The organism is Pseudomonas kilonensis, from assembly GCF_001269885.1.
Classification (GTDB): Bacteria; Pseudomonadota; Gammaproteobacteria; order Pseudomonadales; family Pseudomonadaceae; genus Aquipseudomonas; species Aquipseudomonas kilonensis.
In genome coordinates this window covers 460,220-517,061 of the sequence record NZ_LHVH01000017.1, presented here as the reverse complement: position 1 = coordinate 517,061, position 56,842 = coordinate 460,220, and the positions used below count along the sequence as shown (strand labels likewise).

The window sequence follows — 56,842 nt, the reverse complement described above, 5'->3', positions numbered from 1 at the left end:
ACCGATTTCGATGAAGTCAGCAACTTGCAGCTCAGTACCGTTGCTCAGTTTGGCAGGCTTCATGACCTTGCCGGAAGTGTCGCCGCGAGCGGAACCTTCAGTGTAGTCAACGACACGCACGATAGTGGTCGGCAGTTCTACGGAAACCAGGCGCTCTTCGAAGAACACGGCTTCGCAGACGTCGGTCATGCCTTCTTCGATGAATGGCAGAACGCTTTCGATGTCTTCGGCGTTCAGCTCGTACATGGTGTAGTCAGTGGTGTCCATGAACGTGTAGGTGTCGCCGCTGATGAAGGACAGGGTCGCTTCTTTGCGGTCGAGGATCACGTCGTCCAGTTTGTCGTCGGCGCTGTAGACGATCTCGGTCTTGTAACCGGTCAGCAGGTTCTTCAGCTTGGTCTTCATGATCGCGCTGTTACGACCCGACTTGGTGAACTCAGCTTTCTGAACCAGCCAAGGATCGTTTTCGAGACGGATCACGGTCCCGGGTTTCAGTTCTTTACCAGTTTTCATTGCGAATATCCGAATTTGGATGGGATTTACAAAAATCTAGGCCGCGTATCATATCCAATTTACATAAAACTTCACCAGCGCTGCGGCAAGATCAGCTCGCGAGGCCTGTTCCAGACACCACGCCTGGGCATGTTCGGCCAGCTCCTGCTGCTGTTCACGGCTGGCTTTCCAATGTTCGGTCATGTCCTGGCCGGCATTCCAGGCCCGCCAAAGACCGCTGGTCGCTTTTTGCGCCGCCGGCGAAAGCCCCTGATTGTAGAGCCTGAGAAACGCCTCGAGTTTTTCCAGGTGGACGTCTTCTTCCTGCTGGTAGATATGCCAAAGCAACGGCCGGCCAGCCCATTGGGCGCGCACGAAAGAGTCTTCACCACGCACGGCGTTGAAATCGCAGCACCATAGCAGTTGGTCGTACTGGTCCTGGCGAATGAACGGCAACACCTGCACCGTCAGTGCGCCGCGTCGATGTACCGCACCGACCGCCAGGTCATCGACCCCAAGCCAACGCTCGACATCACCCAGCACCCGCCCCTCGGGAACCAACACATGAAACGCCTGGGCATCGGCGGCCATTGCGTCAAACCAGCTCGCCAACCCGGCGTTCTCGTAGGCAAACAGCGAGATCAGGCAGGCCTGCGGCGCCCGTTCGACGCCCAATCCTTGCAGGAAAACGCGTTGTGCTTCGGCGTCCTGCTGAAATTGCCGACGGCGTTCCAGAAGACCCGCCTCACGCAGCAGGCCGCCGGTTCCCTCCTGGAAGCCCGGGAAAAAGAAATATTTCTGCACGTGCTTGTATTTCACCGACGGCAAGCCGTGGCAACCGATCACCCAGTCCTCGGCGCTCAAATAATCGAGGTTCATCCACAGGGGCGTCGTCTGGCGCGCGGCCATCACATCCATGTAGGCGCTCGGCAGCTGACAGGCAAACGCAGCGATCACCACGTCGGCGGCTTCGGTGGCCGCCCACTCCCCGGGCCAGTGACGCACTTGCACGCCCTGCTGCCATTGCTCGGACAGGGTGATGTCGATTTCCGGGCACAGTCGTTCGAAGGCACGCAGGTCGTCGACCCATAGCCGCACCGCGCATCGATGCTCGGCCACCAACTGCCGAGCCAGGCGCCACGTGACACCAATGTCGCCAAAGTTATCGACGACGGTGCAAAAAATATCCCAACGCACGGTCATTCCCGACTCCCTGTGGCAAAGGCCTGATTGTCCCGAATAAACCGATCACGCAGAAGAGCCGACGGCGATTAATCTTCATGCGACAATCATCGCCTGCCCATGACCCTGCCAGGAAGCAGCCATGCCCGACCACTCGACACCCTCGCGCCTCACGGCTTTGCAATTGACCTTCAGCATCGCCCTGGGCCTGTGGCTGGGGTTCCTCGCCATCGTGTTGACGGGCTGGCTGCTGTCCAGATTTCTGTTCAACGAACAACTGGCACCCGTGGCCGCCGCCGTCCATCAACTGGCGCAACCACCGGCGGTGCAACCACCCCCAGAGCCGCCCACACCGATGTTCGAGCAGTACCAGCAGAACCTGCAGAGGAACGAGCAGCGCCAAGCGCTCGATCAGGCCCGCAACAATCCGCGCAACCTGTCCAACCCCAAGTGCCAGTTCTGGCTGCAACAGGACCAGAATGCGCCCAGTGAAAAAAGCCGCGCCAACGTCCTGCAATTCTGCGAATGACCATGAACAAACAGACCGTCCACCAGCTGATTCTCGACAAGCTCAAGATTGATCTCGACATCGCCGAACGCGCCGCGCAGACCGCCTACGAAACCGCGACCCACGAAGAAAACATCGCCGAGAACAAGTACGACACCCTGGGCCTCGAGGCGTCCTACCTCGCCGCCGGACAAGCCAGGCGCGTGGAAGAAATCCGCCAGGCCCTCACCCTCTGCCAGAACCTGACGCTAAGGCCTTACGACGAACAGCGCGGTATTCAGGTCGGCACCTTGATCGGGCTGGAAGATGAGGACGGTCGCCAGCAATGGCTCTTCCTGGGGCCGGATGCGGCGGGCTTGAAGGTCTCGCTGGTGGGCCAGCCGATCACCGTCATCACCCCTCGCTCACCGCTGGGCCGCGGCCTTCTGGGCAAGTTCGAAGGGGATGAAGTAGAGATCGTGGTAGCGGGCGCCCGGCAACAGTTCGCTGTCACCGAGGCGATCTAGAAGGGTCTTAGTGCACCGGTAGTTCGACGCCGTCGAACAACTCTTCGAGTTCTTGCTTGTTGTGGCACTGAATGGCCTTGGCCATGACTTCCCGGGTCAGGTGCGGTGCAAATTTCTCGATGAAATCGCACATGAAACCCCGCAGGAACGTGCCACGACGGAAGCCGATCTTGGTCACGCTGGATTCGAACAACTCGCTGGCATCCAGCACCACCAGGTCACCGTCGAGCTTGGTATCGACGGCCATCTTCGCGACGATGCCCACGCCCAGGCCCAGGCGAACGTAAGTCTTGATCACGTCGGCGTCGGCGGCGGTGAACACCACTTTCGGCGTCAGGCCACGATGGCTGAAGGCTTCGTCGAGCTTGGAACGACCGGTGAAACCGAAGACGTAGGTCACGATCGGGTATTCGGCCAGGGCTTCGAGGGTCAGCTTCGGCAGCTTGGTCAACGGATGGCCCTGGGGCACGACCACGCAGCGGTTCCAGCGATAGCACGGCATCATCACCAGGTCCCCGAACAACTCCAGGGCCTCGGTGGCGATGGCGAAATCCACTGTGCCATCGGCGGCCATCTCGGCGATCTGCATCGGCGAACCCTGGTGCATGTGCAGCGCCACGTCGGGGTATTGCTTGATGAAATTGCTGATCACCGGCGGCAGCGCGTAGCGGGCCTGGGTGTGGGTGGTGGCGATCGACAGGGTGCCTTTTTTCTCGTTGGAGAATTCCTGGGCGATCTGCTTGATGCTTTCGACCTTGCGCAGAATCTCGCCAGCCGTAGTGATGATGCGCTCGCCAGCCGGAGTCACGCGGGTCAGGTGTTTGCCACTGCGGGCGAAGACTTCGACGCCCAGTTCATCTTCCAACAGGCGGATCTGCTTGCTGATGCCGGGTTGCGATGTGTAGAGGCTTTGGGCAGTAGCGGAAACGTTGAGGTCGTGGTGCGCCACTTCCCAGATGTAGCGCAGTTGTTGAAGCTTCATATGTATCCCTCAAAGCAGTTGGACGCCACGGGCATCAGCGACGGTATATAACTATATGAAAGGTTTCGACAATAAATCTAGAACTTTTTATAAAAAGCCATCATTTCGCCTCAGGCCTCTCCCTGGCGTCGGCGCTGTACCAGCGGTACCAGGTAGACCGGTACCCGGGATAACTGCAATACCCGTGCAGCGGTTCGGCCCAAGGGGGTTTCACCGCTTGCCCCTTGGCAATGACTGCCTACGATCAGCAAGTCGACGGAGAGTTTCGCAGCCTGCTCCAGGATGACTTGGGAAGGATCGCCCTGGTACACCCTGACCGACTTGATCAGTTTCAAGTCCTGCTGCCCTTCCCCCAACTCCTCGCGAAAACTGTCGAGCACCCGCTGTTCGATATTGGCCATCACCGTATTCAGACCCTGGCGGTGGAATTCGTTCAGCGCCTGCTCGTCAAGATAGCTTTGCAACACCGACTCGGCGAACAACCCCATCGGTTCTACCGCATGCACCACATACAACTCGGCTTCAAACGTCCGTGCTAACGCCAAGGCATGCTGCATCACATAAGGGGCATAGAGGCCCAGGTCTGTGGCGTACAGCATCGAACGAATCATGTGACCTCCTCGCGTGCCAAAATGGCGGAGATTGATTCAGCTTAGCAGCGCCTCGGGGACTGCGACGTGCGGCTTGACGTCCCGGACCAAGGACAGTCAGGGCTTCATTTCATTACTGATACCGTGGGGCACGTGCCCGGTGGCAACCACCTCACGAGCCAGTTCGCAGTGACCGGTCTGGTCATCGAAAAAAACATCGGCGGCGAAGGCTTCGAGGAAAGCCGATTTGGTCAGGCCGCCCAGGAACAGCGACTCGTCCAGGCGAATATCCCACTCACGCAAGGTCCGGATAACCCGCTCGTGAGCCGGTGCCGAACGGGCCGTCACCAGCGCCGTACGAATGGGGCAGGCGTCCTCGGGAAACTCGCGCTGCAGTGCATTGAGCGCCGCCAGGAAGCCCTTGAACGGCCCGCCTCGCAGCGGCTCGCGGGCGGCCTGTCGTTCGCTGGCCTGGAAAGCTTCCAACCCATCGGCCTGATAGACGCGCTCCGATTCATCGGAAAACAGCACGGCGTCGCCGTCGAAGGCAATGCGCAGTTCCTCGCTGGCCGCGCGACTGGCACCACCCGACAGGATGGTCGCGGCGGCAAATCCGGCGTCCAGGGCGCTGCGCACGTCTTCAGCGTGGGTGGACAGAAAGAGATCGCAACCGAATGCCTTGAGGTAAGGGTAAGGACTGCGGCCGCCCACGAAGGCAGCGCGGGAAATCGCCAGCCCATAATGATGAATCGAGTTGAACACTCGAAGGCCGGTGTCGGCGCTGTTGCGCGAAACGAGAATTACCTCGACCCGGGCACGCCCCAGGTGCTCGTTGAGGTTCAGCAGCTTTTGTACGAGGGCGAAGGCATCACCGGGTGCCAGGACTTCGTCTTCATGCTCGATCTGGTATTGCCGATAGGCTTCGACGCCACTCGACAAGTACACCTTGTGGCTTTCCCGCAGGTCGAACAGCGCCCGCGACGAAATCGCCAGCACTAGTTTGTCGTCGATATTGTTTGCCATGCCGCTCCCCTTTCGCCCGCTCAGCGGTGATATCGGTCCACGAACGCCAACGCCTGGTACAAGGCTTCGATTTTCGGCAGCTCACACCCTGCCGCTTTCGCTGCCGCCAATGGCCGACCGTAGATCGCGTCCAGTTCCAGCGCACGCTTGTGGGAATAATCGTGGTACATGCTCGGCCAGTAGTCGGGCATCTTCTCGGTCATCGTGAACAGATACTCGGCATAACCCGGCGCGATGTGATGCCCGCAGGCTTGCGCACCGCGGACCACCTCCCCCATCAGTGCCTGGATCAATTCGCGGCTATGGTCGTTGGCCATCAACGGCGTGGTACTGGCGCCCAACAGAACCGAAAGACCGTTGTATGGCACATTCCACACCAGCTTCTGCCAGCGGGCCTGTTGCAGGCCCGGCATGGCCTGGGCGTCGATACCGGCGCTGCGGAACAACGTCGCCGCCTCTTCGACGATCACCATGCGTTGTGCCTGATCGGCGCAAGGACCGCTGTGATAGCCGACGTTGACCGCACCAAGGGCCTGGTGGGTGACGACACCAGGGCCGACGCGATGCACGCAGATCAGGCACAGGCCACCCAACAGGTGCAACGAGTCGGGCAACAAAGGTCGAAGATCGTCTTCGACATCCAGGCCGTTCTGCAGCAACAGGACTTTTGCACCATCAGCGGCAGCCTGGGTAATGGCCGGGGCAAGCTCGGCATTGCTGGTGGTCTTGGCGCCGACCAGCAGCCAGTCGCAGGGCGGCATGTCGGCTGCCGAGCGATACGCCTGGACGGGGTTGAGGGCCAGCGCACCGTGAACCGCGCTGTCGATCCGCAAACCGGCTTCGGCCACGGCAGCAAATTCGCTGCGCAGTAAAAAGTGCACGTCAAAACCGGCACGCGCCAGCATCACGCCGTAGAACCCACCGATCGCCCCGGTGCCGATCATCCCGATCCGCGGTTTCACGCCTGCCTGCATCGTTGCAACTCTCCAGGTAAAAGTCCCTGCACACTATCAGCGCGAGCGGCATGGCATGCAATCTTCATTACATCTGCTCACGAATCTGTTGCAGAGCCATCTCCAAGGCCTTTTCCCCAGCCTATAGGGCATTAAACCCGTCCCAGCCCATTGTCGAGCAGCCTCGTAACGCGATAAGGTTCGGCTCCCCGACGCGCTTAAAATCCGCTGTGCACCGCCGCGCGGGGATCGCTGGCGGCCGGCACCCGTGACCTGACGAGTAACACGATGGCTGATTTACCGATCAACGACCTTAACGTCGCCTCCAACGAGACCCTCATCACGCCTGACCAGCTCAAGCGCGATATTCCCCTGAGCGACGCTGCCCTGCGCACCGTGACCAAGGGCCGGGAAGTCATCCGCAACATCCTGGACGGCACCGATCATCGCCTGTTCGTGGTCATCGGGCCCTGCTCGATCCATGACATCAAGGCCGCCCACGAATACGCCGAGCGCCTCAAGGTGCTGGCTGCGGAAGTCTCCGACACCTTGTACCTGGTCATGCGGGTGTATTTCGAGAAGCCTCGGACCACCGTCGGCTGGAAAGGCCTGATCAACGACCCGTACCTGGACGACTCCTTCAAGATCCAGGACGGCCTGCACATCGGTCGTCAATTGCTGCTGGACCTGGCGGAAATGGGCCTGCCCACGGCCACCGAAGCCCTGGACCCGATCTCGCCGCAATACTTGCAGGACCTGATCAGCTGGTCGGCCATCGGCGCGCGCACCACCGAATCCCAGACCCACCGCGAAATGGCCTCCGGCCTATCGTCGGCAGTGGGCTTCAAGAACGGCACCGACGGTGGTCTCACCGTGGCGATCAACGCCTTGCAGTCAGTCTCCAGCCCACACCGCTTCCTGGGCATCAACCAGGAAGGTGGCGTGTCGATCGTCACCACCAAGGGCAACGCCTACGGTCACGTGGTGCTGCGCGGTGGCAACGGCAAGCCGAACTACGATTCGGTCAGCGTCGCGCTGTGTGAACAGGCGCTGAACAAAGCCAAGATCAAGCCGAACATCATGGTCGACTGCAGCCACGCCAACTCCAACAAGGACCCGGCACTGCAACCGCTGGTGATGGAGAACGTGGCCAACCAGATCCTGGAAGGCAACCAGTCGATTATCGGCCTGATGGTCGAAAGCCACTTGAACTGGGGCTGCCAGGCGATCCCGAAAGACCTCGCCGACTTGCAGTACGGCGTCTCCATCACCGATGCCTGCATCGACTGGAGCGCGACCGAGAACACCCTGCGCAGCATGCATGCCAAGCTCAAGGATGTATTGCCGAAGCGGCAGCGCGGCTGAAAAAGATCGCAGCCTCGTTTCACTCGACAGCTCCTACACAGCTCCTACGCAGCTCCTATACATATTTGGAGCGGGGATGTAGGAGCTGGCGAAGCCTGCGATCTTTTACTTTCCTCAAGCCATAAAAAAACGCCGGGCTCTTCAGCCGGCGTTTTTTTGGGAATCCGTTTTCTCAGAGTTTCGCCGCGTGCCGCTGGTGACGCTCCATGTAGCGCTCCACGTAGGAGCAGGACGGGATCACCGTGTAGCCCATTTCTTCGGCGTACTGCAGCGCCCGTTCGGTCAACGCGGCTGCGATGCCCCGGCCACGCAAGGCGTTGGGCACGAAGGTGCGATAGATGTCCAAGGTCTGCTTGCCCAGGTCCATATAGGTCAGATAGGCACGATGACCGTCCACATTGGTCTCGAACTGATGACCAGCCTGGTCATGGTGGATGGAAACCGCCTCGCTCATCACTACTCCTCGCGGGTCTGAATGCGACCCCTACCTTACCGATGTTTTTCCGGCGAAGGAACATCTACGCCACCCCGTGCCTTCCTGGTCACCGAGCGCCAAAACCGATCCGCTCAAACCCGAGCACGTCGTGAATAGTAGGCACCAATGACGCAAATGCTCAAGGCACGCCTGTCATCGAAGGCGTAACCTGGTCGGGTTTATCGATTGAGCGCCATCGTCGCGCTGTAGTCGGTCACGGTGCAATAGCTGAACATCGCCAGTTGTTGAGTCTTGAGACGAGCGCGCGTAGTTAAAGTCACCGCCAATACCAATAAAGATGCCTGGGGCATTGCACAAAAAATGTACAAAAGTGTAGGTGAATCAATAAACAACGACGTTAGCGAGGGCTGCAAGAGTTCGCCCCGCTGCGGAACTTTTTTCCGCCAGCACGCCCCAGCCATGGGCTTGGGCCTGTATATTTTTTAAACAATCCGAAGAAAAGTTGCTCGAAAAAGAATCACCGCCTACAATTTTTTTGCTTCTTGCGCTACGTCAGTTTACTTACTACAAGTAATGGGTAGTATGTACGCCGGCTAACTCCTCAGTCTGGGGAGACAGTCACTAATAGAAAGTCCTTGAAGGGGAAACCGATGAACAACGTTCTGAAATTCTCTGCTCTGGCCCTGGCCGCAGTTCTGGCTACCGGTTGCAGCAGCGCATCGAAAGAAACCGAAGCACGTCTGACTGCTACCGAAGACGCAGCAGCTCGCTCCCAGGCTCGTGCAGACGAAGCTTACCGTAAAGCTGATGAAGCTCTGGCTGCTGCTCAAAAAGCACAACAGACTGCTGACGAAGCTAACGAGCGTGCTCTGCGCATGCTGGAAAAAGCTAGCCGCAAGTAATAGTCCTTCGGGATTGTTATCGAGCCGACCCATTTTTGGGTCGGCTTTTTTATTGCTTGAGTTTTAGCAGGCAATAAAAAACCCGCCGACATCGCGAAACGTCGGCGGGTTGTTTTCGAGTTTTTTACTGCTGCAAGTCGATCGGCGCGCTCGTGACCATCGGTGCCGAGGTGTTCGGAATAGCGATTTCCACCGGCAGGCCATCTTCGGCCGCCACCACGTCCCGCACCACGTCCCAGTTCATACGCAGGTTGCTGGTGATGTCTTCACGCTTGAGCATCGCGTTGATCACTGCGGTGTGCTTGTCCACCACCGACGGGTTGCCCTTGTCGTCCAGCGGCGTATGCGCTTCCAGGTACACCTTGCCACCGCTCAAGCCCAGCTTGTAGGGGTCATTGATGATCCGCACCGATGTACCTACCGGCACCATGCCGGCCATTTCCAGGACGTTGTTGTTGAACATCCGGAAGCAGCCGTGGCTGGTCCGCATGCCGATGCCGAACTTCTTGTTCGAACCATGGATCAGGTAGCCCGGGGTACCCAGGGTGAACTTGAACGGCCCCAGCGGGTTATCGGGACCGGCCGGCACGACATTTGGCAGCGGGTCGCCGTCGGCAGCGTGTTCGGCCTTGATCGATGCCGGCGGGGTCCAGGTCGGGTTCGGTGTCTTGGCGATGATGCTGGTGTGGGCGATCGGCGATCCCCAGCCCTCACGCCCAATCCCCAGCGGGAAGGTGTAGACCACGTTCCGCCCTTTGGGGAAATAGTAGAGACGGTACTCGGCCAGGTTGATCACGATGCCCTCGCGCGGACCCGGTGGCAGGATGAAGCGAGTTGGCAGCACGATCTCGGTGCCAGCGCCCGGCAACCAGGGATCGACCCCCGGGTTGGCGGCGACCATCTCGCTGTAGCCCAGGTCATAGGTGGTGCCCAGGTCGGCGAAGGTGTCTTCGTATTTGGCCTTGATGACCTGCACCTGGCCAATGATGTCTTCACCCGGCGGTGGCAGAGGCAGCTCCAGGGCGGCAACGGGGCCCGCCATACACAGGGCGGCAAGAGACAGGCAGCGGGCGACGGCAGGCAAGCGCGGCAACATCCGGGAAATCCTTCGCAGATCGAACAGGGTATGAAAACGGCGATTGTACACTGCCACCTGTTATTTCGGGGAGAGCGGTACAAAGGCGTCCGATGTGCAGCATTGTTTCAGGCGTTCACATCTATGGACGGTTCGACCAAATCCCTGTGGGAGCGAGCCTGCTCGCGATAGCGGTGGGTCTGCTTGCATTAATGTTGAATGTGCCGCCGCCATCGCGAGCAGGCTCGCTCCCACAAGGGACATGTCGGAAATCTGAGGAATTACAGCTCGAACCGCAGCTCAGGCCAGATCGGCGAAGTGCCGCGCTTCTGGGACTCCAGGATCGCCCGGCACAGCGAGCACAGGCGATGATCCTGGAAAATCTTGCGATCGACGCTCGACCAGCGCGGCTGGGCCGGCAGCAGGCTGCCGCAGAGGGTCCGGTCGGCCGAGCCACCGAGTTCCAACTGCCGGGTCACCAGGTGCACCCGTACTTCCTGGCAGGCGAACAGATCCAGCTGCTCGTCAGGCTCGATCAGTTGGTAGGCAAACAGGGACCAGGCGGGACGCGGCATCGAGGGCTCCAAATCGGGGGCGCCACATTAGCCGAAAGCCCGCCCTTAGAAAAGCGTCAAAGCAGCGGTTTCAGCGTCGGCCAGACATTTTCCAGCAACTGACCCTGGGCCGCGACGGACGGGTGCAATCCGTCGCCTTGCATCATGGTCGGGATGCCACCGACGTCCTTGAGGAAAAACGGCACCAACGGGATTTTTTTCTCCTCGGCCAGGGTGCTGTAGACCCGGGTAAAGGCCTCGGTGTAGCGCCGCCCGTAATTGGGCGGCAGTTGCATGCCCAGCAAAAGCACCTTGGCTCCGCTGGCGCGGGCGCTGTCGATCATCGCTGCAAGGTTTTGTTGCAATTGTGTTGGCGGCTGTCCGCGCAAGCCATCGTTGCCACCCAGTTCCAGGATCACCAGGTCCGGCTTATGGGCTGCAAGCAGCGCCGGCAGCCGCGCCTGGCCTCCGGCGCTGGTGTCGCCACTGATGGACGCATTGACCACTTTATCGTCAAAACCCTCGGCCTTGAGCCGTTGTTCGAGCAACGACACCCACCCTTGCCGGGTATCCAGGCCGAAAGCCGCGCTGATACTATCGCCAACGATCAGGACTGTACCCGCCGCTGCGTTCTGGGCCATGCACATCAAGGCCAGGCCGGCACTCAAAAACCACACACGCATCGGACTCTCCATGGGCTCAAGCATTCTCACCGCGACGGACCTTAGCAAAGTGGTCTCCAGCGCGGAAGGTGAACTGACCATCCTGCACGAACTCAGCCTCGAACTGAATAGAGGCGACAGCCTGGCCATCGTTGGCGCATCCGGTTCCGGCAAATCCACCCTCCTGGGTCTGCTGGCCGGCCTCGACCTGCCCAGCAGCGGCGAAGTGACGCTCGCCGGCCAGGCCCTCAGCGCACTGGATGAAGACCAGCGCGCGCGGATCCGCGCCGAGCATGTCGGTTTCGTCTTCCAGTCGTTCCAGTTGCTCGACAGCCTCAACGCACTGGAAAACGTCATGCTGCCGCTGGAACTGGACGGGCGCAAGGATGCCCGCGAACGTGCCACGCAACTGTTGCAGCGCGTTGGCCTGGGCCAGCGCCTGACCCACTCGCCGCGCCAGCTCTCCGGTGGCGAACAGCAACGGGTGGCGATTGCCCGCGCCTTTGCCGCCGAGCCCGACGTGCTGTTTGCCGACGAACCCACCGGCAACCTCGACAGCCACACCGGCGAGCGCATCAGCGACCTGCTGTTCGAATTGAACAAGGAACGCGGCACGACCCTGGTGCTGGTGACCCATGATGAACGCCTGGCACATCGCTGCCGGCGCCTGATCCGACTTGAAGCCGGCGAGATGGTCGCCCCTCTGGAGCCTTGATGGCACGCTTGCCGCTGTTGCGCCTGTTCAGTCTCGCTGTCCGTCAATTGCTTCGCGATGCCCGCGCCGGTGAGTTGCGGGTGTTGTTCTTCGCCCTGCTGGTGGCGGTGGCGGCCAGTACCGCCATCGGTTACTTCGGCGCACGCCTCAACGGCGCGATGATGATGCGCGCCACCGAGTTCCTCGGTGCCGACCTGCTGCTCGAAGGCAGCTCCCCCGCCCGCCCGGAGCAGATCCGCAGCGGCACCGAACTGGGCCTGGAACACGCCCGGGTCGTGGAGTTCTCCAGTGTCGTGGCCACCGACAACGGCATCCAGCTGTCCAGCGTCAAGGCAGCCGATGACAGCTACCCATTGCGCGGCGAACTGAAAAGCACCCCAACCCCGTTCGCCCCGGAAGAAATCGGCGGACGTCCGAACCCTGGCGAGGCCTGGGTCGAAGCACGACTGCTGACGGCACTGGACCTGAAGATCGGCGACAGCATCGACGTCGGCAACCAGACCTTGCGCCTGAGCCGCGTACTGACTTACGAGCCCGATCGCGCCGGCAACTTCTACAGCCTCACCCCGCGGGTGCTGATCAACCTCAAGGACCTGGAAGCCACCGGCGTGGTCCAGCCGGGCAGCCGTGTCAGCTATCGAGACCTGTGGCGTGGCCCGGCGCCGGCGCTGCAAACCTACCGTGACCTGGTCAAGCCGGGCCTTGAAGCCAACCAACGCCTGCAGGATGCCCGCGACGGCAACCGGCAGATCGGTGGGGCCCTGGGCAAGGCCGAACGCTACCTGAACATGGCCAGCCTGGTAGCGGTGTTGCTGTCCGGTGTCGCCGTCGCGCTCTCGGCCAACCGCTTTGCCACCCGACGTTTCGATGCCAGCGCGCTGCTACGCTGCCTGGGCCTGTCACGCCGGGAAACCATGGTGCTGTTCAGCCTGCAATTGACGGTGCTGGGCCTGCTCGCCAGCATCAGTGGCGCCCTGCTCGGCTGGATCGCCCAACTGGGCCTGTTCGCCCTGCTGCATGACCTGCTACCCACCACCGTTCCGCCGGGTGGCCTGCTGCCGGCGATCGCCGGGATCGGCACCGGGCTGGTGGCGCTGGCAGGGTTCGCCCTGCCGCCACTGGCTGCGCTGGGCCGGGTACCACCGTTGCGCGTACTGCGCCGGGACATGCTGCCGATCCCCTCCAGCTCCTGGGTGATCTACGGTGCTGCGTTGGGTGCCTTGGGCCTGATCATGTGGCGCCTGAGCCTGGACCTGGTCCTCACCTTCGCCCTGCTCGGTGGTGGCGTCGTCGCCGCACTGGTGCTTGGCAGCTTGTTGTTGCTGCTGCTCCAGAGCCTGCGTCGCCTGCTGGCCCGCGCCGCCTTGCCCTGGCGGCTGGGCCTCGGCCAATTGCTGCGCCATCCCTTGGCGGCGGCAGGCCAGGCCCTGGCGTTCGGCCTGATCCTGCTGTCCATGGCGCTGATCGCGCTGTTGCGCGGTGAACTACTGGACACCTGGCAAAACCAGTTGCCAAAAAACGCCCCGAACTATTTCGCCCTGAATATCCTGCCCAACGACAAGCAGGCCTTCACCGACAAGCTGCTGGCATTGTCGGCGCAATCGGCCCCGCTCTACCCCGTGGTACCCGGGCGTCTCATCAGCATCAATGGCGAGCCGGCCACAGAGTTCGTCACCAAGGAATCGGCCGGTGACCGGGCGCTGCAACGTGACCTGAGCCTGACCTGGGCCGAAGACCTGCCGGCGGGCAACATCGTCACCGCAGGGACCTGGTGGCCACAGCAGCCACCGGACGATATCCCCGGGGTTTCGGTGGAAGGCAAAGTGGCCGAGAACCTCAATATCAAACTGGGCGACCGTCTGGTGTTCAGCGTGGGGGGGGTCAACCGTGAAGCGAAGGTCACCAGCCTGCGGGAGATCAACTGGGACAATTTCCAGCCCAACTTCTTCATGATCTTCCAGCCCGGCACATTGAAGGATCTGCCGGCGACCTATCTCACCAGTTTCTACCTGGCGCCGGGCCACGACCAACAGATCGTCGACCTGTCCCGGGCCTTTCCGGCGGTGACGATCCTGCAAGTCGAGGCCCTGCTCGAGCAACTGCGCAGCATTCTGGCCCAGGTGACCCTGGCGGTGGAGTACGTGTTGCTGTTTGTGCTGGCGGCGGGGATGGCGGTGCTGTTTTCCGGCCTGCAGGCGACCCTCGACGAGCGGATTCACCAAGGCGCGCTGTTGCGCGCACTGGGCGCCGAACGGCCTCTGCTGGTCAAGGCCCGGCGCATCGAGTTCGGCCTGCTGGGCGCGGTCAGCGGCCTGCTCGCGGCCCTGGGTTCGGAGCTGGTGAGCCTGGTGCTTTACCGATACGCCTTCGACCTGCCCTGGCATCCGCATCCATGGCTGTTGGCATTGCCGCTGCTGGGGGCCTTGTTGATCGGTGCGGCCGGGGTATTTGGCACCCGTCGAGCGCTCAACGCCAGCCCGCTGACAGTATTGCGCGAGGGTTGATAGACTCCCGGCTTCGCTATTACAAGAAGTTGCCATGAGCCGTTATCGCCCACCCCGCACCGCCGGCACCGCGCTGATCACCCCCGAGGGTGAAGCGCGGATGCGCGCCGAGTTCCATGAGCTGTGGCATGTGCGCCGTCCCCAGGTGACCCAGGCGGTCAGCGAGGCGGCGGCCCAGGGTGACCGTTCGGAAAATGCCGAATACACCTACGGCAAGAAAATGCTGCGGGAAATCGACAGTCGCGTGCGCTTCCTCACCAAGCGCCTTGAAGCGCTCAAAGTGGTCAGTGAAAAACCCAGCGATCCGAACAAGGTGTACTTCGGTGCCTGGGTGACGGTCGAAGATGAGGATGGCAAGGAATCACGCTATCGCATCGTCGGCCCGGACGAGCTGGACCTGAAGCAGAACCTGATCAGTATCGACTCACCGTTGGCCCGGGCCCTGATCGGCAAGGCCCTGGATGCCGAGGTCAGCGTCCAGACGCCTACCGGCGAGAAACGGGTCTACATCGTGGACATCGCGTATCCGTAATCCTCGCCTCAGCGGCGCGTGATCAAGCCCTGCCGGGCGACACGGGTCAACTGCCGGATCATTTCAGGAGCGTCCGCCGCACTGGGGGACTGGATGACGGCCAGGTCGAAACTGTCATTGGCGAACCGCGCCAGTGACTCGCCGTCTTCGACAAACTGGATCAGGAAAGCAGCGGGCCCATGGTTACGACGCGGCCAGCCGTCGAGATAGCGCAAGAGCGTTGGCTGGTGAGTGCCGCCCAGGAGAATTTTCGGGTTGCGTTGCACAAGGTTCGCCGTGATCGGCGCAAGACGTACTAGGGGGCTGGGTGCGTTCATCGTGTCGTGTCTCTGCCTCAAAAGTCTGCATGGCAGGTGAGAGGCAACACCGAACCAGCGCTTTAGCGGTATTTCGAAGCCTTGTCTTCCGGCTTCTATCGGCGACTGGATTGAGTCACCTGGCGCCCCGCAAGTAGCTGTTTAAATCGGCGCATGAGCGGCATCCTAGAGAAGCTGACTGGCCAGTGTCAAGAATCACTCCGCATAAAAAGGCCCGTAGAAGACGGTAATGCTGTTTTCTGATTATCTGTTCCGAGAGGCGTGGGTTGGTGTGTGTATCCGTTTCTGCGGTAACGGCTACTTATGGTTCCGCTCTTACAGCGGGTCACTTTTGGAAGAGCGCCAAAAGTAACCAAAAGCGCTTTGCCCCACCACTCGGCACCTCGCCTAGGCTCGGCATGCCCTCACTCCGGCATTGCTCCGTGGGCCGCCGCGAAGGGCCATCCATGGCCCAGCGCGGCTACCTCGGCATCCATGCCGAGGTGCCCACTGCGCAATGCCTGCGTTCGGCCAGCGTGGTTTAACGGGGCGTTCAGATCAAGATCAAAAGCAAAGCAAAGCAAAGCAAAGCAAAGCCAGAGCGGTGCATGTCCAGTATCTATGTGGTTGCACCACCGCTATCGCGAGCAAGCTCGCTCCCACAGGGGGTTGTGGGCGTTCACAACATTTGCACGCGATACAAAAACCTGTGGGAGCGAGCTTGCTCGCGATGAGGCCGGCACATCCAACATCACCGCAAACTGACACACCGCCTTCGCGAGCAAGCCCGCTCCCACAGGAAAAACACGGTCCCACCAAGAACCAGGTCGGCTATAAGGCCGCCTCGCGGTGGACGTTGATCTCGGCGCCCCGTTAACCACGCTGGCCGAACGCAGGCGTTGTGGAGTGGGCATCCCGGCATGGATGCCGGGATAGCCGCGCTGGGCCATGGATGGCCCTTCGCGGCGGGCGCACGGAGCAATGCCGGAGTGAGGGCACACCGAGCCTAGGCGAGGTGCCGAGTGGTGGGGCAAAGCGCTTTTGGTTACTTTTGGCTGGTCCGGCTCCCGGCTCTTCCAAAAGTGACCCGCTGTAAGAGCGGAACCATAAGCCGCCGTTACCGCAGCAACGGATATACACACCAAAGCAACAAAACCAAAAAAAAACGGCGCTTCCCATTTCTGAAAGAAGCGCCGTTTTTCCGAAGTGAACAGCATCACGTACAAGACGGGTTCAAATCGAGCAATCAGCCCGCGATGGCACGATCGACCGACAGCTTGCCCGCCCCTTCGATCAGCACGGCAATACTGCCCGCCAGCAACGCCAGGGCAAACTCATAACCGTTGTTGGCCATGAACAAGCCGTTACCGATGTGCACGGAGAAAATCGCCACCAGCGACAGGAAGGCCAGGCCCAGTGCCGCAGGACGCGCCAGCAGGCCGATGATCAGCGCCAACCCGGCGAAAAACTCAGTACCACCTGCCAGTGTCGCCATCACGTAGCCTGGGGTCAGGCCGATGCTTTCCATCCACTGCGCTGTGCCTGCCAGGCCGTAGCCACCGAACAGGCCGAAGAGTTTCTGCGAGCCGTGGGCGGCAAATATGACACCAACGACAATGCGCAGGACCGTCAGGCCGTAGCCAGCGCGGGTAAACAAGACTTTATTGATCAACGAGCTCATGCGGGTTCATCCCTAGGTGTGTGGTTGTTGGTCGCTATATTAATCAAAAAAACTTGTACTAAAAGCGCAAAAAATGCGAGATAACAATCGAATTAATCGATTATTTACGCTGAGCAACCTTTTGATCTCCAGGCTCCAGCGACTCGCGTTCACGGTCAAACGCCAAGTAGTACTTATTCACACTATTAACGTAGCTGACGGCGCCCATTCCCACCTGCTCCATGGCAATGCGCTCAACCTGAAAGAACCATTGGTTCGGGTTCAGCCCCCGCCGCCGGGCCTCGGCTCGCATGCCTTGGACGCGCTCGGGGCCCATGTTGTAGGCGGCCAGGACGAAGGCCATGCGCTCGCGCTCGTTGAGCTTGGGGCTGGCAAAGAACTTGCGGCGGATGAGGGCCAGGTACTTGGCGCCGGCCTGCACATTGGCATCCAGGTTCTGGATATTACCGACCCCGACCCGCTGGGCCGCCGACGGGGTGATCTGCATCAGGCCGGTGGGGCCTGCACCGCTGCGGGCGTTGGGTTGCAGGGCGGACTCCTTGAAGGCCAGGGCCGCCAGGTTGAGCCAGTCCATGCCTTGGGCATCGGCATGTTTTTGCAGCACCGGGCGCAGTTTCTCCAGGCGTTGTCGATTGGCCTGGGCCAACGGATAGTGGACCTGGTACAAACGCCGGTAGATACGCAGGAATGCAGCGTCCTGGTTGGAGGGCACCTTATAGGTCACCAGGAATCGGTCGATGCTCGCCCGCAGCATGGCGGCGTCACGGCGAACGAACCAATACTCGTCACCCGGCTCGCCGATCAGCACCTGGCGGTCGAAGCGCAGCTTGGGCAGGATCTTGCCCCAGCGCTCCGCGATGGGCTGCTCGACGATGGTCAAATGAAAAATCCCGCCCTGGACCATTTCCAGGACATCCTCCACCGCCAGGGTGGGATCGACCCATTCGATCTTCACCGGCGGCAGCTTGAGCAGCGCCAGCTTCTGGTTGATCTGGCCCACGGCGTCGCCCGCTGCGCTGCCGTTGGGCAGGGCCAGGGTCTTGCCGGAAAGTTGTTCCACGCGGGTGTAGCGCTTCTCGCCCTTGATACCCACCAGCAGCAACGGCACGTCGGTACGGATCGGATTGCTGGCGCTGACCGCCTGGCCGGCCTGGGGCTCGAGCAATTCACCCGGCGCCACAAGATCGCCCTCCCCGCGCTGCAGGGCGCCGAGCAGTTGGTCCTTGGCCTTGGGAATGATCTTGAGGGTGATTTCCTGACCATCCCGGGCGTGGCCGTTGAGGTATTGCTCGAAAGCACGCAGCCGATGGTATTCGACGCCAATGGGTTGCCCCTGGACTTCACCGGAGCTGTTGCGGCTCTGGTTGACCAACACCTTCAACACACGGCTGCTGCGGATTTGCGCCAGGTCGCGCACCGTGCCCGGCGCCACCGCCTGCACCGGCCCGGGCAGCCGTGCTTCGGCCGGCATTGGCAACAACAGCGAACAACACAACAGTAGCAATACCTGGGGACGTGTCATCCACTCTCCGGAAGGAATACTGCGGACCGCCTCCCTTGAAAACGAGGCTGAGTCGACAGAAACAGAGCGCCTGGGGCGCTGAAAAAGTGCGGAAGACTGGCACAGTGATGGCTTTTATACCAACCCTATGTGTCTCGCGGCCTTAACAGACAGCCTCAACTCGTTGTAGTTCTTGGCTTTTCTTATAAATCTACAGCTCTGATATGCTTTCCAGCCTTTGGGCCGAGGTAGCACCATGCAACTCATCGATATCGGCGTCAACCTGACCAATCCCAGTTTCGCCGACAAACATCAAGCGGTGCTCGAGCGCGCCTATGAATCCGGGGTCTGCCAACTGGTCTTGACCGGCACCAGTATCGAGGGCAGCGAACAGGCTCTGGAACTGTGCCAACACCTCGACGACACGGGTGAGCGGCTGTTTTCCACCGCCGGCATTCACCCCCACAGCGCCAGCGAGTGGACCGCCGACAGCGCCCGGCACCTCAAGGAGCTGCTAATGCACAGCCGCGTGCGCGCGGTGGGCGAATGCGGACTGGATTTCAACCGGGACTTCTCTCCCCGACCGCAGCAGGAAAAGGTCCTGGAAGAACACCTCGCCTTGGCGGTCCAGTTGCAACTGCCGGTGTTCCTGCATGAACGCGACGCCGACCAGCGCTTGCTGGACATCCTCCGGGATTTTCGCGATCAGTTGCCGGCCGCCGTGGTGCACTGCTTTACCGGTGAAAAAAAGGCACTGTTCAGCTACCTCGACCTGGACCTGCACATCGGCATCACTGGCTGGATCTGTGACGAGCGCCGGGGCACGCACCTGCACCCGTTGGTGCGCGAAATTCCCCGCGGTCGGCTGATGCTCGAAAGCGACGCGCCGTACCTGCTGCCTCGCACGCTGCGGCCCAAACCCAAGAATGGCCGCAACGAACCGGCCTACCTGACGGAGGTCCTGCGCGAAGTGGCGTTGCACCGGGGCGAAACCCAGGAAGACCTGGCAGCCCACAGCACCGCCTGCGCCCGGGCGTTTTTTGGTTTACCCGCCATTTCCGAATGAACCCACATCCCTCTGTGGGAGCGGGCTTGCTCGCGAATGCGGTGGATCAGCAAATACAGCAGTAACTGATCCAACGCATTCGCGAGCAAGCCCGCTCCCACAAGGGATCTGGTGTCTACTAGTCCATATCAAAATCCCCGGCTCCTGTGTTGTCTGTTGACCCACATCAAAATCCCGTCACCTGAGTAGCGGCAGAATAATGGCACCTTGCCAATGCTGTTTCCGCTATCAGAGAAGACCTTCCATGGGTGCCTGGCTTAGCAATATCTCGTTGAAATACAAATTCTGGGCAGTCAATGCGGTCGCCTTTGTCACCACGTTGCTGCTGGTGCTCTACGCGGTGCACCTCGAACAGCAGGCGCGCAACCACGCGACCCAGGCGAATGCCCAGGCCCAGGCACACGTGCTCGCTGCCTGGCCGGCCAGCCAACCCCTGCCCAAGGCCGATGACCTCCTGGTATTCCAGCGCGACCAAGTCCCGGTGTTCAACGAACAACCATTGCCTTCACTGGCCCAGGCCAACGGTTGGGTCAAACTCGACACCGCGCTGCTGTTTGGCGACGACCCGCTGCTGGGCGCCCAAGTGATCCGTCGAGGTGACGGCCAACAAATCGCCGTGCTGGCCCAAGGTGTGAGCCTGAGCCAAGTGTTCGGTGAACGCTTCAGCCAATACGCCGCGGCCGTGTTCGTGTTGATGCTGGCGATGCTGGGCGCCTCGCAACTCTTGATCCGTTTTCTGCTCAGCCAGCTCAACACACTCAAAGACGTGATGCTGCACGTGGAAAAAACCGGTGACCTGTCCGCCCGCGTGCCCCTGGCCTGCAAGGACGAAGTGGGCCAGATGGCGGCGGCGTTCAACGCCATGCAGGCCGGTTATCAACGGGTCGTCGACACCGTTGCCAGCACCGCCCGGCAGTTGGACAGCGGTGCGGCGCGCCTGGCGTCGAGCATGAACGATGTGCGCCACGGCATGCTCGGCCAGCAAAGCGAAACCGATCAGGCGGCCACGGCGATCAACGAAATGTCCGCCACGGTTTATCACATCGCCCAGCATGCCGGCGCCACCCGCGACCTGTCGAAAACCGCCGATACTCTGGCCGGCAACGGTCAGGAAGTGGTCGGTCGGGTACAGCAGTCGATCACCGGGCTGTCTTCGGGTGTGCAGCAGACCGCCGAAATGATCCAGCGCCTGGCCGAAGACAGCCAGAAGATCAACGGGGTGGTCAGCGTGATCCACAGCATCGCCGAACAAACCAATCTGCTGGCCCTGAACGCGGCGATCGAAGCAGCACGGGCTGGAGAAATGGGCCGGGGTTTTGCCGTGGTGGCCGACGAGGTGCGCAACCTGGCCAAGCGGGTACAGACCTCCACCGATGAAATCACCACCATGGTCTCGGCCCTGCAGGCCGGGACTCGAGACGCAGTGGACTTCATGCAGGAGAGCTCGCTCAAGGCCGACGATTGCGTGCAACAGGCCCGCGAGGCCGGCGATGCGTTGGCACAGATCACCGCAGCGGTGGCGCAAATGCGCGAGAGCAACACCCAGATCGCTGTCGCGGCCGAACAGCAAAGCCACGTCGCCGAGGAAATGAACCGGGCAGTGGTGAGCATTCGCGACGTGACCGAGAACACCGTGCGCCAGACCGTCGACTCAGCCACCACCAGCCACGAATTGGCGACGTTGGCGGGCGAGTTGAGCAAGGCGATTGGGCAGTTGAAACTGTAGAACGCGGGCTTGCCCTAGTCCCACTGTGGTGAGGAGATTCTCTCTGTGGGAGCAAGGCTTGCCCGCGATGGGGGCACCTCGGTTCACCAAAGACCGCATCGCGCCCATCGCGGGCAAGCCTTGCTCCCACAGATAAGTCCCTAGCCACAACAGCAAAACTGTATGGCCGCCTATCGCTTCGATAGCCAACCGCCATTCGCCGCCCCGCCCGACCGGACCTATCCTTGGATTATTCAGTTTCATTCAAGGAACAGCATCATGGGCAAACGTCACCCCAATCTTCCGGCCTGGCAATGGCGCACCTACCCAGACAATCATCGGCGCCCCACCAACCTGGTGTTGCACCTGATTGCCGTGCCGCTGTTCATCATCGCGTTTCTGCTGATTGTGTCGGGGGTGTTCAGCATGAGCCTGGGCGATGTCGCCATCGGCATCATCGGCCTGCTCGCGGCGCTCGGGCTGCAGCACCATTGTCACGTAGAGCCTTAACCGAAAATAGTGACCGTCTGCCGACTCAGGGCGATCAAGCGGCCATCGGCGCTCCAGAACTTCGCGGCGACATGGCCGTAGCCGTCCTGGGCATGTTCGATCTCGGCCAGGTACTTGCACCAGTCCAGTGTCGTGAGCGCCAGCAGCGGCTGGACGAACTCGATGGTCCACGTGAGCGTGCTGCCCGGGGCCATTTGCGAAAGGTGAGGCAACAAGGCCGGCGGCCAGGCGTCCACCAAGGCCAGGATATGACTTTCGTTCAGCGGCTCCTCCTGCACATCGCCGCGCAAGCGCACCCAGCCGCCCATGCTCCGGGATTTATTGCCGCTGAACGGCAAGCCGCCAACGCTCCAGCGCATCGCCAGGTGCCGCATGAATTCCGGGGTCATGCCCTTGACGTAAGGCAGTTCCTGGCATTGCTCCACGCTTTTAAACTCTGGCGCGGGATCGGCCTGCACCGCCACCACGGATGAGCGCGATGCGCCGAAACTGCCTTGCACCACGGTCACCACCTGGCCGTTCTGCACCGCGCGCCCCAGCACCTGACTCACTGCCTTGCCTTCACGCAATACGTCGACTTCAAAACTGACAGGCACGTCGGGCTCGACCGGGCCAACAAAGGTGATCGCCAGCGAACGCACCGGGCGATCCGCCGGCACTTGGGCACGCATCGCCTCATATTGCAGTGCCGCCACCAACCCGCCAAAACTGGCCCGACCCTGGCCCCATTCAGGCGCGATGCTCACCGCACCTGGCTGCCGGCGTACGGCATCGATCAAATCGGAAAAGCGCATGACGACCTCGAAAACAGGGAAAAAGATGAAGGAATCTTAACCAGCCCGGGCTGGCGGCACAGGGCTCATTCCGGCCAAAGAGACTGACAGAAAAGCCGCGAGCCTGAATCCTACAAATATCCTATGTGGGAGCGAGCCTGCTCGCGATAGCAGTGGGTCAGCTTGCAGATTTATTAACCGGTCCACCGCTATCGCGAGCAGGCTCGCTCCCACAGGGATTACTGGTGGGAGTCAGGATTTTTCGAAGCAACTGACAATCAGCTTGTCGAGCACCTTGTCAGACTTGGCCTCGGCCCTGTCCATCGTGGCGTGCCAGGTGGGCACACAAGCGTGCAGATCGGTTTCTTCCTTGGCCCTGGCCAGCCATTGCCAGCAATCGTGCCAATCGCCCAGCGCGGCCTGGGCGGACTTGAGCCGGGGCATGGCTGCTTCAGGCAGGCGGTCGAGTTCAGGGTAGGCTTCGATGGCGTAGCGCACGCGCTTGATCAGCAGGCGCAATCGATGGCGGTCATGGGCTGGATCGCGCAGGGCTTCGCCGAGTTTCTTCCACTGTTTGTCCAGGCGCTTTTCGATGCGTTTGCGCAAGCCCTCCAGCAACCCCTCGCGCTGGGCGGCGCGAATGAAGCGCGGGAAGGCGTCGAGGATCATCAGCAACTGCGCCAGTTCAACACTCGCGGCCACGGCGGGATAAGCCTCAGCCATTTGCACCTGGCGTCGCCGCGCCGCCTCAGCTTGGCCATGCTGCTCCAGGTAAGCGGCCAACACTTCCCGGTCGCGCAAGGGCGTGGTCAGGGTGCCGACCGCCGAAGCAGCCGTCTCCAGCTGTTCGACGCCAGGCAACCCACGCAATGGGCGAAGCAGGCTGCGCAAACGGCGAACCGTGGTGCGCAGGTCATGCAGCGCTTCGCTGTCGGTATGGGCATTCAAGCGGGCCTGACAGGCCAACAGGCGGACTTCCAGGCCCAGTATCCGGGCCACCAGCCGATCGATCATGGACGTACTCCGTACACAGCGTTGAGCGTCAAGCCGCAAGCTACAAGTGAAAAACGATTCTGCGTCCTTCCCTTGTAGCTTGCAGTTGATGGCTTGTCGCTGCCTTTATCGTCCGGCGCGGGACTCGCGAATGTAGAAACGCGCCTTCTCGGCTTTCTTGGCGCAGCCTTCGAACGCTTCGAATTGCTGCTGGGTCTTGGCGCCCGTCAGCAGGGACAGGGCCTTGGAGTAGCTGACGGTGCCGGCAAAACCTTCGGCCTTGGCCAGGTCCAGCTCACGCCAGGCGCTGTCGAGTTGGCTACCGCAGCTGTCACGGTAAGCGGTTTTGCCTGCGCAACCGGCCAGGGCCAGAACCATCAGGGATGCCACCAGGGGCAGGCAGATCCGGGCTTTCATCGATTACACCTCAAGTCAGAAAAACAGTCGTGCTGGTAAGACGGTCGCGCCGGCAAAAAGTGCCAAGCCCCGACCGTGTAAATTCAGTGTGGATGAGAATACGCAAATGCCACGCCGGCGTGTCAAAAAACGACGCCTGCGCCACAACGATTGAGCCGAGCCGTCGATGGGTGCATTGTTGAAGTCTGTTCGACAAGAGGCCGGGTCATGACAAAACGTGTCGCATTGGTATTGGGCTCCGGTGGCGCCCGGGGCTATGCCCATATCGGGGTGATCGAAGAAATCGAACGACGAGGCTACGACATTGCCTGCATCGCCGGTTGTTCCATGGGCGCTGTCGTCGGCGGAATCTATGCCGCGGGCAAGCTCAAGGATTACCGCGACTGGATCGAAAGCCTCGACTACCTGGATGTCCTGCGGCTGGTGGACGTCAGCTTTCGCCTGGGAGCGATTCGCGGTGAGAAAGTTTTCGGGCAGATCCACAAGATCGTCGGCGACATCAATATCGAGGACCTGCGCATTCCCTACACCGCCGTGGCCACCGACCTGACCAACCAGCAGGAAATCTGGTTCCAGGAAGGTTGCCTGCATCAGGCGATGCGCGCCTCGGCGGCGATTCCCAGCCTGTTCACCCCCGTGATGCAAGGCAACCGCATGTTGGTGGATGGCGGCCTGCTCAACCCATTGCCGATCGTGCCGGTGGTGTCGAGCCACTGCGACCTGATCATCGCGGTCAACCTCAACGCCACCAACCAGAAACAGTATCGATTACCGGTGATCCCGCGCCCCGCCGCGTTCCGGCGCCGCTTCGACACCCTGGTCAGCTCCCTGGGTTCGCGCCTGCCGTTTCGCCGCAAACAGGCCGAGCAGCTGTTGCTGCTGGAGCAGGAAGCCTTGAAGGCCGAAGCGGCGGACATCAACCCGTGGATCGACTCGGCCGAGCCTGAAGGCCAACAACCGGCCGCCGCGCCAGAGAACGAAGGCGCACCGAAATCCGCCACCGGCTCGTTCATCATCGACAACGTCGGCCCGGCGTCGTTGCTGGACTTGATCAACCAGAGCTTCGAAGTGATGCAGACCTCGCTGGCCCAATACAAGATCGCCGGTTACCCGCCGGATGTGCTGATCAACGTGCCGAAACGGGTGTGCCGGTTCTTCGAGTTCTACAAGGCGCCGGAGTTGATCGCGTTGGGGCGGGAGATTGCCAGCGATACTTTGGATCGGTATGAGAGTGACCAGAACTGAATGTGATCGCAGGCCTCCTGTGGCGAGGGGATTTATCCCCGCTGGGCTGCGAAGCAGCCCCAAAAAAGCTTCAGACATGATTTTTACCTGACACACCGAGTGTTCAGGTTTTAGGGCTGCTTCGCAGCCCAGCGGGGATAAATCCCCTCGCCACAACAGTGCTTGGCTTGAAACTTTTTGGCTAAACAGCACCCTCCCCCAACAACCGATACCCCACCCCCGCTTCGGTCACAATGAACCGAGGTCGGGTCGGGTCGTCGGCCAGTTTCTGGCGCAGGTGACCGACCACGATCCGCAGGTAGTGACTGTCTTCGGTGTGGGTCGGGCCCCAGATGTCCTTGAGCAGTTGCTGCTGGGTGATGACCCGCCCCGGGTGGCGTGCCAGTTGCGCCAGTACGGCGTACTCCTTGCGGGTCAGGGCCACTTCGCTGCCGTCCAGCAGCACCCGTCGATAGGCCAGGTCCACCGTCAGCGGGCCAAACTTCAGCGCGGCTTCCTGTGGCTCGCCCGCCGGGGCCTGGCGCAACAAGGCGCGGATGCGGGCAAGGAATTCCTGGATGCCAAACGGCTTGGTTACGTAATCGTTGGCACCGTTGTCCAGCGCCTCGACCTTCTGCGCTTCGCTGGCCCGTACCGAGAGCACCAGCACCGGCACCGCCGACCATTGGCGAAACTCGCGCAACACTTGTTGACCGTCCATGTCCGGCAGGCCCAGGTCGAGCACCAGCAGATCGGGTTTGTTCAGCGCCGCCTGGGCAAGGCCTTCAGCGCCGGTGCCGGCTTCCAGCACCTTGTAGCCTTGGGAACTCAAGCTGATGCGCAGGAATTTGCGGATCTGCGGCTCGTCATCAATGACCAAAAGGGTCGCGGTCTGGCTCATGGGGTTCGTTCGTTGCACTCAGGTGGGAAGGCAAGTAGATAGGACAAGAGTAACTCAGCGCCGCTCAAGCTTCATCGTCCATGCCCGGTTGTGCCTGCAAGGGCAGGTGCAACGTGATGCAGGTGCCGCGCCCGTCGAGACCATCGGCCACGCTGATGCGCCCGCCATGGGCACCGACCATGCCCTGGCAGATCGCCAATCCCAACCCCGTGCCCTGCCCGCCCCGATCACCGCGCGCGGCGGTATAAAACATATCGAAGATTTTCGCCCGCTCCTCTTCAGGGATCCCAGGCCCCTCGTCAGCCACGGCAAAAAACACTTCGCTGTCGGTCGCCCCGGCGCTCAGCAGCAGCCGCCCGTGAACCGTTGAGAATCGCGCAGCGTTCTCCAGAACGTTCACCAGGGCCTGTTCGATCAACGCCGCATGGACATAGAGCAAGGGCAATTCAGCGGGCACCTCGACACTGAGCGCCAGCGGCGCCAACACCGCCCGCAGGCGGTTCAGCGCGCTGCCGACGATGTCGGCCGGTGCTACCCAGTCCCGCGCCAGCTTCAGGGCACCGTGACCGAGACGGGTCATGTCCAGCAGGTTCTGGATGTAGCGATCCAGCCGCTCGGCCTCATCGCGGGTGCCTTCGAGCAGTTCACGGCGATCGGCCAGTGGGATCGCCTCCCCCAGCGCCAACAGGCTGTCGATGCTGCCGCGCATGGCGGTCAGCGGTGTGCGCAGATCGTGGGACACTGAAGCCAGCAAGGCGCTGCGCAGCTGTTCGGTTTCACCGTGCAGGCGCGCCGCTTCCAGATCCTGGGCCAGTTGCGCCCGGGCCAGCGCCTGGGCCAATGGTTGACTGAGGGCCGCCAGCAAACGCCGACGCTGACCACTCAACGGCTTGCCTTCTTTCGGGCATACGCCCAGCAAGGCCAGCGGCCCGCCCTCCGCCGACAACGGCCACCACCACCATCGCCCGGAAGGCAATGTCCCGGTGCCCGCGCCGGCCGGCTGATCATGCTGCCAGGACCAGTCGGCCGCCGCGCGCTCGGCCTCGGTGAACGTCAACGGCTCACCGCTCTCGACTTTCCAACCACTCTGGCCGTCGCGGTTGAGCAGGCACAGTTGCAAGTCGTGCCAACCGTTGAGGTGCTGCGCGGCGGCGCTGATCACCGCCTGGCGGTCAGTGGCGGCCGTGAGTTTGCGGGACAGGTCGAGCAACTCGCCGGTTTCCTGCTGGGTGTCGCGCAGGGCCTGCAACTGGCGACGCTGACGAGCGGCAAGGTTGCCTGTCAGGGCGGCCATGAGCAGGAAAAACACCAGCGTCAGCACGTCTTCTTCGCGCTGGATGGTGAAGGAAAACGTCGGAGGGATGAACAGAAAATCATAGGCCAGGAACGACAGCGCCGCGCAGGCCAGCGCCGGGCCGAGGCTGCTGCGTACCGCCACCAGCAGCACCGCCATCAGGAACACCAGGGAGATATTGGGCAACGCCAACCACCCCGAGATCCCCCAGGCCAATGCACTGGCCGCCACGGTCGCGGTCAGCGCCAACACATAGTCGAACCCGGTCTGGACGGCGTTCGAACGCACGCGTGCGGGACGCGGTTGTTCATCGCTGTCCAGCACGTTGATTTCCAGACCCCGGGCATCGCGCAGCAGGCGTGACGCGAGGCCACCGCCAAACAGCCGTCGGCGCAGACGTGGCCGGGACTGGCCCACCAGCACCAGCGTGGCGCGACGCTCGCTGGCATGCTGGATCAGCGTCCTGGCCACTTCGCCGGCCCGCAGCAGCACCACTTCACCCCCGAGGCGTTCGGCCAGTTGCTGGGCATTCTGCAGGCGCTGGCGCGAGGGCTCATCACGGGCGCTACCGTTGTCCACATGCACCAGGCTCCACGGCAGATGCCGACGCTGTGCAACGCGGCTGGCATGGCGCACCAGGCGTTCAGCCTGTACGTCACCGTCCACCCCCACCAGCAAGCGTCCGCGTACCGCGGGCGCGGCCTGGCCCAGTTGTCGATAGCCCTGGGTCAGGTCGTTGTCGACCTGGGCGGCGGCGGTCTGCATGGCCAGCTCACGCAACGCGGTGAGGTTGGTCTGGGTGAAAAACGCATCGATCGCCGCCCGGGCCTGTTCCGGCACGTAGACCTTGCCATCGCGCAGGCGCTCCAGCAGCTCACGCGGTGGCAGGTCGATCAGCAGCAGTTCATCGGCCTCCTGCAGGACCCAATCCGGCAACGTCTCGCGCACCTGCACACCGGTGATGCCGCGCACTTGGTCGTTGAGACTTTCCAGGTGCTGGACATTGACGGTGGTGTAGACATCGATGCCAGCCGTGAGCAGCTCCTGAATGTCCTGCCAGCGCTTGGCATGGCGACTGCCAGGCGCGTTGCTGTGGGCCAGTTCGTCCACCAGGACCAGGGTCGGGCGGGCGGCGAGCAGGCCGTCGAGGTCCATTTCCTCAAGCATCACACCGCGATATTCCGAGCGCACCAAGGGCTGCTGCGCCAGGCCGCCGAGCAGCGCTTCGGTTTCGCTTCGACCGTGAGTCTCCACCACTCCGGCGATGACCTTCACGCCTTGACGCAGTTGGGTGTGGGCCGCTTGCAGCATGGCGTAGGTCTTGCCCACACCTGGGGCCGCGCCAAGAAAGACCTTGAGTCGACCACGGTCGTTGCGGGGCAGATTGGCTAACAGTGCGTCGGCGCGGCCGGAGTCGCTCATGGCGTGGAAATCTCTTTCAAATATTGATCAAACACCCTGTGGGGAGTCGGACCTGTGGGAGCAAAGCTTATGGGAACTGGACCTGTGGGAGCAAAGCTTATGGGAGCCGGACCTGTGGGAGCAAAGCTTGCTCGCGATGAACGATTACGCGGTTCATCAGTTGAACCGTGTCGCCTTGATCGCGAGCAAGCTTTGCTCCCACAGGTCCGGCTCCCACAGGCTTTGCTCCCACAGGTCCAGCTCCCACAGGCTTTGCTCCCACAGGTCCGGCTCCCATAAGCTTTGCTCCCACAGGCGCTACTCCCACAGGTTTTACAGTTTTTCCAGGGCCAGGTTCAGCGCCAGTACATTCACCACTGGCGGGCCCACCAAGGATTGCTCGATGTTGTCATCAAGCAGTTGCTGCAAGGTCGAGGCCGGCAGGTTGCGCGCGGCGGCGACACGCGCCAGTTGATAGGCAATCGCCGCCGGAGGCAAGTGCGGATCCAGCCCGCTGGCGGAGGTGGTCAGCAATGCCAGCGGCACCGGGCCCTGGCCGGGTACCAGGCGTTTGTGAGCGTCATCGATCACTCGGGTGGCCAGGGCCGGATTGCTCGGGGAAAAGTTGCTGGCGCCGCTGGCGACCGTGGCAAAGGCACCGGCCGATGGCCGTGGATGAAACCAGGCATCGCCAGTGAAATCCTGGGCGATCAGCGTCGAGCCACGGACTTTGCCGGCGGCATCAACGATCAGGCTACCGTTGGCCTGGACGGGAAAGGCGACTTGCGCCACGCCGGTGACCACCAGCGGGTACGCAACACCGGTGATCAGGGTCATCAGGAATAACAGGCTCAAGGCCGGGCGAATCAGAGTGGACATTTCAAAATCCTCGAATTGAAGTAAATCCTGTGCAAACAAAACCTTGGGGAATTACCTTGTGGGAGCAAAGCTTGCTCGCGATGCAGACACTTAGATTCCAGGCAAGACCGCGTCATCGTTCATCGCGGGCAAGCCTTGCTCCCACAAATAGTGAACTCAAACCAGGTGCAACGCCGTCAGCAACATATCGATCGCCTTGATCCCCACGAACGGCACCACGATCCCGCCCAGGCCATAGATCAACAGATTGCGCCGCAACAACGCCGCCGCACTTGCCGCGTGCACTCGCACGCCGCGCAAGGCCAGGGGGATCAGTACGACGATGATCAAGGCGTTGAAGACGATGGCCGACAGGATCGCGCTCTGCGGGCTGCTCAGGTGCATCACGTTCAACACGCCGAGCTGTGGATAAATCGAGGCGAACAGTGCTGGCAGGATCGCGAAGTACTTGGCGATGTCATTGGCGATGGAAAAGGTGGTCAGCGCGCCACGGGTCACCAGCAGTTCCTTGCCGATCTGCACCACGTCCAGCAACTTGGTCGGGTCGCTGTCGAGGTCGACCATGTTGGCCGCCTCCCGCGCGGCCTGGGTGCCGTCGTTCATCGCCATGCCGACATCGGCCTGGGCCAGGGCCGGGGCGTCGTTGGCGCCGTCGCCGCACATGGCCACCAGCCGACCGTCATTTTGCTCGTGACGGATACGCGCCAGCTTCTTCTCCGGCGTGGCCTCCGCCAGCACGTCGTCGACACCGGCCTCGGCGGCAATCGCGGCGGCGGTCAACGGGTTGTCGCCAGTGACCATCACCGTGCGGATCCCCAGCTTGCGCAGCTCGGCAAAGCGCTCACGAATGCCGGGCTTGACCACGTCCTTGAGATGGATAGCGCCGAGCAGCTTGCCGTCCACACATACCAGCAATGGCGTGCCACCACTTTGGGCGATCTTGTCGACCTCCCGCGCCAGTGCCGATGGCAACTCATTGCGTGCAAAGCCGATGAAATCCAGCAACGAGTCCACGGCGCCCTTGCGGTAGATGCGGCCCTGATAGTCGACCCCGGACAAACGGGTTTCAGCACTGAACGGCACGGCCGTCAACGCTTCGACGCCAGGCTCGGACTGTGGATGCAAACCTCGCAGGTACTCGACGATGGACTTGCCCTCGGCGGTATCGTCAGCCAATGAGGCGAACAGCGCGCCTTCGGCCAGTTCCTTGGCACTCACACCGGGGGCGGCATAGACCGCTGTACAGCGACGATTGCCAAAGGTGATGGTGCCGGTCTTGTCCAGCATCAACACATGCACGTCTCCCGCCGCCTCGACCGCACGGCCGGATTTGGCGATCACGTTCAGGCGCACCAACCGATCCATCCCGGCGATGCCGATGGCCGACAGCAGCCCGCCGATGGTGGTGGGAATCAAGGTGACCAGCAGCGCCACCAGAAACACCAGCGGCAGGCTGGCGTTGGCGAAATGGGCGAACGGTTGCAGCGTCACCACCACCAACAGGAAGATCAGCGTCAGGCCGATCAACAGGATATCCAGCGCCACCTCGTTCGGCGTTTTCTGGCGCTTGGCGCCTTCGACCAAGGCGATCATGCGGTCCAGGGTGGACTCGCCGGGATTGCTGGTGATGCGTATCAGCAACCAGTCGGAGACCAGCCGCGTATTGCCGGTGACGGCCGAGCGATCACCGCCGGACTCGCGGATGACCGGCGCCGATTCGCCGGTGATCGCCGCCTCATTGACCGCGGCGATGCCTTCGATCACTTCACCGTCGCCGGGGATCATATCGCCGGCCTCGACGCGCACCACATCGCCTTTGCGCAGACGGGTGGCGGGGATGATTTCAAAGCCGCTGGCGGTCTGGCGACGTGCGTTGAGGCCTTCGCTGCCAGCCTTGAGACTGTCGGCCCGGGCCTTGCCGCGGCCTTCGGCCAAGGCTTCGGCGAAGTTGGCGAACAGTACGGTGAACCACAGCCACAACGCGATTTGCGCAGCCACAAAGGTCGGCACGGCGTTGTCGGGAATGAAACACAGCACGGTGGTGAGGATCGCGGTCAGTTCCACCACCAGCATCACCGGTGCGCGGTGCAACTGGCGTGGATCGAGCTTGACGAAGGCTTGCACCAGCGCCGGCCGCCAGAGGGCCGACAGGTGGGTCTTCGGTTGCTCCGGCGCCTTGGCGGCGACGGTTTTGCTCATCGGCATATTCATCATCAGGTCCTCAGAAGCCCATGCTCAGGTGTTCGGCAATCGGCCCCAGCGCCAGGGTCGGCAGGAAGGTCAAGCCGCCCACCAGCAGGATGGTCACGGTCAACAGCGTCACGAACAGCGGGCCGTGGGTAGGAAAGCTGTTCTGGCCAATCGGCGCGGTCTTCTTCAAGGCCAAACTACCGGCCAACGCCAGCACCGGCAGGATGTAGCCGAACCGACCGATCAACATGCCCAGGCCCAGCATCAGGTTGTGGAAAGGTGTGTTGGCGCCGAACCCGGCGAATGCCGAACCGTTGTTCGCCCCCGCCGAGGTGTAGGCGTACAACAACTGGCTGAAACCATGGGCACCCGGATTGCTCACCGCTGCGGCCGGCCCGGGCAGGCTTGCGGCGACGGCCCCCAGCACCAGCACGCTGACAGGCATCACCAGCAGGGTTGCCACCAACAGTTGCACCTCCCGGGCGCCGAGCTTCTTGCCCAGGTATTCCGGGGTGCGACCGATCATCAAACCAGCCAGGAACACCGCGATCAGCACGTTCAACAGCATCCCGTAGAGCCCGGCCCCGACGCCGCCGAAGATCACCTCGCCGACCATCATGTTCACCAGCGACACCATGCCGCTGAGTGGGTTGAGACTGTCGTGCATACCGTTGACCGAGCCGTTGGAGGCCGCCGTGGTGGTCACCGACCACAGCACCGTGGCGGTGGTGCCGAAGCGTGCTTCCTTGCCTTCCAGCGGCGCGGTTTGCTCGACGACCGGGTTGTTCAGGGCCGGGTTGGGCTGGTATTCGGCCCACAGTGACGTGGCGCCGCCAATCAGGAACAGGGCAAGCATGCAGGCGATGATCGCCCGGCTCTGGCGCAGGTCCTTGACGTAATGGCCGAAGGTGAACACCAACGCGGCGGGAATCAGGATGATCGAAGCGACTTCGAACAGGTTGCTCCAGGCCGTCGGGTTTTCGAACGGATGCGCCGAGTTGACGCCGAAGAAACCGCCACCGTTGGTGCCCAGTTGCTTGATCGCGATCTGGCTGGCGGCCGGCCCCAACGGGATGACCTGATCGACGCCCTGCAGCGTGACCCCGTGCACATAGTGCGCAAAGGTCTGCGGCACGCCCTGCCAGACCAGGAACAATGCCAGCAGCAGGCACAGCGGCAACAGCCCATAGAGGGTGGCGCGGGTCATGTCGACCCAGAAATTACCCAGCGTCGCAGCGGACTTGCGCCCGATGCCGCGACACAGCGCCACGAGCACGGCCAGGCCGGTGGCGGCGCTGACAAAGTTCTGCACGGTCAGGCCGACCATCTGGCTCAGGTAGCTCAGGGACGCTTCACCGCTGTAGGACTGCCAGTTGGTGTTGGTCATGAAACTCACGGCCGTGTTGAAAGCCTGGGTCCACTCCATGCCGGGCAGTTGCTCGGTATTGAGGGGCAAATATCCCTGCAGCAGCAGAATGGCGAACAGCAAGACAAAACCCGCCAGGTTGAACGCGAGCAAGGCCAGGGTGTATTTCTGCCAGCTCTGCTCAGCGGCGGAGTCGACACCGGCCAGGCGATAGCAACCGCGCTCCACCGGACCGAGGATCGGTGAAAGCCAAGTGCGCTGACCTTCCATCACCCGGTAGTAAAAACGCCCCAGAAACGGTGCCGGAATCAGCACCAGGGCGAAAAAGCCGAGGATCAGCCCGTAGTCATAACCGTGCATAGCCGCTCCTAGTTCCGATCGGCGCGCAACAGCGCAACCAGCAGATAAATGAACAGCGCCACTGCCAGCAGCAGCGACACCCCATCCAGAACATTCATGGGATTTCTCCGTGGTACGGCGTCGTGCCGTGTGTGGAGTGATTGTCGGCAGGGAGGCTGTAAAGGAACGAGATCGAGAGAGGGATTGGAGGATAAAGAATCTGTAAAAAGTGTTGGTTGGGCTGGCGTCATCGCGAGCAGGCTCGCTCCCACAATGGTTCTGTTGTGTATACGGAATCCGTGCCCACTGAGGATCCCCTGTGGGAGCGAGCCTGCTCGCGATGACGCCAGAACAGGCAACCTCGCCCTCAACTGGGGCACAAAACCCAGCCATCCGGCAGCGAACATCCCCGATACGACACGATTTCACCCATTACGACCGCCCTCGCCACACTGGCACGCCCACTGCACTGCCCCTCCCCAGCGCTTTTGCTATGGATCGAGGGGAGCCACCGATGAACACACAACTCAAACCCACCCTGGGCACCCTGCATTTATGGGGCATTGCCGTCGGCCTGGTGATTTCCGGCGAGTATTTCGGCTGGAGCTACGGCTGGGGCGTGGCCGGGACGCTGGGCTTTTTGGTGACGTCATTCATGGTCGCGGCCATGTACACCTGCTTCATTTTCAGCTTCACCGAACTGACCACCGCCATTCCCCATGCCGGCGGGCCGTTTGCCTACAGCCGTCGGGCCTTCGGCGAAAAAGGCGGGTTGATCGCCGGGCTGGCGACGCTGATCGAATTCGTCTTCGCGCCGCCAGCCATTGCCCTGGCCATCGGCGCCTACCTGAACGTGCAATTCCCGGCGCTGGATCCGAAACACGCAGCGGTCGGCGCCTATATCGTGTTCATGGGCCTGAACATCCTCGGGGTCAAGCTGGCCGCGACATTCGAGCTGATTGTCTGCGTATTGGCGGTAGCCGAACTGCTGGTATTCATGGGCGTCGTGGCCCCGGCGTTCAGTTTCAGCAGCTTTGCCCTGAACGGCTGGGCCGGTTCCGATGTGTTTGGCGCACCGGCCATCGCCGGCATGTTCGCCGCGATTCCCTTCGCCATCTGGTTCTTCCTGGCCATCGAAGGCGCGGCCATGGCCGCCGAAGAAGCCAAGGATCCGAAACGCACGATTCCCAAGGCTTACATCAGCGGCATCCTGACCCTGGTAATCCTGGCGATGGGCGTGATGTTCTTTGCCGGCGGCGTCGGCGACTGGCGCACCCTGTCGAACATCAACGATCCCCTGCCCCAAGCCATGAAAACCGTGGTCGGCGAAAGCTCCGGCTGGCTGCACATGCTGGTGTGGATCGGCTTGTTCGGCCTGGTGGCGAGTTTCCACGGCATCATCCTTGGCTACTCGCGCCAGTTCTTCGCCCTGGCCCGCGCCGGCTACCTGCCCGCCTCCCTGGCCAAACTGTCGCGCTTCCAGACCCCGCACCGGGCCATCATCGCCGGTGGGCTGATCGGCATTGCCGCAATCTACAGCGACGGCCTGATCAACCTCGGCGGCATGACCCTGACCGCGGCGATGATCACCATGGCCGTGTTCGGCGCCATCGTCATGTACATCATGAGCATGCTCAGCCTGTTCAAGTTGCGCAAAACCGAACCCAACCTGGAACGTACTTTCCGCGCACCGGGCTATCCGATCGTGCCAGGCATCGCCTTGGTGCTGGCAGTGGTGTGCCTGGTGGCAATGGCCTGGTTCAACGCGCTGATCGGGCTGATCTTCCTCGGCTTCATGGCGGTGGGTTTCGTCTATTTCATCCTCACCGCACAACTGCGTGCAGACGCTCCCGCCGATGCGATGCTGACCGGGCTTTGAGGTGAATACGACCGAACGGGCGTAGTATTGAACCACTGCGAACAACCTTCGCTCATAAGTGGTAGGTGCGATGGATCGGCGAAATATTCGTCCGTCCATCGCCCCCCCTCAAGGAGAACCCTATGCCCTGGTATGCCTGGTTGATTCTGATTGTTGCAATCGGCTCGATCGTGGGGGGTCTGATGATGCTGCGCGACACCGCCCACAAGGTCGAACTGACGGACGAACAACGCAAGCGCGTTGCCGAACGCAATGCGGAAATGGATGCGAAGGAAGCCAAGGATCGTTGATTACCTGGCTTGCTCAGTACCTCTGTGGCAAGGGAGCTTGCTCCCGCTGGGCTTTGTAGGAGCTGGCGAAGCCTGCGATCTTTTGATCTTTCGCTTGAGACTCAAGTGTCAGGGAAAAGATCGGCAGCCTCGTTGCACTCGACAGCTCCTACAAAGCCCACTCTCACCACCAAAAGGCGGCGCCTGCTACATCACTTCTCCCAATCCGCCTTGGCGATATGCAAGCCATGCAACCCCTTGTACGCCGCCCGCTCAGGCTGGCTCCAGCCCTCCAGCAATGAATCCTCCAACCGATAGATCTCAACCCCCAGCGGGCGACAGACGCTAAGGGGATCCTGCGCATCCGGCCCCCACATCGCCAGCGACAGGTCACCACCCGGGCAGGTGGACAGGGCGCACAACAGATCAATCTCGGCAAAAAACTCCAGGTAATCGCCCTTCTGCGCCGGACAGGCCTTCATGAAGTACATGTCGTCATGATTAAGCCCCGTGCACTGGAAAATGTTCAGCACGTCGTGCACATCGAACTCCGTCAGGCCGTGAGGTAACACCGCACGGGTCAGGTTCGAATGGCAGTGATGATGGAAGTCCTCCCCCGTCAGCATCTTGTTCACATACGGATCACAGCGCGTGCCCAGCAGATCATGCAGCCGTCCACCATGCTCGTCGATACCGTAGCCAGCCAGGCTGTCATCGGTGATGGTCACCAAGGGCCGCAGGAATGGCAGGTTCGACCACAACCGATCATGGGTACTGACGTGGGCACCCTGAAGCTGACGCGTGCGCGCCGCCCACAGACGCTCCCGCGGATCGTGGGCGCTCCAGACGTTGAAGTCCCCTACCTGCGGGCCCACCGGCGTCGTGACGCGAAACACATGACCGGCAGGTACGTGCCAAGCGCGGCCGGTGCGGATGGGTACCTCGAACTGTTCGATCAAGGTGCGTTTGTCCTGCTGGGTGCGGATGCGGTCGTAGAAGGGTTTGTCCACTTGCAGGGCTGAACCTTTGCTGACCTGGTAGGCGGCTGGGTAGTCTTTGTACATGGCGCGGGTCCTTGATCAGTGGTGAGGGAGTGGGAGTCAGTAGCTGTAAAAGCAGTTGCTCGCGCGCCTGTCGCCTTCGACCGCTGCGAGCAACCCCATAGCAAGCGCCCAACGATGATGCCTGCGCGTAGCTTCAGTTGATCAGTGGATAAGGAAGGTCCGCTGTTCATGTTCAAAAGCCTTAGGACTGTTCAGCAGTTGGTTCTTCGCATTAGGTAATCACACTTCGTGCCAGCTCGACCACTCAACGTCCATGGATCTATGCGTCACATCTTCGAATGCCGCTTTCAAGCCCTGAATCGGTGTGGGTTAAAAGCCGAGAATCTGCGATACTACCCACCGCATAATAGCTTTCACCTTAATATCAGCATTACCAACGCCGGACGAGCAATTAATGCATCGAATAAACTCCATTGACTACATGAGAGGCCTTCTTGCCTTATGCGTGATGGTTTATCACTTCATGAGCTGGAGCATAGGAACTCCCGACAGCAGTACCACACTAGGAAGATTGGGGATATATACTGTATCGACATTTTATATCATCAGCGGCATCTCACTCTACCTTGCATACTCCGACGTAAAGCTTTCCCGACAGAATCTACGCAACTACGTCACAAAGCGTTTTTTCAGAATTGCTCCGCTCTACTGGATTGCCACGCTTTTAACGGGCTTCTATCTATATTTAGCAACACAAAGCTTTACTATCAACTGGGAAAAATACATATCCAACCTCACCCTTACTTTTGGATATTATCATCCTAAAAACTACATCCCCGTCGGTGGCTGGTCAATTGGAAACGAAATGGTTTTTTATGTTCTATTTCCATTCCTCGTCGCGTTCACAAAACATAAATGGTCATATCTCTGCGCCAGCCTAGTCCTTGGATCCATATACTTTTACTTCTCAAGCTACTTATTAACCCCCGCACAGCCCCTAGCCCAACAATGGGCAACATATATAAACCCATTTAATCAAGCATTTCTTTTCGCCATAGGTGTGGGCATCGGCATGATGAGAAAATCGCATGTAAGTGCGAACAACCTATACCCCATGACCGCACTCGTCTTTGCTTGCATAGCTTTCACATACTGGCCTGTCGACGGCAATCAAATTAACATCGTCACAGGACTCAATAGAGCATTTTTCACCTTCACATGCGGAATCGCTTGCTGGTCGGTACTAAACCTGGATATAAAGCCGCAAAAATATATCACACCAGCATTGAAGTTTATGGGCGATATATCGTACTCAGTATATCTGCTGCATGGCGCAGCTTTTTTTTACACTTCAAAATACCTTCTCCCCTTAATTTATAGCAGTCCAACACCGCATGAAAAATTACAGTTTTTCTGCATCATTACCTTACCACTCACGATCGCCTTAAGTTATTTTGTTTATCGCTCCATTGAAAAACCTTTCATTAATCTTGGGAAGCATTTAACCAATCACCCGAAACAAAATCATTTACTTGCTAGGACGCCAACAGGACAATGAGCGACAGATCAATAGTCATATAAAAAAGGCCGACCATTCGATCGGCCCTTCTTATTCATGCGCTCAATTAACTTCCAGCTTCTCACGGTTCCTGTCGAGAATCGCCTTGCCGATCCCCTTGACCTCCAGTAATTCTTCCACCGAAGAAAACGGCCCATTACTCTCCCGATACGCAACTATCGCTTCAGCCTTGCCCTTGCCGATCCCTGACAGCTCGCGCTGCAGCGTGGCAGCATCCGCCCCGTTTAAATCCACTTTGGCGCTCTGCGTTTTGGCCGGCTGTTCCGCTGCTGGCGGCGTAACGAGAACCTCGGATTTGACCACTGGGGCAGCGATAGCAGCAATCGAGGCGCTGGTGAGAAAGGCAAAAACCAGAGAGTAGAAATAGCCTGTACGCATAAGTGACGCTCCATGACATCGTTAAGAGAGAAGCAGCTTTTCCGAAGCTGCTTCTCAAACTTAGGCGATGAGGTGTCGCTGTCAAAAATGTGTACGTTACAGCGTATGTAACAATCAGGGTTCGAGACGGCGTTGCTGGTAGATCCAGTCGACAATCTCGCCATCCGGAGCGTAACCACTGACAGTGTCCCGAAGCAGCTGGCGGACCCTTGTGTAGTCATCGTGCTCAATGGCGGCCAGCAACTCAGCCAACTTGGCCTTGAGCGTGTCCCAAGGCAGATGGTCCTCGTTGGCACTCATGATCATCGGATGCTGGGTAGCGACGACGTTGTCACCAATCAGCAACTCCTCGTAAAGCTTCTCGCCTGGACGCAGGCCTGTGAACTCGATTGAAATGTCGCCGTGGGGATTCTTTTCCGAACGAACACTCAAGCCGGACAGGTGAATCATCTTTTCCGCCAGCTCGATAATCTTTACCGGTTCGCCCATGTCCAGCACAAAAACGTCTCCGCCCAACCCCATGGAGCCCGCCTGGATCACCAACTGAGCGGCCTCGGGAATGGTCATGAAGTAACGCGTGATCTTTGGATGCGTGACGGTCAAGGGCCCGCCGGATTTGATCTGTTTGTGGAACAGAGGAATAACCGAACCGGATGAACCCAACACGTTGCCGAACCGGACCATGGTGAAACGGGTTTTATTGACCCTTGAGATGTTGGCTTTATCACCGAATAACACAGGGGCCAGTTCGCGACTGAGGGCCTGCAAGGTCAGTTCTGCAAGCCGCTTGGTGCTGCCCATTACATTGGTCGGGCGTACCGCCTTATCCGTGGAAATCAGGACGAAGTTCGATACACCTGCTTGCAACGCAGCCTGTGCCGTGTTCAATGTGCCGATCACATTGTTCAGGACGCCTTCGGCGATATTGTGCTCGACCATCGGGACATGCTTATAAGCAGCGGCGTGATAGACCGTATCGACATTCCAGGTCTTCATCACGTCCAGCAGTTTGTCCTGGTCTCGTACCGATCCAAGGATAGGCAGCAACCGAACCGACAGTGACTCACGAACCACTCGAGGTTCAAGTTCAGACAGAATGCTATAGAGATTGAATTCGCTATGCTCATACAGCAGCAGTGTGGTCGGCTTCAGCGCCAGGATTTGCCGGCAAAGCTCGGAGCCAATCGAACCACCAGCCCCAGTAACCAGGACCGACTGACCGGTGATGCAATGCTCCAGCAGATCAGGTTGTGCGGGAACCGGATCACGCCCTAGAAGGTCCGCGATGTCCACTTCCTGGATGTCATCGACCTTGACCCGGCCGCTGGCCAGGTCCATGAACCCGGGGACGCTGCGTACATGCAGGGGAAAGCCTTCAAGCAGCGTCAAAATCTCTCGACGGCGGCCTCGTGACGAGGAAGGCACGGCCAGCAGAATTTCCTGTGCGCCGGTTGTGTCGATCATCTTTTGGATATGCCTGGGCTCGTAGACCTGCAGCCCTGCGATCACGCGGTCAGCGATGCTGTTGTCATCATCGATGAATGCGACCGGTCGCATCACCCGCCCCATGCGCAACGCGGCCACGAGCTGGTTACCTGCGGCCCCGGCACCATAAATAGCAACCTTGGGCAAACCGTCGTCACGGTTAGTGAAGGGCACATGCTGGGCTGCGGTAAACCAGTCCCCCAGGAAGTACTGCCGCATCATCAGGCGCAAGCCGCCAATCATGATCAGGCTAAGCCACCAGTAGTTGAAAATGATGGAGCGTGGCACCACGGTTTTATGGTTGCTGTACCAATACACCACCAGGGCCAGCAACAAAGCCGAAAGGCTGACCGCCTTGCAAATCGTGATCAGCGCGTCGTTACCAAAATACCGCATGACCGCGCGATACATGCCAAAGCGAACGAAAATTGGAATAGCGATCAGCGGAGCGGATACGAAAAGCCACAGATGCGTTTCGATTGGGCTGGCCAACGCCTCGACACCCAGTCGAACGACAAATGCCAGCCACAAGGCGAACCAAACCAAAACCACATCGGTGGCTACCTGGATCGCGCGCTTGTGGCGCCTGGGCAGCCCCAACAGCGCCGATCGTATCTTATCCATAACCCCTTCACGCACCTTGGCCAGCTCCTAAAACAAATGCATTCCTGAAGTACGCAATTATATTTCCGTCTCTTAGACAACCGATAAGGAAAAATTCGAACCTTACCCCTGAAATCAGGTCTTCTCCAGCTCACCCGCATGAAACCTAACGGCTAGCAGCACCAACGGAACATAGGCCACTATCAAAGCCAACGCGCCATCCATGTTCCACAAAACGACAGATGCTGCCAGAGGCAGGAGCCAGAACAGGTTAATCACCGCCACCGCCATGGTTACCGGCAAATGACGACCATACTGACGCGAAGCGAATTGGTACGCATGGCTGCGGTGGGCTTCATACACCTTATCGCCTCGTAGCAGACGTCGTATCAAGGTGACGGTTGCATCGACGATGAACACGCCCAACAAAATTAGCCAGACCCAAAGCAGCTTGGGTGAAGTCCAGGCTGCCTGCAAAGACAACAGACCGAGGATGATGCCAAGGAATCCGCTTCCTGCGTCCCCCATAAAAATTCGTGCGGGAGGGAAATTCCAATACAGAAACCCCCCCACTGCCATTGCGAGCACCAGTGGTACCACGATCAAGCTATCAAAGCCGCCCAACCAATAAAGCAGGCAAGCTCCGAGGCAAGCACAAATCGCCTCGACGCTGGCGATACCGTCGATACCGTCCATGAAGTTGTAGAGGTTGAGCAGCCAAACCAGGTAAAAAGCGGCAAGGACATGTCCCAGCCAAGCCAATTCAAGCTTGAAACCGAAGAACGTAAGGGCGGGTAAGCCGCCCAACCAGTACAACGCCCATATCGACGCAGCAAAGTGCCCGAGCAAACGCCAGCGGGCCGCGATATGTCCATGATCGTCGAGAAAACCGAGCACCGCGATGCCCATACCAGCTCCCAACATGGCCCACATGGTCGACCACGGTACAAAATCGGCAATTGCCAATAAAGGCAGGGCCAATAGGAAGCTCAGGACAATTGCCACACCGCCACCGCGTGGGGTTGGTACGGTATGTGAGCTGCGGGCGTTGGGAATATCGATGATGCTTCGGGCCAATGCATAACGGCGCAGCAGCCAGGTCGTCAAAAAAGATACCGCTACTATGACTACTAAACCTTGCCAGACCATTATTTACCCTGTTCCACAAAATGACTGATTGTCTTGGTCAGTCCTTGATCAACACTGATTTCCGGGGACCAGCTCAACAATGCGCGTGTTTTACTGATATCGACCTGAAGCGAACCGCATAATCGCTTCGAAAAATCACCTTTACCCAACAAGCGCGCAACAAGGCCAAGCGCCCAGGAGGGAACCGGAATCAAACGGGAAGGCTTGTTCAGTGCTTGCGAAATACGAACTAATAACTGAGTGGTAGACAGGTCTTCCCCGTCGCTGACAAGAAAGACCTGATTAGCAGCCGCTGGATGGTCCACACACGTCACAATCAAGCTAACCAGATTGTCCAAGGCAACCAGACTGCGTGCGTTATGAATGGCTCCCAAGGGCAACGGAACCCCTTTGTCAAGCCAGCGCATCATACTGAGGAAATTCGCTTTGACCCCAGGACCGTAAACCAAAACAGGTCGAATCACGACCACTTCCATTTGTACTTCTTCTGCCAGTTCAAGCAGCGCCCTCTCGGCTTCCATTTTTGAAACGCCGTAAGGATCAAGTGGATGTGGAACATCATCCGACTTGTAAGGTCGTCCCGGCTCGGTGCCTTCACCGTTTACCTTGATCGAACTCAGGAAAACAAAGCGCTTTACACCTGAAGCGGCCGCCTGGCGAGCCAGATTCAGCGTTCCGTCGACGTTAACCTTTCTGAACTCGGTCAACGGATCGCTTGAAGAGTCGCGCATGACATGAACACGCGCGGCGGTGTGGACAACCACATCCATACCGTCAAGCGCCGTCGACCAAGAAGTTTCAGCGTCCAGACCCGGTACACGGTGGGTATGAATACCTGGCAATTGTCGTTCATCACGAACAGAGACGCTGACTTCAAACCGCCCATCGCGTTTGATTTTTTCAGCCAGCGCAGCCCCAACAAACCCGGTCCCCCCCGTCACTAGCACACGAGTCATTGGACGTAACCTTTTGGACGCCGGATATATTCAAACAACTTGAAGGGTATCTTGCTCAGCACCATCAAAATATTGGTATAAACGCCATTTCTGCGACAGGCCTGCACAATTTCCTTATTCAGGTGCAGGCTACTTCTGACACCCGAAGTACTGACGCCACCGGCGCGCATGCGAACCAATACCTTCTCAAGTCGGGCGAACTTGAACTTATGGACCAATAGCAAACGAACAAACATTTCATAATCCGCAGAAATCTTATATTCCACGGAATAAGGGCCTATTGCCTTGTAAGCGTCAGTTCGTACGAATGTTGCCGGATGTGGCGGCATCCAACCAAAACGAAGTTTCCAGGGACGAAAGTGCCCGGCACCATAAAAACGGGTCACGGTGTTCAGGTCATCAGCGTTTACAAACACAATGTCGCCGAAAACCAGTTGACTCTCTGGAGAAGAGTCAAACGTTTTTACAACAGAATCAATCACATCATTGCCTTCAAAGAAATCATCAGAATTAAGAATTCCGACCACATCCCCTGTAGCCAATGCAATACCCTTATTCATTGCATCATAGATGCCTTTATCGGGCTCACTGACGATTTTTGCAATCCTGTCGCTGTACTCGTTGACGATAGCCATGGTCGAATCTTTGGAGGCACCATCCACTACAATATATTCAATATTCTTATAACTCTGAGATAAGACCGACTCAATAGTGTCACGTATTGTCGCCGCACTGTTATAAGACACGGTAATAATTGAAATCTTCAAGCCATCATTCCTTTACACGACCATATCTGTCTTCAAAGCGAACAATATCATCTTCGCCCAGGTAAGTGCCTGACTGCACTTCAATCAACTCCAAAGGAATGACGCCGGGGTTTTCCAGCGCATGGACCTGACCAATCGGTATATAAGTCGACTGATTTTCCGTCACCAAATAGGTTTTATCCCCATTTGTCACCCGCGCCGTTCCACTGACCACTATCCAGTGTTCCGCGCGATGATGATGCATCTGCACCGATAGCTTAGCACCTGGATTAACGGTAATGCGTTTGACTTGATAACGCAGGCCATTATCGACCGAGTCGTAAACACCCCATGGACGATAAACTTCACGATGGCTGGCATATTCAGAACGTTTACAGCTCTTCAGCTGTTCAACAATTTTCTTCACGTCCTGCACATGGTCCTTGCAGGCTACAAGCACCACATCCTTGGTTTCGACGATCACGAGATTATCAATCCCGATAGTCGCTACAAGCCGATGGGTGGCATGCACATAGCTGCTGCTCGTGCGTTCGGTGAGTACGTCACCTTTAAGCACATTGCCATCTGCGTTCTTGTCGCCCGTGTCCCAAAGCGCCGACCATGACCCGACATCACTCCAGCCTGCATCGAGCGGCACCATGACGGCATCAGTGGTGTGCTCCATCACTGCGTAGTCAATGGAGTTCTCGGGACAGGCAGTAAAGGCTTCAAGATCGACCCGGGTAAAATGCATGTCCTGCTGTGCACCCTTAAAGGAAGCGCGGCAGGCACGGAGAATATCCGGTGCAAAACGCTCAAGCTCCTGCAGATAACGACTGGCCCGGAACATGAACATCCCGCTGTTCCAAAAATATTGGCCACTGTCGAGGTACATTTGCGCCGTGTCTGAGTCAGGCTTCTCCACAAACCGGCTGACGGCGAAACCGCCGTGGCCAAGCGCGTCGCCCTTTTCCAGATAACCAAAACCAACCTCAGGATGGGTTGGTACGATTGCAAACGTCACCAGCTTACCTTCTTCAGCCAGGGCCAACGCCCGACCGATACTGGCGTGGAAAGCTTCAACATCCTGAATAAGATGATCGGCGGCCAGTACCAGCAGGATCGGATCGTCGCCCAAGGCGGTAGCTTGCAATGCCGCCAACGCAATCGCCGGGGCGGTGTTCCGCCCCACCGGCTCCAGCAAAATCCGGGCTTGCTCCATTTCCATCTGGCGTAACTGTTCAGCCGCGAGGAAGCGGTGTTGCTCGTTGCAGATCAGTATCGGCAGGTGATGATCAAGCCCTTCCAGACGCGTGATTGTCGCCTGGAGCAATGATTGTTCGGCATCAACCAAGGGCAAGAATTGCTTGGGATTGAGCTGGCGAGACAACGGCCAGAGACGAGACCCCGAGCCACCGGCCATGATTACTGGAAGAAACATACAAAATCGTCCTTTGCTGCTGCTATCGATGTGGCCGTTAAGTTCTTTTTATTCATAGGCTTATTACATCAATAGCCTGGTAAATCCAGTCCACAGTGCATTAATCCCTTGCTTCCAGCCGATGCTCTACGAACCAGCGATAAGCATCGCCCAGCCCTTCTTCCAGATCTATCGTCGCCTGCCAGCCCAGCGCACGAAGTCGCGAGACATCCATCAACTTGCGCGGAGAACCATCAGGCTTGCTTGCATCAAAAGACAGCAGCCCCTTGAAGCCGGTGACCTTGGCGATGGTCTGCGCAAGCTCACGGATCGTACAGTCTTTACCAGTCCCTACGTTGATGTGCGACAGCATTGGCTGGGTGTTGGCCTGATAGGTAGCACCATCAAGCTCCATCACATGCACACTGGCCGCTGCCATGTCATCGACATGCAGGAATTCACGCATCGGATTGCCGCTGCCCCAGATTACCACTTCGGCCTGATCGGCCTGCACGGCCTCATGGAAGCGGCGAAGCAATGCCGGAATCACGTGGCTGTTTTGTGGATGGTAATTGTCATGAGGCCCGTAAAGATTGGTCGGCATAACACTTCGGTAGTCACGTCCGTGTTGGCGATTATAGCTCTCGCACAACTTGATCCCGGCAATCTTGGCGATCGCATAGGGCTCGTTGGTTGGCTCCAGAATCCCCGTCAGCAACGCGTCTTCCTTCATAGGCTGAACCGCGTGCTTGGGGTAGATGCAGGAAGACCCAAGAAACAACAGCCGCTGAACGTCCGACGCGTGAGCCGCCTGGATGACGTTCGCCTGGATCATCAAGTTGTCGTAGATGAAGTCAGCGGGGAGCGTATTGTTAGCGTGAATCCCTCCCACCTTGGCCGCCGCCAGATACACTTGATCAATTCGGTGCTCGGCGAAGTAGGCGCGTACCGCCCGCTGGTCCAGCAGGTCCAGTTCGTCCCGCCCGGCACACAGAATGGAGCGATAACCCAGGGCCTGAAGACGACGCACGATGGCCGAGCCGACCATGCCGCGATGGCCGGCGACAAAAATGTTCTGGTTCAATTCGCGGGACATCATTAGTTCTCCACAGCGACCGGAACTTCATGACCGTGCTGCTTGAGCAAGGCATGACGCTGAGCGGCCTTGAGGTCTTCACGGACCATTTCGGCACACATCTCTTGCACAGTGATTTCCGGTACCCAACCAAGGTTCTTCTTGGCTTTGCTCGGATCACCCAGCAAGGTTTCAACCTCGGCAGGCCGGAAATAACGCGGGTCGACACGTACGATCACATCCCCGACATTCAACGCCGGTGCCAACTCGCCGTCAATGCGCTCGACCACAGCCCGTTCTTCTACCCCCTCACCTTCAAAACGCAAGGTAATCCCCAGCTCAGCTGCGGACCAGCGCACAAACTCACGTACCGAATATTGAACACCTGTGGCGATCACGTAGTCTTCCGGTTGATCCTGCTGCAGCATCATCCACTGCATGCGCACGTAGTCCTTGGCATGCCCCCAATCGCGCAATGCGTCCATATTGCCCAAGAACAGACACTGCTCCAGCCCTTGAGAAATGTTCGCCAGAGCCCGGGTGATCTTGCGTGTTACGAAAGTCTCGCCACGACGTGGGGACTCATGGTTGAACAAGATGCCGTTACAGGCATACATGCCGTAGGCCTCACGGTAGTTCACTGTGATCCAGTAGGCATACAGCTTTGCCACGGCATACGGGGAGCGCGGGTAGAAAGGAGTCGTTTCCTTCTGCGGCGTTTCTTGCACCAGGCCATACAGCTCAGAAGTCGATGCTTGATAAAAACGGGTTTTTTTCTCGAGCCCCAACAAACGAATGGCTTCAAGAATTCGCAAGGTGCCCATCGCATCGACATCAGCGGTGTATTCAGGAGACTCGAAACTCACGGCAACGTGAGACTGGGCACCTAGGTTGTAGACCTCATCCGGCTGAACCTCCTTGATGATTCGGGTGAGGTTCGAGGAGTCGCTCAGGTCGCCGTAATGGAGGACAAAATTGCGGTTATCGACATGTGGATCCTGATAGATATGATCTACACGCTGAGTATTGAAGGAGGAAGCTCGACGCTTGATGCCGTGGACTTCGTAACCTTTTTCGAGCAACAACTCTGCGAGGTAGGAGCCGTCCTGACCAGTAACTCCAGTAATTAGTGCTTTTTTCATAACCATGCCTCTATCAATTAAGATCCGTTACCAACTCACCATAAGAAGAAATTCTAGCGAGCTCTTTTAGGTGTAAGGCTTTATCTTCTTCGCGCTCAAATCGATAGCGAATGACCTCTGCAGGAATACCTGCAACGATCGCAAAAGGTGGGACATCACGTGTTACTATAGCTCCAGCCGCAACAATGGCTCCACATCCAATATTTACGCCAGCAATGACTTTCGCAGACATGCCTATCCATACATCATCGCCTATTACTGTCTCGGAAATAATTTCCCTACCAGAAAAACAGATAGGAGTTCCAATTTTTCGATACTCATGATCGCCACCCAAAATTGAAACCTCTGGTGCAATAAGTACAAACCTGCCGGCCTTCACCTTCGGGTAAATTGTACAATCCCGACCGACAAACCCATACTCACCAATACTAAAATCCTTGGCAATATATTTTTGCTTAGCGACTACCCAAGTGGTAACTGGCACACCAGTCCAACCATAGCGAATTTTTCGATAGCGCATTATTGCTTCGCGCACTTTCAAATAAAGCTCTCTATTAGACTTAATATAACGCTTAATATTCATAACCGTTCTTCCAACGAAGAAACCAAATAAAATTCAGGCCTAAAGTAATTCACAAAAATCGCATAAAACAACAAAGGAAACAACAAGTAATCAAACAGCCCAAAAAGATAAATAATATCAAAAAAAGCTCGAAACAGAAACAACAACGCCACTACTAAAAGCATATACCGCCCATCAACAAACAACTTCAGAAGCGAAACAACAAATAGACACAACAACGGAAACACCGCCAACCCATAATATGAATGCAACAAAATGAAAGCATTGTGAGGATTTTTACCATATTCCAAAATAATAGGAACACGCCCAACATCCACACCAAAGAACAGACCCATCACATCAAGTGCATTAGCATATTGCTCCAACATTTCAGAACGCGGACTCTCTATACCTGCCGAAAAATTAGTTGCCCCATAAATATAACCTTCTATACTACCCAAACTAAATATCACACCAACGACTCCACACAACCCAAATAGCGCCGCCAACTTAATACTTTTATGACATAAAACAGCTAGCACTAAAGCAAAGGCCATAGCAATCCCACTGCGGCCATACAAAGGAAAGCTTGAGACAAGAACCAAGACTAACAACAACAGAGAAATTTTTTTATCCCTATACACCCTCGAAAAAATGTACCCTCCTGCAAAAGCCAATAAAATAGCGGAATATCCGTTTCGACTATAGCCACTCAGAACTGTATTAAATTCAGCAGGACCATACCCAAAGCCCAAAAAAAGAATTAAAGTCCCCCCTAAAACAAAATAAAAAGGAAGCTCATACAGATAAAAAGTAGAATAACTTGCAATTGAAAACCAACAAATACCAAGCGCCCCCAAAAAGACCAATACAGCAAATAGGCTACGCCCTTCTGTTGATTGCAAACTAAAAATTGAAAACGCAAAAATAACCAAAACAACAAAAACCAACATTTGCGCTAATCGAAGACCACCTATATCAGTCTTGGTAGTCATGTACAGTAAAACAGAACACCCTATAAAAGCTGCAACCGCTCTATAACCGAACGAACCATAAACCACACTTAAAATGGAAAAAACCAAATAAACAAATGCAACACCTATAAGAAAACTACGCACCCTCATAATTCATCAAACTCTTCAATTGTCGCTCGAGGAAAAGCATCAATATAAGTTTTACTGCTCAAATTATAAACGACCGCCCCCCTATAGCTCGCATATAGAGCCAGTATTTCATAGATTTTAAACACCTTCCCCCAGCGAATAAACAGATCACCTATTGTAAAAAACTCGCTCCCATCTTTATAAACTGGTTTCCGCTCCGCCTCATTATCATAAAAATGTTTCTGCGCAACCAAAACCCCCTCTCCATCTACAAAGCTCAACTCTTCATGCCAAGAGTGGTCGGCCCCCAAAACAAAAATTTTCTTATAGCCGTTAGCAATAGATAACGTTAATGCGGCTATCAGCACATTAAATGGAGGCGGCATCCCAACTCTATAGTCGAACAATCGAAACTTCATGCAATCGAACCCATCCACGGGGGTTCGATTATAAAACTCAAAAGCAACAAATTGTGATGTCGCATCATTTAACTTAAAAGTTTGCTTTGCTTCAACAGGCAACATCACCCGCATCGGCCAGGTCACCTTATTGGCCAATATATCTATCAGTCGTTCTCGCCGAACATGCAGCTCCCCTATAACGCCCTCTTTCCAATAATTGGGATCAGCCAATACATAAAAGCATGGACGAATCTTAAAAAAAGCGTCAGAAAAAGCGAAGTCATTGACAACACACACATCAATATAACTATTACTGCTCAGTTTAACGACAGCCTCAAGATCAGTCCGTAATGAAGGGCCATTCCCTAAAACAATAACTTTCTCGCTTCGGTTCGTTTTTTTTTCAAAAACAGTTCTCCGAGAGAAAAACAATATAAAAACCAATGAAACAAACGTACTCAAACACTTCTCAAAAAAACGCAAGAGCATTTTTATTTTTTGCTTCAACTAGCCACCCCCATACGTATTTAACATCACTGACTTAATTCTACTCCCCATCTATATCAGCACTTCTAACCGGGCTATATTGCGAAACATCTCTCGCTACGGTTCTACCAATAAGATCGCCCAGATTCTTAGGTGCGAGTCCAAACCCAGGACGTACGCTTCTAATCGAGTCACTTGTGATCCTTTCGCCCGATTTCAAATCCTTTACAAAATACAATGACCGCCGAAACTGCACATTCCCTTGCTCGCTAGACTTCCGCCCATAATCAACCTTACCCAGCGCAGCCCATGCAGTCTTACTATCCCGACACAAGGCTACCAGTTCCGCAGGCTCAAGTGAGAAACTGTCATCGGGGCCACCCCCGCTCCGATCAAGAGTAAAATGTTTTTCAATGATTGAAGCCCCCAGCGCAACACTTGTTATTGCAGTAGTATTGTCCAATGTGTGATCCGATAAACCAGTCACCAGCCCATGACGCTGGATCATGTCGGGTATTGTACGCAGGTTGTAATCATGTGCTGGGGCAGGATAACCGCTTACACAATGAAGTATTGCCAGTTCCTTACACCCCCCCTCACGAGCAGCCTCAATAGCTTCTGCTATCTCTTCGGCGTCAGCCATCCCGGTGGAAATAATCATGGGTTTACCGGTACTGGCGACATACTTGATCAGAGGTAAGTCAATAGCCTCAAATGACGCAATCTTATAGGCTGGAGCATTTAACCCTTCCAGCAGATCGACCGCTGTATTATCGAAGGGCGAACTGAACATTGTAATATCCAGTTTACGCGCATACTCAAAAAGCGGTGCGTGCCATTCCCAGGGCATATGAGCTTCTTGATATAGCTCATAAAGCGTCCGTCCATCCCATAGCCCGCCGCTGATCTTGAAATCCGGAGAGTCACAATCCAAAGTAATTGTGTCGGCAGTGTAGGTCTGCAACTTGATCGCATCAGCACCAGCTTTCTTGGCCTCTTCGATAATTCTTTTCGCGGTTTCAAAATTACCGTTATGGTTGGCAGACAGCTCGGCTATAACATACGGCGGCTCATCGACGCCAATTTTTCGGCCTGCAATAGTGATGCTAGGATTTGGCATATTATTGATTCCCATCTTCTGGCTGCCATTCATTGCTCAATAAACCAAAGCAAATGACCGCATGATAATTTTCGCCATCGTAGTGCTGATCACGCAGAGTGCCTTCCTGCTGAAATCCCAGACTACGATGGAATTGAATTGAGCGCTCATTGAACGCAAGCGCCTGACCACAAATCTTATGCAGGTTGAGGTTATGAAACGCATACTCTAGAGCTGCTTTACCCAATTGGCGACCAGTGCCTTTAGCGGCGTCCGGTGCAATATAAAAGCCCCAGTCGGCCACTCCAAGCGAGCTCTGCCCTGAGATATTTACAAAACCTTGAGGCTTTCCGTCTACTTCGAACACCAGAAGGTGTTTGCGTGAGTCTTGGGAAGCTCTTTCGAACCAAGCTCGGTGCTCTTCGATCGATATTTCATGCTGGGTGTACATATAACGACGAATTTCGGCATGATTGCGCCAGGCGAGGACAATATCCAGATCGTCAGCGGTCATTTTGCGTATTGATAACTGCCTAGGCTGCGAATTATCCATTCGTATTACTCATTCTCTTGATAACTCGCTGCACACCCAGACCATCGCAGATTCTGCGTGCGTTCTCGCTCAGTTCTGACAATGTAATCTCGTTCGACAAGGCACGTATGGCTACCGGCAAGCGCGTGGGAATATCACGGACCTGTTCAATCAGCTCAACACTTCCAGAACTTAATAGTGCCTCAGCACCTGATTTCTGATTGTCCGCCAATATCACCATTATTGTGGGGACTCCCAGACAGCATCGCTCCCAAGAAGTACTTCCAGCAGCCCCGATAACGATGTCTGCCGAGACCATTCGCTCGCCCATATCAGTAATATTAACCAGCACTTCGGTCGGCCACGGCATATTCGTCGCAGCGTCAGCTACTTCCGCCAAGTAAGGTGCCTTGAGTCCCATCACAACGCTAATTCGGCAGCTCGCTGGCAAAAGACACGTTTTCAAGGCTTGCAACGTCACTCCAGTTGCATTCGCCTGGTCAACTCCTCCCATCGTAATCAAAATATGCTGAAGCTTTGGGGAGCCGCGCCGTTCCAGGCTTTGCTTGCGAAGTCTGGCGAATTCGGGCCGCAGGAGCGCGTATTGCGCACCTATCATCAACCGGCAGTCATTGGGAACTAACGCCGTGTAGTCTTGCTCCGCGTGCCCCGGATTCTGGTCAAGTAGCAAATCACAGATATGTTTGCGATCAGCCAGATCGTCGATCACCAAAAGGCGGGTAAAAAACGCCTGGAGCGACGTTTGCCATTGCGCATCCAAGGCATAGTGATCGACGATCAGCCAGTCCGGCATTATTTTTTCAAGAATGGGTACACAGGTTTTCGCATCCTGAAGTTGAGTGGCACCCAGCCAATGGGCATGTGTAAGCTCAACGGCCTGTCGTACCGGCATGCCTGAATCTGAGGAGTTGTCAGCGGTACTCAAACCATAGGCGCTGAACCCCTTGCTACGAATCAAATCCAGCAGGTGTCCTAGATGCTCCCGACAAATAAAGTGGCACTCAGCCCCTTCAGCCCGAAGAGCCTCAGCCAGCGTCAGGCAACGCATGACGTGCCCACTGCCAATTTGCAGAGAAGCGTCGGCCCGGAATACAACCTTCATGCCTTTCACTGCTGACTCGACTCAGCTTGAAATGCTTTGTACAACCATTCGGCACGAACCCAGTCTTCGGGAGTATCGATGTCCTGCACACGGTGGCGCGGCAATAAAACCGCGCTGGATTCAGGGCTGAAGATCATTTTCCCTTCCAGCCAAGCGCTTGCCTGTCCCCAGTAGAATTGTCCGGCGTCGTGGTAGCTTTCTTCAAGGTCTTGAGAACGGGTGTTGAAATGTTCAGGACTGAACATTTCAACACGTCCTGCTTCCGTCAAGCGAATCGCCCGCTGTATCGGAAATGCATAGCTGGTCACCGAAAATGCGTACTGGCTACCGGTTTGTTCAAGGATATCCAAGCCACGGCGCAAATCTACCGGACTAACGAAAGGTGCGGTCGCGTACAAACAGCATACCTGGCGGGCATCAAACCCATCAGCCCTGCACCATTCAATGGCCTGCTGAATCACCGGTATGGTTCCGGTGTAATCATCAGACAATTCCGCAGGACGCATGAACGGAACACTGGCTCCGTATTGGCGGGCAACTTCAGCAATTTCCTGATCATCGGTCGAGACAATGACTTGATCAAAGCAGCCACTTTGCAATGCGGCTTCAATTGACCAAGCAATCATCGGCTTACCGCAAAACGCCTTGATGTTTTTTCGCGGTATGCGCTTGCTGCCACCCCGGGCAGGAATGACGGCCAGTTTCATGCTTGCAGAGCCTTGGCCATGGCGGTAACTACCTGATCCTGCTGTTCATTGCTCATGGTCTGGAACATCGGGATGCTTATGGCTTCACGGTAGTAATCTTGCGCTGCCGGAAAGTCCTCAGGCTTGAAGCCCATCTGCGCATAGTAAGGCTGGGTGTGAACCGGAATGTAATGCAGGTTCACGCCAATGCCTTGCTCACGCAGCGATTCGAATACCTGACGGTGGGTCTTGCTGATTTTATCCAGCTGCAAACGAATCACATAAAGATGCAGGCCCGAGTAACTGTCGGCGTGTTGCCAAGGGATTGTGACTGGCAATGCCGCCAACAGATCGTTGTAGCGCGCAGCCAATTGATGGCGGCGGGCGATGTATTGATCCAGACGCTCCATCTGACTGACGCCCAAGGCAGCCTGCAGCTCGGTCATTCGGTAATTGAAACCCAAATCAATCTGCTGGTAATACCAGGGACCATCCGACTCATGGGTCATCTGTTGCGCATCGCGGGTAATGCCGTGGCTACGCAGCAGAGCCATTTTATTGGCCAGTTCGGCGTCGTTGGTCAAAACCATGCCGCCTTCAGCGGTGGTAATGATCTTTACCGGGTGAAAACTGAATACAGTAATGTCGCTGTATTTACCGCTACCAATAAACTCGCCTTGGTATTTGCCGCCGATAGCGTGAGAGGCGTCCTCGATTACTTTGAAGCCATAGCGCTGGGCCAAAGCGTGGATCGCCTGCATGTCGCAGGGCTGACCACAGAGATGGACAGCCACAACAACTTTGGGCAACGCATCTTCTCGTTTGGCCTGCTCCAGCTTGCGCTCCAGCGCCAGAGGGCAAAGATTGTAGGTACGTGGATCGATATCCACGAAATCAACCTGCGCCCCGCAATACAACCCGCAGTTGGCAGAAGCCACGAAGGTAATGGGGCTTGTCCACAAACGGTCACCTGGGCCAAGACCCAGTGCAAGACAAGCGATATGCAGCGCGGACGTCGCGCTGTTCACCGCCAGCGCATGGCTGGCACCCACATGCTGGGCAACCTGCTGTTCGAAGCGGGGCACCATGGGGCCTTGGGTGAGGAAGTCGGATTGCAACACCCCAATCACCGCATCGATGTCAGCTTGGGTTATGTCCTGGCGACCGTAGGGGATCATGTATCAGATACTCCCGATCTTGGCTTCGTTGAGGGTGATCCAGTTTTTTAGATCTTCATCGCTCATCCACTCAGTGTTGTTGTCACTGGCGTAAACGAAGCCTTCAGCGACCTTTTTGCCGTCTTTGATACGTTTGGGGCAGGTTGCCCATTCGTTGATAACAGGCAGGATCTTGAAGTGTTCAGGATACTCGTACGTGTAGTAAGAGTCTTCGGCGCTGATCATCTGCTCATGCAATTTTTCGCCAGGACGAATGCCGACGATCTTTTGGGTAGCGTCAGGTGCAACGACACGAGCGAGGTCTGTCACTTTCATCGACGGAATCTTCTTCACATAAATCTCGCCGCCTTCCATGTCTTCGAAGGCATGCCAGACCAGTTCGACGCCCTCTTCCAAGGAAATCATGAAACGGGTCATGCGTTCGTCGGTGATCGGTAATTCACCTTTGTCTTTGATCGACATAAAGAACGGAATTACCGATCCGCGCGACCCCATCACGTTGCCATAACGCACAACCGCCATGCGGGTTTCATGGCCGCCGGCGTAGGAGTTACCGGCAACAAACAGCTTATCCGACGCCAATTTGGTGGCGCCATACAGGTTGATTGGGCTGCTGGCCTTGTCGGTGGACAACGCGACAACGCGCTTGATGCCTTTGTCGATACAGGCATCGATCAGGTTCATGGCGCCATTGATATTGGTCTTGATGCACTCGAAGGGGTTGTATTCCGCGGTCGGCACGATCTTGGTCGCCGCTGCGTGAACCACATAATCGACACCGTCCAGGGCCCGGTACAAGCGCTCCTTGTCGCGGACGTCGCCGATGAAGAATCGAACGCGGGAATCACCCTCGAATTTCTTCGCCATGTCCCATTGCTTCATTTCATCTCGGGAAAAGATGATGATCTTTTTCGGGTTGTATTTGGCCAGGGTCATTGGCACAAACGTGTTACCAAAAGAGCCGGTACCACCGGTGATGAGAATGGTTTTATTGGTGAACATTGACGCGTCCCTTGGTTGCTTCCTGCACGGAGTCAGGATTGAAATAAACGGTAAGGTACCGGGGTGAGGCGATAGAAGCTCCACGATTTCCAGCACAAAACGACAAAAAAGCTGACGCACAGCCCTAGCGGCACCGCGAGATGAGGCCAGGTTTGCACAAAACTCCAAGTCGCCAGAACGAAAATGATCAAACTGGCTATATGGCTATGAATGATCGGTTTATCACGACCCTGGGCATATAATCCATAGTGGGGAATCATGCCCAGAGCGTAGAGTACCGTAGCAAAAAGGATCCAGACGAAAAGCCCCTGCTGCTCACTGTAAAGCGGCTTGCCCAACCAACCCAGCAATGGGCCTATCGTAACCAGTGCGACTATCGAAAAAACACCGCAAAGACCAACGGTCTGTAACAATAACCTGCGTATACCGTGACGAAAGCCGTCTGGATCGCGCCGCTGGTAGGCACTGATCAGCCCTGGATAAGTAAATGCAAATACACCTGCATCCAGAAATGACATCAACGCCATACTGACGCCCGTGAACAAGACATAAGCACCTAGCACGTCCAATCCCGCAAGGTCCTGGAACCAGTAACGGTCCAAAGTGAAGACCCCCCGAATAGCCAATGTCGCAATCAGCAACGCGGACGCTACTTTTAATCCCTTGATGATCCAGGCCCAGTCAACACCTTGCCGCCAACCAGATAGCCCCATGCGCTTGACGCGGTATATACCTAGAAAAAGCGCTGTCGCCGATCCCAGCGTCCAAGCACCGAATACCATGTCCAGATTTCGCGTGTTAGGTTCAACGAACATCAATCCCGTGATCAGGACGGCCCAGACCCCCGAACGAAAAAAAAGTACCAGGCTCGCAAAGAGTTGATCCGAAATCGCGATCAGCAAGCGACCCAATTCCTGAGTCAGATGTTCAAGTATCAGCAAAGCGAAGAACCAACCGATAATCTTCATTGGGAGCAAGCCTTCGATAAAAACCAGGCTCAACAGCGGTAAAAAAATGACGTAGAGCACCAAGGTCAACGCTCCTTGAGCCTTGAGTAGCCCGCCCCACTCGTGACGCTCGCGGGCGAGCAGTTCACGAGTGCTATAGGTATAGAAATCGAACCCGAGGAAATACAGCGAATAGCCAACAGTCGCTGCCAACAAACCATAGATACCTAGCTCGACCGGATCAAGAAACCGGGCAAGAAAGAAAATCAGCAAAAATTTGCTGACAAGCGTCATGCCACGAATTGCGACATTGGAAAGCTGTAAAAAATGTCGAGCGAGCATTACATTGGTCTATTCACGTTCGTACCTGCTAACTGCTTGCATAAGAAGCGCTTTTCATCCCTGCGTTCGGCCTTTGGCACTAGCCGAGCTGCCCCACTGGCCAGCAACCACGCAGAAGATACTCTCAACCTGCGCGCATTATGCCTACTCTTGAGGAAAATCGCGTTAAGGGTAATCCA

Annotated in this window: 54 protein-coding genes and 1 pseudogene (1 of these 55 only partly in view); 14 read left to right on the top strand and 41 right to left on the bottom strand. The window is 57.7% G+C overall.

Translation table 11 applies throughout. The features are described from left to right. Together AD662_RS08930 and earP are read right to left on the bottom strand one after the other, a co-directional pair. Positions 1-513, bottom strand: partial view of an elongation factor P gene (locus AD662_RS08930; RefSeq protein WP_018603118.1) — the 5' portion only. It extends 57 nt beyond the left edge of the window; the window shows 513 of its 570 coding nt (coding positions 1-513); its start codon is at positions 511-513; its stop codon lies off the left edge, out of view. A gap of 48 nt (positions 514-561) precedes the next feature. Further along, the gene (earP, locus tag AD662_RS08925; protein WP_018603116.1) at positions 562-1,695 is read right to left on the bottom strand and encodes an elongation factor P maturation arginine rhamnosyltransferase EarP; all 1,134 of its coding nucleotides are present in this window, start codon (positions 1,693-1,695) and stop codon (positions 562-564) included. Between the two features lie 121 nt (positions 1,696-1,816). On the opposite strand from earP, the gene AD662_RS08920 reads away from it, so the two are divergent. Then, positions 1,817-2,203 carry a hypothetical protein gene (locus tag AD662_RS08920; protein WP_014337272.1) on the top strand — a complete coding sequence of 129 codons (387 nt, stop codon included), beginning with the start codon at positions 1,817-1,819 and terminating at the stop codon, positions 2,201-2,203. A 2-nt stretch (positions 2,204-2,205) separates the two neighbouring features. Next, positions 2,206-2,688 (top strand): GreA/GreB family elongation factor, encoded by a 483-nt coding sequence (locus AD662_RS08915; RefSeq protein WP_003199378.1) that lies wholly within the window; start codon positions 2,206-2,208, stop codon positions 2,686-2,688. A gap of 7 nt (positions 2,689-2,695) precedes the next feature. On the opposite strand, the gene cysB is transcribed toward AD662_RS08915, so the two are convergent. The 4 genes from cysB to AD662_RS08895 all read right to left on the bottom strand — a co-directional run bounded on the left by cysB (position 2,696) and on the right by AD662_RS08895 (position 6,257). Next, entirely contained in the window at positions 2,696-3,670 is a 975-nt protein-coding gene (gene cysB / locus AD662_RS08910) for an HTH-type transcriptional regulator CysB (protein ID WP_018603112.1), read from the bottom strand. 110 nt (positions 3,671-3,780) lie between these two features. Beyond that, on the bottom strand, positions 3,781-4,281 hold the full coding sequence (locus AD662_RS08905) for a universal stress protein (protein WP_014337270.1): 501 nt from the start codon (positions 4,279-4,281) through the stop codon (positions 3,781-3,783). Positions 4,282-4,377: 96 nt separating this feature from the next. Next, entirely contained in the window at positions 4,378-5,283 is a 906-nt protein-coding gene (locus tag AD662_RS08900; RefSeq protein ID WP_003199368.1) for a 5'-nucleotidase, read from the bottom strand. A 20-nt stretch (positions 5,284-5,303) separates the two neighbouring features. Beyond that, positions 5,304-6,257, bottom strand: coding sequence for a putative 2-dehydropantoate 2-reductase (locus AD662_RS08895; protein WP_018603107.1), 954 nt, complete (start codon positions 6,255-6,257; stop codon positions 5,304-5,306). 267 nt (positions 6,258-6,524) lie between these two features. Here AD662_RS08895 and AD662_RS08890 point away from each other — a divergent pair, with 267 nt between their 5' ends. Beyond that, positions 6,525-7,601, top strand: coding sequence for a 3-deoxy-7-phosphoheptulonate synthase (locus tag AD662_RS08890; RefSeq protein WP_003199364.1), 1,077 nt, complete (start codon positions 6,525-6,527; stop codon positions 7,599-7,601). A 172-nt stretch (positions 7,602-7,773) separates the two neighbouring features. Here AD662_RS08890 and AD662_RS08885 read toward each other — a convergent pair whose 3' ends face one another. Beyond that, positions 7,774-8,055, bottom strand: a complete 282-nt coding sequence (locus tag AD662_RS08885) for a GNAT family N-acetyltransferase (RefSeq protein ID WP_014337268.1) — start codon at positions 8,053-8,055, stop codon at positions 7,774-7,776. A 632-nt stretch (positions 8,056-8,687) separates the two neighbouring features. Between AD662_RS08885 and oprI the strand changes: the two genes are divergently transcribed. Continuing rightward, positions 8,688-8,939, top strand: a complete 252-nt coding sequence (oprI, locus tag AD662_RS08880) for an outer membrane lipoprotei OprI (protein WP_003183784.1) — start codon at positions 8,688-8,690, stop codon at positions 8,937-8,939. A gap of 124 nt (positions 8,940-9,063) precedes the next feature. On the opposite strand, the gene AD662_RS08875 is transcribed toward oprI, so the two are convergent. The 3 genes from AD662_RS08875 to AD662_RS08865 form a co-directional block, all read right to left on the bottom strand. After that, the gene (locus tag AD662_RS08875) at positions 9,064-10,035 is read right to left on the bottom strand and encodes a L,D-transpeptidase family protein (RefSeq protein WP_014337267.1); all 972 of its coding nucleotides are present in this window, start codon (positions 10,033-10,035) and stop codon (positions 9,064-9,066) included. 260 nt (positions 10,036-10,295) lie between these two features. Continuing rightward, complete coding sequence (locus AD662_RS08870) at positions 10,296-10,589, bottom strand: hypothetical protein (protein WP_003199347.1); 294 nt, start codon at positions 10,587-10,589, stop codon at positions 10,296-10,298. A 56-nt stretch (positions 10,590-10,645) separates the two neighbouring features. Further along, on the bottom strand, positions 10,646-11,251 hold the full coding sequence (locus AD662_RS08865; protein WP_018603083.1) for an arylesterase: 606 nt from the start codon (positions 11,249-11,251) through the stop codon (positions 10,646-10,648). Positions 11,252-11,261: 10 nt separating this feature from the next. Between AD662_RS08865 and AD662_RS08860 the strand changes: the two genes are divergently transcribed. From AD662_RS08860 to greB, 3 genes are read left to right on the top strand one after another with little or no spacing between them, the layout of a single operon-like run. Beyond that, entirely contained in the window at positions 11,262-11,945 is a 684-nt protein-coding gene (locus AD662_RS08860; RefSeq protein WP_018603081.1) for an ABC transporter ATP-binding protein, read from the top strand. Next, a complete protein-coding gene (locus tag AD662_RS08855; RefSeq protein WP_053181596.1) occupies positions 11,945-14,449 on the top strand; it encodes an ABC transporter permease in 2,505 nt (834 codons plus the stop codon). The genes AD662_RS08860 and AD662_RS08855 overlap by 1 nt, the downstream gene beginning before the upstream one ends. A 34-nt stretch (positions 14,450-14,483) precedes the next feature. Beyond that, on the top strand, positions 14,484-14,981 hold the full coding sequence (greB, locus tag AD662_RS08850) for a transcription elongation factor GreB (protein ID WP_003199337.1): 498 nt from the start codon (positions 14,484-14,486) through the stop codon (positions 14,979-14,981). 8 nt (positions 14,982-14,989) lie between these two features. Here the strand turns inward: greB and AD662_RS08845 are convergent, their stop codons facing one another. The 3 genes from AD662_RS08845 to AD662_RS08835 all read right to left on the bottom strand — a co-directional run bounded on the left by AD662_RS08845 (position 14,990) and on the right by AD662_RS08835 (position 18,480). Further along, positions 14,990-15,298, bottom strand: a complete 309-nt coding sequence (locus AD662_RS08845) for a hypothetical protein (RefSeq protein WP_024618163.1) — start codon at positions 15,296-15,298, stop codon at positions 14,990-14,992. 1,225 nt (positions 15,299-16,523) lie between these two features. Further along, positions 16,524-16,958 carry a DoxX family protein gene (locus tag AD662_RS08840; RefSeq protein ID WP_053186701.1) on the bottom strand — a complete coding sequence of 145 codons (435 nt, stop codon included), beginning with the start codon at positions 16,956-16,958 and terminating at the stop codon, positions 16,524-16,526. Positions 16,959-17,058: 100 nt separating this feature from the next. Continuing rightward, positions 17,059-18,480 carry an MltF family protein gene (locus AD662_RS08835; protein ID WP_024616789.1) on the bottom strand — a complete coding sequence of 474 codons (1,422 nt, stop codon included), beginning with the start codon at positions 18,478-18,480 and terminating at the stop codon, positions 17,059-17,061. 235 nt (positions 18,481-18,715) lie between these two features. Between AD662_RS08835 and AD662_RS08830 the strand changes: the two genes are divergently transcribed. The 3 genes and pseudogenes from AD662_RS08830 to AD662_RS08820 form a co-directional block, all read left to right on the top strand. Next, positions 18,716-19,525: a TatD family hydrolase gene (locus tag AD662_RS08830; RefSeq protein ID WP_018603038.1), complete on the top strand. Its 810-nt coding sequence runs from the start codon at positions 18,716-18,718 to the stop codon at positions 19,523-19,525. Between the two features lie 244 nt (positions 19,526-19,769). After that, a complete protein-coding gene (locus AD662_RS08825; RefSeq protein ID WP_053186698.1) occupies positions 19,770-21,251 on the top strand; it encodes a methyl-accepting chemotaxis protein in 1,482 nt (493 codons plus the stop codon). Between the two features lie 258 nt (positions 21,252-21,509). Continuing rightward, positions 21,510-21,728, top strand: a pseudogene (locus tag AD662_RS08820) (terminase); the annotation flags it as partial. 8 nt (positions 21,729-21,736) lie between these two features. Here the strand turns inward: AD662_RS08820 and AD662_RS08815 are convergent. The 3 genes from AD662_RS08815 to AD662_RS08805 all read right to left on the bottom strand — a co-directional run bounded on the left by AD662_RS08815 (position 21,737) and on the right by AD662_RS08805 (position 23,923). Next, entirely contained in the window at positions 21,737-22,534 is a 798-nt protein-coding gene (locus AD662_RS08815; RefSeq protein WP_018603031.1) for an acyl-CoA thioesterase, read from the bottom strand. Between the two features lie 231 nt (positions 22,535-22,765). Beyond that, positions 22,766-23,527, bottom strand: a complete 762-nt coding sequence (locus AD662_RS08810) for a CHAD domain-containing protein (protein ID WP_053186696.1) — start codon at positions 23,525-23,527, stop codon at positions 22,766-22,768. Between the two features lie 105 nt (positions 23,528-23,632). Then, positions 23,633-23,923 (bottom strand): hypothetical protein, encoded by a 291-nt coding sequence (locus AD662_RS08805; protein ID WP_014337256.1) that lies wholly within the window; start codon positions 23,921-23,923, stop codon positions 23,633-23,635. 207 nt (positions 23,924-24,130) lie between these two features. Here AD662_RS08805 and AD662_RS08800 point away from each other — a divergent pair, with 207 nt between their 5' ends. Continuing rightward, positions 24,131-25,168 carry a patatin-like phospholipase family protein gene (locus AD662_RS08800; protein WP_018603025.1) on the top strand — a complete coding sequence of 346 codons (1,038 nt, stop codon included), beginning with the start codon at positions 24,131-24,133 and terminating at the stop codon, positions 25,166-25,168. Positions 25,169-25,349: 181 nt separating this feature from the next. Here AD662_RS08800 and AD662_RS08795 read toward each other — a convergent pair whose 3' ends face one another. The 6 genes from AD662_RS08795 to kdpF all read right to left on the bottom strand — a co-directional run bounded on the left by AD662_RS08795 (position 25,350) and on the right by kdpF (position 33,636). Then, a complete protein-coding gene (locus AD662_RS08795) occupies positions 25,350-26,048 on the bottom strand; it encodes a response regulator (protein WP_018603023.1) in 699 nt (232 codons plus the stop codon). A 64-nt stretch (positions 26,049-26,112) separates the two neighbouring features. Next, positions 26,113-28,764 carry a sensor histidine kinase gene (locus AD662_RS08790; protein WP_053186693.1) on the bottom strand — a complete coding sequence of 884 codons (2,652 nt, stop codon included), beginning with the start codon at positions 28,762-28,764 and terminating at the stop codon, positions 26,113-26,115. A gap of 312 nt (positions 28,765-29,076) precedes the next feature. Then, positions 29,077-29,622, bottom strand: coding sequence for a potassium-transporting ATPase subunit KdpC (gene kdpC / locus AD662_RS08785; protein WP_053186690.1), 546 nt, complete (start codon positions 29,620-29,622; stop codon positions 29,077-29,079). A 156-nt stretch (positions 29,623-29,778) separates the two neighbouring features. After that, positions 29,779-31,833, bottom strand: coding sequence for a potassium-transporting ATPase subunit KdpB (kdpB, locus tag AD662_RS08780; protein ID WP_053186688.1), 2,055 nt, complete (start codon positions 31,831-31,833; stop codon positions 29,779-29,781). A 10-nt stretch (positions 31,834-31,843) separates the two neighbouring features. Continuing rightward, positions 31,844-33,538, bottom strand: a complete 1,695-nt coding sequence (kdpA, locus tag AD662_RS08775; RefSeq protein ID WP_053186685.1) for a potassium-transporting ATPase subunit KdpA — start codon at positions 33,536-33,538, stop codon at positions 31,844-31,846. An 8-nt stretch (positions 33,539-33,546) separates the two neighbouring features. Next, entirely contained in the window at positions 33,547-33,636 is a 90-nt protein-coding gene (gene kdpF / locus AD662_RS08770; RefSeq protein ID WP_033033323.1) for a K(+)-transporting ATPase subunit F, read from the bottom strand. 395 nt (positions 33,637-34,031) lie between these two features. Here kdpF and eat point away from each other — a divergent pair, with 395 nt between their 5' ends. Both eat and AD662_RS28295 read left to right on the top strand, forming a co-directional pair. After that, positions 34,032-35,396: an ethanolamine permease gene (gene eat, locus AD662_RS08765; protein ID WP_053183086.1), complete on the top strand. Its 1,365-nt coding sequence runs from the start codon at positions 34,032-34,034 to the stop codon at positions 35,394-35,396. Between the two features lie 122 nt (positions 35,397-35,518). Beyond that, positions 35,519-35,686 (top strand): DUF2897 family protein, encoded by a 168-nt coding sequence (locus tag AD662_RS28295; RefSeq protein WP_014337248.1) that lies wholly within the window; start codon positions 35,519-35,521, stop codon positions 35,684-35,686. Between the two features lie 191 nt (positions 35,687-35,877). Here AD662_RS28295 and AD662_RS08760 read toward each other — a convergent pair whose 3' ends face one another. Then, positions 35,878-36,729, bottom strand: coding sequence for an urea carboxylase-associated family protein (locus AD662_RS08760; protein ID WP_053186682.1), 852 nt, complete (start codon positions 36,727-36,729; stop codon positions 35,878-35,880). 394 nt (positions 36,730-37,123) lie between these two features. Between AD662_RS08760 and AD662_RS28290 the strand changes: the two genes are divergently transcribed. Then, a complete protein-coding gene (locus tag AD662_RS28290) occupies positions 37,124-38,227 on the top strand; it encodes an acyltransferase family protein (protein WP_074849598.1) in 1,104 nt (367 codons plus the stop codon). Between the two features lie 63 nt (positions 38,228-38,290). On the opposite strand, the gene AD662_RS08755 is transcribed toward AD662_RS28290, so the two are convergent. From AD662_RS08755 to AD662_RS08675, 18 genes are all read right to left on the bottom strand, one after another. Continuing rightward, positions 38,291-38,626, bottom strand: a complete 336-nt coding sequence (locus AD662_RS08755; protein ID WP_053186679.1) for a ComEA family DNA-binding protein — start codon at positions 38,624-38,626, stop codon at positions 38,291-38,293. Positions 38,627-38,740: 114 nt separating this feature from the next. After that, positions 38,741-40,735 (bottom strand): polysaccharide biosynthesis protein, encoded by a 1,995-nt coding sequence (locus AD662_RS08750; RefSeq protein WP_053186676.1) that lies wholly within the window; start codon positions 40,733-40,735, stop codon positions 38,741-38,743. 114 nt (positions 40,736-40,849) lie between these two features. Continuing rightward, the gene (locus AD662_RS08745; RefSeq protein ID WP_139213082.1) at positions 40,850-41,863 is read right to left on the bottom strand and encodes an MraY family glycosyltransferase; all 1,014 of its coding nucleotides are present in this window, start codon (positions 41,861-41,863) and stop codon (positions 40,850-40,852) included. Beyond that, positions 41,863-42,819 (bottom strand): UDP-glucose 4-epimerase family protein, encoded by a 957-nt coding sequence (locus AD662_RS08740; RefSeq protein WP_053186670.1) that lies wholly within the window; start codon positions 42,817-42,819, stop codon positions 41,863-41,865. The genes AD662_RS08745 and AD662_RS08740 overlap by 1 nt, the downstream gene beginning before the upstream one ends. Continuing rightward, positions 42,816-43,586 (bottom strand): glycosyltransferase family 2 protein, encoded by a 771-nt coding sequence (locus tag AD662_RS08735; RefSeq protein WP_053186668.1) that lies wholly within the window; start codon positions 43,584-43,586, stop codon positions 42,816-42,818. Before AD662_RS08735 ends, AD662_RS08740 begins: the two co-directional genes overlap by 4 nt. 4 nt (positions 43,587-43,590) lie before the next feature. Then, positions 43,591-45,006 carry a mannose-1-phosphate guanylyltransferase/mannose-6-phosphate isomerase gene (locus AD662_RS08730; protein ID WP_053186665.1) on the bottom strand — a complete coding sequence of 472 codons (1,416 nt, stop codon included), beginning with the start codon at positions 45,004-45,006 and terminating at the stop codon, positions 43,591-43,593. Positions 45,007-45,106: 100 nt separating this feature from the next. Then, complete coding sequence (gene fcl, locus AD662_RS08725; protein ID WP_053187288.1) at positions 45,107-46,081, bottom strand: GDP-L-fucose synthase; 975 nt, start codon at positions 46,079-46,081, stop codon at positions 45,107-45,109. A gap of 2 nt (positions 46,082-46,083) precedes the next feature. After that, entirely contained in the window at positions 46,084-47,208 is a 1,125-nt protein-coding gene (gene gmd, locus AD662_RS08720; protein ID WP_053186662.1) for a GDP-mannose 4,6-dehydratase, read from the bottom strand. Between the two features lie 7 nt (positions 47,209-47,215). Next, positions 47,216-47,785 carry an LbetaH domain-containing protein gene (locus AD662_RS29995; RefSeq protein ID WP_082308737.1) on the bottom strand — a complete coding sequence of 190 codons (570 nt, stop codon included), beginning with the start codon at positions 47,783-47,785 and terminating at the stop codon, positions 47,216-47,218. Then, positions 47,782-48,888 (bottom strand): hypothetical protein, encoded by a 1,107-nt coding sequence (locus AD662_RS29220; RefSeq protein WP_139213081.1) that lies wholly within the window; start codon positions 48,886-48,888, stop codon positions 47,782-47,784. Before AD662_RS29220 ends, AD662_RS29995 begins: the two co-directional genes overlap by 4 nt. Continuing rightward, positions 48,885-49,775, bottom strand: coding sequence for a hypothetical protein (locus AD662_RS29215; RefSeq protein WP_139213080.1), 891 nt, complete (start codon positions 49,773-49,775; stop codon positions 48,885-48,887). The genes AD662_RS29220 and AD662_RS29215 overlap by 4 nt, the downstream gene beginning before the upstream one ends. A gap of 40 nt (positions 49,776-49,815) precedes the next feature. Beyond that, a complete protein-coding gene (gene pseI / locus AD662_RS08705) occupies positions 49,816-50,874 on the bottom strand; it encodes a pseudaminic acid synthase (RefSeq protein ID WP_053186653.1) in 1,059 nt (352 codons plus the stop codon). Position 50,875: 1 nt separating this feature from the next. Continuing rightward, entirely contained in the window at positions 50,876-51,406 is a 531-nt protein-coding gene (pseH, locus tag AD662_RS08700) for a UDP-4-amino-4,6-dideoxy-N-acetyl-beta-L-altrosamine N-acetyltransferase (protein ID WP_268875865.1), read from the bottom strand. Next, positions 51,399-52,508, bottom strand: coding sequence for a UDP-2,4-diacetamido-2,4,6-trideoxy-beta-L-altropyranose hydrolase (gene pseG / locus AD662_RS08695; RefSeq protein ID WP_053186649.1), 1,110 nt, complete (start codon positions 52,506-52,508; stop codon positions 51,399-51,401). Before pseG ends, pseH begins: the two co-directional genes overlap by 8 nt. Positions 52,509-52,513: 5 nt before the next feature. After that, entirely contained in the window at positions 52,514-53,215 is a 702-nt protein-coding gene (pseF, locus tag AD662_RS08690) for a pseudaminic acid cytidylyltransferase (RefSeq protein WP_053186646.1), read from the bottom strand. Next, positions 53,212-54,372 (bottom strand): UDP-4-amino-4,6-dideoxy-N-acetyl-beta-L-altrosamine transaminase, encoded by a 1,161-nt coding sequence (gene pseC / locus AD662_RS08685; protein ID WP_053186643.1) that lies wholly within the window; start codon positions 54,370-54,372, stop codon positions 53,212-53,214. Before pseC ends, pseF begins: the two co-directional genes overlap by 4 nt. A 3-nt stretch (positions 54,373-54,375) precedes the next feature. Continuing rightward, positions 54,376-55,374, bottom strand: a complete 999-nt coding sequence (pseB, locus tag AD662_RS08680) for a UDP-N-acetylglucosamine 4,6-dehydratase (inverting) (protein ID WP_053186640.1) — start codon at positions 55,372-55,374, stop codon at positions 54,376-54,378. A 32-nt stretch (positions 55,375-55,406) separates the two neighbouring features. Beyond that, positions 55,407-56,663: a lipopolysaccharide biosynthesis protein gene (locus AD662_RS08675; RefSeq protein WP_053186637.1), complete on the bottom strand. Its 1,257-nt coding sequence runs from the start codon at positions 56,661-56,663 to the stop codon at positions 55,407-55,409. Positions 56,664-56,842: the final 179 nt, after the last annotated feature.

Bases quoted from the DNA above. Each gene is read 5' to 3' on its own strand.
- AD662_RS08840 (WP_053186701.1), bottom strand. From the start codon at position 16,958: ATGAGCTCGTTGATCAATAAAGTCTTGTTTACCCGCGCTGGCTACGGC.
- cysB (WP_018603112.1), bottom strand. From the start codon at position 3,670: ATGAAGCTTCAACAACTGCGCTACATCTGGGAAGTGGCGCACCACGAC.
- AD662_RS29995 (WP_082308737.1), bottom strand. From the start codon at position 47,785: ATGAATATTAAGCGTTATATTAAGTCTAATAGAGAGCTTTATTTGAAA.
- AD662_RS08920 (WP_014337272.1), top strand. From the start codon at position 1,817: ATGCCCGACCACTCGACACCCTCGCGCCTCACGGCTTTGCAATTGACC.
- fcl (WP_053187288.1), bottom strand. From the start codon at position 46,081: ATGTCCCGCGAATTGAACCAGAACATTTTTGTCGCCGGCCATCGCGGC.
- AD662_RS08810 (WP_053186696.1), bottom strand. From the start codon at position 23,527: ATGATCGATCGGCTGGTGGCCCGGATACTGGGCCTGGAAGTCCGCCTG.
- AD662_RS29220 (WP_139213081.1), bottom strand. From the start codon at position 48,888: ATGAGGGTGCGTAGTTTTCTTATAGGTGTTGCATTTGTTTATTTGGTT.
- AD662_RS08830 (WP_018603038.1), top strand. From the start codon at position 18,716: ATGCAACTCATCGATATCGGCGTCAACCTGACCAATCCCAGTTTCGCC.
- eat (WP_053183086.1), top strand. From the start codon at position 34,032: ATGAACACACAACTCAAACCCACCCTGGGCACCCTGCATTTATGGGGC.
- kdpC (WP_053186690.1), bottom strand. From the start codon at position 29,622: ATGTCCACTCTGATTCGCCCGGCCTTGAGCCTGTTATTCCTGATGACC.
- AD662_RS08875 (WP_014337267.1), bottom strand. From the start codon at position 10,035: ATGTTGCCGCGCTTGCCTGCCGTCGCCCGCTGCCTGTCTCTTGCCGCC.
- AD662_RS08870 (WP_003199347.1), bottom strand. From the start codon at position 10,589: ATGCCGCGTCCCGCCTGGTCCCTGTTTGCCTACCAACTGATCGAGCCT.
- AD662_RS28295 (WP_014337248.1), top strand. From the start codon at position 35,519: ATGCCCTGGTATGCCTGGTTGATTCTGATTGTTGCAATCGGCTCGATC.
- AD662_RS08825 (WP_053186698.1), top strand. From the start codon at position 19,770: ATGGGTGCCTGGCTTAGCAATATCTCGTTGAAATACAAATTCTGGGCA.
- AD662_RS08905 (WP_014337270.1), bottom strand. From the start codon at position 4,281: ATGATTCGTTCGATGCTGTACGCCACAGACCTGGGCCTCTATGCCCCT.
- earP (WP_018603116.1), bottom strand. From the start codon at position 1,695: ATGACCGTGCGTTGGGATATTTTTTGCACCGTCGTCGATAACTTTGGC.
- AD662_RS08755 (WP_053186679.1), bottom strand. From the start codon at position 38,626: ATGCGTACAGGCTATTTCTACTCTCTGGTTTTTGCCTTTCTCACCAGC.
- AD662_RS08895 (WP_018603107.1), bottom strand. From the start codon at position 6,257: ATGCAGGCAGGCGTGAAACCGCGGATCGGGATGATCGGCACCGGGGCG.
- pseH (WP_268875865.1), bottom strand. From the start codon at position 51,406: ATGGATAATTCGCAGCCTAGGCAGTTATCAATACGCAAAATGACCGCT.
- oprI (WP_003183784.1), top strand. From the start codon at position 8,688: ATGAACAACGTTCTGAAATTCTCTGCTCTGGCCCTGGCCGCAGTTCTG.
- AD662_RS08845 (WP_024618163.1), bottom strand. From the start codon at position 15,298: ATGAACGCACCCAGCCCCCTAGTACGTCTTGCGCCGATCACGGCGAAC.
- AD662_RS08740 (WP_053186670.1), bottom strand. From the start codon at position 42,819: ATGACTCGTGTGCTAGTGACGGGGGGGACCGGGTTTGTTGGGGCTGCG.
- AD662_RS08730 (WP_053186665.1), bottom strand. From the start codon at position 45,006: ATGTTTCTTCCAGTAATCATGGCCGGTGGCTCGGGGTCTCGTCTCTGG.
- AD662_RS08815 (WP_018603031.1), bottom strand. From the start codon at position 22,534: ATGCGCTTTTCCGATTTGATCGATGCCGTACGCCGGCAGCCAGGTGCG.
- pseG (WP_053186649.1), bottom strand. From the start codon at position 52,508: ATGAAGGTTGTATTCCGGGCCGACGCTTCTCTGCAAATTGGCAGTGGG.
- AD662_RS08800 (WP_018603025.1), top strand. From the start codon at position 24,131: ATGACAAAACGTGTCGCATTGGTATTGGGCTCCGGTGGCGCCCGGGGC.
- AD662_RS08865 (WP_018603083.1), bottom strand. From the start codon at position 11,251: ATGCGTGTGTGGTTTTTGAGTGCCGGCCTGGCCTTGATGTGCATGGCC.
- kdpA (WP_053186685.1), bottom strand. From the start codon at position 33,538: ATGCACGGTTATGACTACGGGCTGATCCTCGGCTTTTTCGCCCTGGTG.
- AD662_RS08805 (WP_014337256.1), bottom strand. From the start codon at position 23,923: ATGAAAGCCCGGATCTGCCTGCCCCTGGTGGCATCCCTGATGGTTCTG.
- AD662_RS08900 (WP_003199368.1), bottom strand. From the start codon at position 5,283: ATGGCAAACAATATCGACGACAAACTAGTGCTGGCGATTTCGTCGCGG.
- AD662_RS08675 (WP_053186637.1), bottom strand. From the start codon at position 56,663: ATGCTCGCTCGACATTTTTTACAGCTTTCCAATGTCGCAATTCGTGGC.
- kdpB (WP_053186688.1), bottom strand. From the start codon at position 31,833: ATGAATATGCCGATGAGCAAAACCGTCGCCGCCAAGGCGCCGGAGCAA.
- pseF (WP_053186646.1), bottom strand. From the start codon at position 53,215: ATGAAACTGGCCGTCATTCCTGCCCGGGGTGGCAGCAAGCGCATACCG.
- AD662_RS08885 (WP_014337268.1), bottom strand. From the start codon at position 8,055: ATGAGCGAGGCGGTTTCCATCCACCATGACCAGGCTGGTCATCAGTTC.
- pseB (WP_053186640.1), bottom strand. From the start codon at position 55,374: ATGTTCACCAATAAAACCATTCTCATCACCGGTGGTACCGGCTCTTTT.
- AD662_RS08915 (WP_003199378.1), top strand. From the start codon at position 2,206: ATGAACAAACAGACCGTCCACCAGCTGATTCTCGACAAGCTCAAGATT.
- AD662_RS08890 (WP_003199364.1), top strand. From the start codon at position 6,525: ATGGCTGATTTACCGATCAACGACCTTAACGTCGCCTCCAACGAGACC.
- kdpF (WP_033033323.1), bottom strand. From the start codon at position 33,636: ATGAATGTTCTGGATGGGGTGTCGCTGCTGCTGGCAGTGGCGCTGTTC.
- AD662_RS08835 (WP_024616789.1), bottom strand. From the start codon at position 18,480: ATGACACGTCCCCAGGTATTGCTACTGTTGTGTTGTTCGCTGTTGTTG.
- gmd (WP_053186662.1), bottom strand. From the start codon at position 47,208: ATGGTTATGAAAAAAGCACTAATTACTGGAGTTACTGGTCAGGACGGC.
- AD662_RS28290 (WP_074849598.1), top strand. From the start codon at position 37,124: ATGCATCGAATAAACTCCATTGACTACATGAGAGGCCTTCTTGCCTTA.
- pseC (WP_053186643.1), bottom strand. From the start codon at position 54,372: ATGATCCCCTACGGTCGCCAGGACATAACCCAAGCTGACATCGATGCG.
- AD662_RS08855 (WP_053181596.1), top strand. From the start codon at position 11,945: ATGGCACGCTTGCCGCTGTTGCGCCTGTTCAGTCTCGCTGTCCGTCAA.
- AD662_RS08790 (WP_053186693.1), bottom strand. From the start codon at position 28,764: ATGAGCGACTCCGGCCGCGCCGACGCACTGTTAGCCAATCTGCCCCGC.
- AD662_RS08745 (WP_139213082.1), bottom strand. From the start codon at position 41,863: ATGGTCTGGCAAGGTTTAGTAGTCATAGTAGCGGTATCTTTTTTGACG.
- AD662_RS08750 (WP_053186676.1), bottom strand. From the start codon at position 40,735: ATGGATAAGATACGATCGGCGCTGTTGGGGCTGCCCAGGCGCCACAAG.
- greB (WP_003199337.1), top strand. From the start codon at position 14,484: ATGAGCCGTTATCGCCCACCCCGCACCGCCGGCACCGCGCTGATCACC.
- AD662_RS08760 (WP_053186682.1), bottom strand. From the start codon at position 36,729: ATGTACAAAGACTACCCAGCCGCCTACCAGGTCAGCAAAGGTTCAGCC.
- pseI (WP_053186653.1), bottom strand. From the start codon at position 50,874: ATGCCAAATCCTAGCATCACTATTGCAGGCCGAAAAATTGGCGTCGAT.
- AD662_RS08860 (WP_018603081.1), top strand. From the start codon at position 11,262: ATGGGCTCAAGCATTCTCACCGCGACGGACCTTAGCAAAGTGGTCTCC.
- AD662_RS08795 (WP_018603023.1), bottom strand. From the start codon at position 26,048: ATGAGCCAGACCGCGACCCTTTTGGTCATTGATGACGAGCCGCAGATC.